The organism is Kluyvera sp., assembly GCF_965301105.1.
In genome coordinates this window covers 115,343-171,687 of sequence record NZ_CBDKZX010000002.1, presented here as the reverse complement: position 1 = coordinate 171,687, position 56,345 = coordinate 115,343, and the positions used below count along the sequence as shown (strand labels likewise).

Annotated in this window: 55 protein-coding genes (2 of these 55 running past the window's edge); 30 read left to right on the top strand and 25 right to left on the bottom strand. The window is 56.8% G+C overall.

Annotated elements, in window-relative coordinates:
* Positions 1-138: the 5' end (the start) of a cell division protein ZipA gene (gene zipA / locus ACW14G_RS01760; RefSeq protein ID WP_249022929.1), read on the bottom strand. Its footprint begins 885 nt before the window's first position; only the first 138 of its 1,023 coding nucleotides appear in the window; the start codon lies at positions 136-138; its stop codon lies beyond the left edge, outside the window.
* Between the two features lie 229 nt (positions 139-367).
* On the opposite strand from zipA, the gene cysZ reads away from it, so the two are divergent.
* On the top strand, positions 368-1,129 hold the full coding sequence (cysZ, locus tag ACW14G_RS01755) for a sulfate transporter CysZ (RefSeq protein ID WP_065355855.1): 762 nt from the start codon (positions 368-370) through the stop codon (positions 1,127-1,129).
* Here the strand turns inward: cysZ and ACW14G_RS01750 are convergent.
* Entirely contained in the window at positions 1,065-1,922 is an 858-nt protein-coding gene (locus tag ACW14G_RS01750; RefSeq protein ID WP_074416779.1) for a helix-turn-helix domain-containing protein, read from the bottom strand. The genes cysZ and ACW14G_RS01750 overlap by 65 nt on opposite strands.
* Positions 1,923-2,206: 284 nt before the next feature.
* On the opposite strand from ACW14G_RS01750, the gene ACW14G_RS01745 reads away from it, so the two are divergent.
* The 5 genes from ACW14G_RS01745 to crr all read left to right on the top strand — a co-directional run bounded on the left by ACW14G_RS01745 (position 2,207) and on the right by crr (position 7,567).
* Complete coding sequence (locus ACW14G_RS01745; RefSeq protein ID WP_163446108.1) at positions 2,207-3,460, top strand: oligosaccharide MFS transporter; 1,254 nt, start codon at positions 2,207-2,209, stop codon at positions 3,458-3,460.
* A 169-nt stretch (positions 3,461-3,629) separates the two neighbouring features.
* Complete coding sequence (cysK, locus tag ACW14G_RS01740) at positions 3,630-4,601, top strand: cysteine synthase A (protein WP_163446109.1); 972 nt, start codon at positions 3,630-3,632, stop codon at positions 4,599-4,601.
* Between the two features lie 385 nt (positions 4,602-4,986).
* Positions 4,987-5,244, top strand: a complete 258-nt coding sequence (ptsH, locus tag ACW14G_RS01735; protein ID WP_002913505.1) for a phosphocarrier protein Hpr — start codon at positions 4,987-4,989, stop codon at positions 5,242-5,244.
* 45 nt (positions 5,245-5,289) lie between these two features.
* Entirely contained in the window at positions 5,290-7,017 is a 1,728-nt protein-coding gene (ptsI, locus tag ACW14G_RS01730) for a phosphoenolpyruvate-protein phosphotransferase PtsI (protein WP_455648426.1), read from the top strand.
* 40 nt (positions 7,018-7,057) lie between these two features.
* Positions 7,058-7,567: a PTS glucose transporter subunit IIA gene (gene crr, locus ACW14G_RS01725; protein WP_065355860.1), complete on the top strand. Its 510-nt coding sequence runs from the start codon at positions 7,058-7,060 to the stop codon at positions 7,565-7,567.
* A gap of 135 nt (positions 7,568-7,702) precedes the next feature.
* On the opposite strand, the gene ACW14G_RS01720 is transcribed toward crr, so the two are convergent.
* Together ACW14G_RS01720 and pdxK are read right to left on the bottom strand one after the other, a co-directional pair.
* Positions 7,703-7,942 (bottom strand): cytoplasmic protein, encoded by a 240-nt coding sequence (locus ACW14G_RS01720; protein ID WP_167575280.1) that lies wholly within the window; start codon positions 7,940-7,942, stop codon positions 7,703-7,705.
* On the bottom strand, positions 7,939-8,805 hold the full coding sequence (gene pdxK, locus ACW14G_RS01715; RefSeq protein ID WP_167575279.1) for a pyridoxine/pyridoxal/pyridoxamine kinase: 867 nt from the start codon (positions 8,803-8,805) through the stop codon (positions 7,939-7,941). The genes ACW14G_RS01720 and pdxK overlap by 4 nt, the downstream gene beginning before the upstream one ends.
* Before the next feature lie 85 nt (positions 8,806-8,890).
* Here pdxK and ptsJ point away from each other — a divergent pair, with 85 nt between their 5' ends.
* Genes ptsJ through ACW14G_RS01700 form a run of 3 tightly spaced genes read left to right on the top strand, consistent with a single transcriptional unit; the run spans position 8,891 to position 11,366 of the window.
* The gene (ptsJ, locus tag ACW14G_RS01710; protein ID WP_249022927.1) at positions 8,891-10,186 is read left to right on the top strand and encodes a MocR-like B6 salvage transcription factor PtsJ; all 1,296 of its coding nucleotides are present in this window, start codon (positions 8,891-8,893) and stop codon (positions 10,184-10,186) included.
* 13 nt (positions 10,187-10,199) lie between these two features.
* Positions 10,200-10,955 (top strand): type 1 glutamine amidotransferase, encoded by a 756-nt coding sequence (locus ACW14G_RS01705; protein ID WP_249022926.1) that lies wholly within the window; start codon positions 10,200-10,202, stop codon positions 10,953-10,955.
* A 9-nt stretch (positions 10,956-10,964) separates the two neighbouring features.
* Positions 10,965-11,366, top strand: a complete 402-nt coding sequence (locus ACW14G_RS01700; RefSeq protein ID WP_163446115.1) for a YybH family protein — start codon at positions 10,965-10,967, stop codon at positions 11,364-11,366.
* On the opposite strand, the gene cysM is transcribed toward ACW14G_RS01700, so the two are convergent.
* From cysM to ACW14G_RS01675, 5 genes are all read right to left on the bottom strand, one after another.
* Positions 11,363-12,274, bottom strand: a complete 912-nt coding sequence (gene cysM, locus ACW14G_RS01695; protein ID WP_163446116.1) for a cysteine synthase CysM — start codon at positions 12,272-12,274, stop codon at positions 11,363-11,365. The genes ACW14G_RS01700 and cysM overlap by 4 nt on opposite strands.
* A gap of 98 nt (positions 12,275-12,372) precedes the next feature.
* Positions 12,373-13,467 (bottom strand): sulfate/thiosulfate ABC transporter ATP-binding protein CysA, encoded by a 1,095-nt coding sequence (cysA, locus tag ACW14G_RS01690; RefSeq protein ID WP_163446117.1) that lies wholly within the window; start codon positions 13,465-13,467, stop codon positions 12,373-12,375.
* On the bottom strand, positions 13,457-14,332 hold the full coding sequence (gene cysW / locus ACW14G_RS01685) for a sulfate/thiosulfate ABC transporter permease CysW (protein WP_163446118.1): 876 nt from the start codon (positions 14,330-14,332) through the stop codon (positions 13,457-13,459). Before cysW ends, cysA begins: the two co-directional genes overlap by 11 nt.
* A complete protein-coding gene (gene cysT / locus ACW14G_RS01680; protein WP_065355867.1) occupies positions 14,332-15,165 on the bottom strand; it encodes a sulfate/thiosulfate ABC transporter permease CysT in 834 nt (277 codons plus the stop codon). Before cysT ends, cysW begins: the two co-directional genes overlap by 1 nt.
* The gene (locus tag ACW14G_RS01675; protein WP_223803094.1) at positions 15,165-16,181 is read right to left on the bottom strand and encodes a sulfate ABC transporter substrate-binding protein; all 1,017 of its coding nucleotides are present in this window, start codon (positions 16,179-16,181) and stop codon (positions 15,165-15,167) included. Before ACW14G_RS01675 ends, cysT begins: the two co-directional genes overlap by 1 nt.
* A 197-nt stretch (positions 16,182-16,378) precedes the next feature.
* Between ACW14G_RS01675 and ACW14G_RS01670 the strand changes: the two genes are divergently transcribed.
* Positions 16,379-16,741 (top strand): endonuclease domain-containing protein, encoded by a 363-nt coding sequence (locus ACW14G_RS01670; protein WP_163446133.1) that lies wholly within the window; start codon positions 16,379-16,381, stop codon positions 16,739-16,741.
* Positions 16,742-16,851: 110 nt separating this feature from the next.
* On the opposite strand, the gene ACW14G_RS01665 is transcribed toward ACW14G_RS01670, so the two are convergent.
* From ACW14G_RS01665 to ACW14G_RS01650, 4 genes are all read right to left on the bottom strand, one after another.
* On the bottom strand, positions 16,852-17,751 hold the full coding sequence (locus ACW14G_RS01665) for a Dyp-type peroxidase (RefSeq protein WP_163446120.1): 900 nt from the start codon (positions 17,749-17,751) through the stop codon (positions 16,852-16,854).
* A 98-nt stretch (positions 17,752-17,849) separates the two neighbouring features.
* Positions 17,850-18,425, bottom strand: a complete 576-nt coding sequence (locus ACW14G_RS01660; RefSeq protein ID WP_064543660.1) for an RpoE-regulated lipoprotein — start codon at positions 18,423-18,425, stop codon at positions 17,850-17,852.
* A gap of 61 nt (positions 18,426-18,486) precedes the next feature.
* Positions 18,487-18,936 (bottom strand): DUF2919 domain-containing protein, encoded by a 450-nt coding sequence (locus ACW14G_RS01655; RefSeq protein ID WP_167575276.1) that lies wholly within the window; start codon positions 18,934-18,936, stop codon positions 18,487-18,489.
* Positions 18,923-19,348 carry a GNAT family acetyltransferase gene (locus ACW14G_RS01650; RefSeq protein ID WP_035891508.1) on the bottom strand — a complete coding sequence of 142 codons (426 nt, stop codon included), beginning with the start codon at positions 19,346-19,348 and terminating at the stop codon, positions 18,923-18,925. The genes ACW14G_RS01655 and ACW14G_RS01650 overlap by 14 nt, the downstream gene beginning before the upstream one ends.
* Positions 19,349-19,561: 213 nt before the next feature.
* Between ACW14G_RS01650 and amiA the strand changes: the two genes are divergently transcribed.
* On the top strand, positions 19,562-20,431 hold the full coding sequence (gene amiA / locus ACW14G_RS01645) for an N-acetylmuramoyl-L-alanine amidase AmiA (protein ID WP_064543656.1): 870 nt from the start codon (positions 19,562-19,564) through the stop codon (positions 20,429-20,431).
* Complete coding sequence (hemF, locus tag ACW14G_RS01640) at positions 20,431-21,339, top strand: oxygen-dependent coproporphyrinogen oxidase (RefSeq protein WP_249022925.1); 909 nt, start codon at positions 20,431-20,433, stop codon at positions 21,337-21,339. Before amiA ends, hemF begins: the two co-directional genes overlap by 1 nt.
* A 56-nt stretch (positions 21,340-21,395) precedes the next feature.
* On the opposite strand, the gene maeB is transcribed toward hemF, so the two are convergent.
* From maeB to aegA, 4 genes are all read right to left on the bottom strand, one after another.
* Positions 21,396-23,675 carry an NADP-dependent oxaloacetate-decarboxylating malate dehydrogenase gene (gene maeB, locus ACW14G_RS01635; protein WP_163446123.1) on the bottom strand — a complete coding sequence of 760 codons (2,280 nt, stop codon included), beginning with the start codon at positions 23,673-23,675 and terminating at the stop codon, positions 21,396-21,398.
* Between the two features lie 408 nt (positions 23,676-24,083).
* On the bottom strand, positions 24,084-25,133 hold the full coding sequence (locus ACW14G_RS01630) for a DUF1176 domain-containing protein (protein WP_249023297.1): 1,050 nt from the start codon (positions 25,131-25,133) through the stop codon (positions 24,084-24,086).
* Between the two features lie 105 nt (positions 25,134-25,238).
* Entirely contained in the window at positions 25,239-25,814 is a 576-nt protein-coding gene (gene nudK / locus ACW14G_RS01625) for a GDP-mannose pyrophosphatase NudK (protein ID WP_249022924.1), read from the bottom strand.
* Between the two features lie 58 nt (positions 25,815-25,872).
* The gene (gene aegA / locus ACW14G_RS01620; RefSeq protein WP_419058338.1) at positions 25,873-27,855 is read right to left on the bottom strand and encodes a formate-dependent uric acid utilization protein AegA; all 1,983 of its coding nucleotides are present in this window, start codon (positions 27,853-27,855) and stop codon (positions 25,873-25,875) included.
* A 328-nt stretch (positions 27,856-28,183) separates the two neighbouring features.
* Between aegA and acrD the strand changes: the two genes are divergently transcribed.
* A complete protein-coding gene (acrD, locus tag ACW14G_RS01615; RefSeq protein WP_163446126.1) occupies positions 28,184-31,297 on the top strand; it encodes a multidrug efflux RND transporter permease AcrD in 3,114 nt (1,037 codons plus the stop codon).
* Between the two features lie 125 nt (positions 31,298-31,422).
* Here acrD and ypfM read toward each other — a convergent pair whose 3' ends face one another.
* The gene (gene ypfM / locus ACW14G_RS01610; protein ID WP_001386977.1) at positions 31,423-31,482 is read right to left on the bottom strand and encodes a protein YpfM; all 60 of its coding nucleotides are present in this window, start codon (positions 31,480-31,482) and stop codon (positions 31,423-31,425) included.
* A 358-nt stretch (positions 31,483-31,840) separates the two neighbouring features.
* Between ypfM and ACW14G_RS01605 the strand changes: the two genes are divergently transcribed.
* From ACW14G_RS01605 to ACW14G_RS01595, 3 genes are read left to right on the top strand one after another with little or no spacing between them, the layout of a single operon-like run.
* Entirely contained in the window at positions 31,841-32,200 is a 360-nt protein-coding gene (locus ACW14G_RS01605) for an ArsC family reductase (RefSeq protein ID WP_249022922.1), read from the top strand.
* A 57-nt stretch (positions 32,201-32,257) separates the two neighbouring features.
* Complete coding sequence (gene dapE, locus ACW14G_RS01600; protein WP_064543643.1) at positions 32,258-33,385, top strand: succinyl-diaminopimelate desuccinylase; 1,128 nt, start codon at positions 32,258-32,260, stop codon at positions 33,383-33,385.
* A gap of 25 nt (positions 33,386-33,410) precedes the next feature.
* Positions 33,411-33,611 carry a YpfN family protein gene (locus ACW14G_RS01595; RefSeq protein WP_163446594.1) on the top strand — a complete coding sequence of 67 codons (201 nt, stop codon included), beginning with the start codon at positions 33,411-33,413 and terminating at the stop codon, positions 33,609-33,611.
* Between the two features lie 61 nt (positions 33,612-33,672).
* On the opposite strand, the gene ypfH is transcribed toward ACW14G_RS01595, so the two are convergent.
* The 6 genes from ypfH to dapA form a co-directional block, all read right to left on the bottom strand.
* On the bottom strand, positions 33,673-34,371 hold the full coding sequence (gene ypfH / locus ACW14G_RS01590) for an esterase (protein WP_223803099.1): 699 nt from the start codon (positions 34,369-34,371) through the stop codon (positions 33,673-33,675).
* 76 nt (positions 34,372-34,447) lie between these two features.
* A complete protein-coding gene (locus ACW14G_RS01585; RefSeq protein ID WP_283164040.1) occupies positions 34,448-36,448 on the bottom strand; it encodes a tRNA(Met) cytidine acetyltransferase TmcA in 2,001 nt (666 codons plus the stop codon).
* Between the two features lie 16 nt (positions 36,449-36,464).
* The gene (gene ypfJ, locus ACW14G_RS01580) at positions 36,465-37,340 is read right to left on the bottom strand and encodes a KPN_02809 family neutral zinc metallopeptidase (RefSeq protein WP_064543639.1); all 876 of its coding nucleotides are present in this window, start codon (positions 37,338-37,340) and stop codon (positions 36,465-36,467) included.
* Between the two features lie 195 nt (positions 37,341-37,535).
* Positions 37,536-38,249 carry a phosphoribosylaminoimidazolesuccinocarboxamide synthase gene (purC, locus tag ACW14G_RS01575; protein WP_455648424.1) on the bottom strand — a complete coding sequence of 238 codons (714 nt, stop codon included), beginning with the start codon at positions 38,247-38,249 and terminating at the stop codon, positions 37,536-37,538.
* 109 nt (positions 38,250-38,358) lie between these two features.
* Entirely contained in the window at positions 38,359-39,390 is a 1,032-nt protein-coding gene (bamC, locus tag ACW14G_RS01570) for an outer membrane protein assembly factor BamC (RefSeq protein WP_064543637.1), read from the bottom strand.
* A gap of 16 nt (positions 39,391-39,406) precedes the next feature.
* Complete coding sequence (gene dapA / locus ACW14G_RS01565; RefSeq protein ID WP_163446591.1) at positions 39,407-40,285, bottom strand: 4-hydroxy-tetrahydrodipicolinate synthase; 879 nt, start codon at positions 40,283-40,285, stop codon at positions 39,407-39,409.
* A 154-nt stretch (positions 40,286-40,439) separates the two neighbouring features.
* Between dapA and ACW14G_RS01560 the strand changes: the two genes are divergently transcribed.
* The 14 genes from ACW14G_RS01560 (at position 40,440) to ACW14G_RS01495 (ending at position 55,411) form a co-directional block, all read left to right on the top strand.
* Positions 40,440-41,012: a glycine cleavage system transcriptional repressor gene (locus ACW14G_RS01560; protein WP_065355889.1), complete on the top strand. Its 573-nt coding sequence runs from the start codon at positions 40,440-40,442 to the stop codon at positions 41,010-41,012.
* Positions 41,012-41,482, top strand: a complete 471-nt coding sequence (gene bcp / locus ACW14G_RS01555) for a thioredoxin-dependent thiol peroxidase (RefSeq protein WP_064543632.1) — start codon at positions 41,012-41,014, stop codon at positions 41,480-41,482. The genes ACW14G_RS01560 and bcp overlap by 1 nt, the downstream gene beginning before the upstream one ends.
* Before the next feature lie 239 nt (positions 41,483-41,721).
* Positions 41,722-42,324 (top strand): 4Fe-4S dicluster domain-containing protein, encoded by a 603-nt coding sequence (locus ACW14G_RS01550; RefSeq protein WP_249022920.1) that lies wholly within the window; start codon positions 41,722-41,724, stop codon positions 42,322-42,324.
* Positions 42,324-44,345: a hydrogenase 4 subunit B gene (gene hyfB / locus ACW14G_RS01545; RefSeq protein ID WP_249022919.1), complete on the top strand. Its 2,022-nt coding sequence runs from the start codon at positions 42,324-42,326 to the stop codon at positions 44,343-44,345. Before ACW14G_RS01550 ends, hyfB begins: the two co-directional genes overlap by 1 nt.
* 10 nt (positions 44,346-44,355) lie before the next feature.
* A complete protein-coding gene (locus ACW14G_RS01540; protein WP_249022918.1) occupies positions 44,356-45,303 on the top strand; it encodes a respiratory chain complex I subunit 1 family protein in 948 nt (315 codons plus the stop codon).
* A gap of 16 nt (positions 45,304-45,319) precedes the next feature.
* On the top strand, positions 45,320-46,759 hold the full coding sequence (locus ACW14G_RS01535; RefSeq protein WP_249022917.1) for a hydrogenase 4 subunit D: 1,440 nt from the start codon (positions 45,320-45,322) through the stop codon (positions 46,757-46,759).
* 11 nt (positions 46,760-46,770) lie between these two features.
* Positions 46,771-47,421: a hydrogenase 4 membrane subunit gene (gene hyfE, locus ACW14G_RS01530; protein WP_249022916.1), complete on the top strand. Its 651-nt coding sequence runs from the start codon at positions 46,771-46,773 to the stop codon at positions 47,419-47,421.
* 3 nt (positions 47,422-47,424) lie between these two features.
* Positions 47,425-49,017 (top strand): hydrogenase 4 subunit F, encoded by a 1,593-nt coding sequence (locus tag ACW14G_RS01525; RefSeq protein ID WP_432760022.1) that lies wholly within the window; start codon positions 47,425-47,427, stop codon positions 49,015-49,017.
* Complete coding sequence (locus ACW14G_RS01520) at positions 49,004-50,722, top strand: hydrogenase large subunit (protein ID WP_249023294.1); 1,719 nt, start codon at positions 49,004-49,006, stop codon at positions 50,720-50,722. Before ACW14G_RS01525 ends, ACW14G_RS01520 begins: the two co-directional genes overlap by 14 nt.
* A gap of 11 nt (positions 50,723-50,733) precedes the next feature.
* Positions 50,734-51,282, top strand: coding sequence for a hydrogenase 4 subunit H (gene hyfH / locus ACW14G_RS01515; protein ID WP_163446583.1), 549 nt, complete (start codon positions 50,734-50,736; stop codon positions 51,280-51,282).
* The gene (locus tag ACW14G_RS01510; RefSeq protein WP_249022915.1) at positions 51,279-52,043 is read left to right on the top strand and encodes an NADH-quinone oxidoreductase subunit B family protein; all 765 of its coding nucleotides are present in this window, start codon (positions 51,279-51,281) and stop codon (positions 52,041-52,043) included. The genes hyfH and ACW14G_RS01510 overlap by 4 nt, the downstream gene beginning before the upstream one ends.
* Positions 52,036-52,449 (top strand): formate hydrogenlyase maturation HycH family protein, encoded by a 414-nt coding sequence (locus ACW14G_RS01505; RefSeq protein WP_249022914.1) that lies wholly within the window; start codon positions 52,036-52,038, stop codon positions 52,447-52,449. Before ACW14G_RS01510 ends, ACW14G_RS01505 begins: the two co-directional genes overlap by 8 nt.
* A 115-nt stretch (positions 52,450-52,564) precedes the next feature.
* Positions 52,565-54,577, top strand: coding sequence for a sigma-54-dependent Fis family transcriptional regulator (locus ACW14G_RS01500; RefSeq protein WP_249022913.1), 2,013 nt, complete (start codon positions 52,565-52,567; stop codon positions 54,575-54,577).
* Between the two features lie 18 nt (positions 54,578-54,595).
* Positions 54,596-55,411, top strand: coding sequence for a formate/nitrite transporter family protein (locus ACW14G_RS01495; RefSeq protein ID WP_249022912.1), 816 nt, complete (start codon positions 54,596-54,598; stop codon positions 55,409-55,411).
* A 5-nt stretch (positions 55,412-55,416) separates the two neighbouring features.
* Here the strand turns inward: ACW14G_RS01495 and ACW14G_RS01490 are convergent, their stop codons facing one another.
* Positions 55,417-56,345: the 3' portion of an AI-2E family transporter gene (locus ACW14G_RS01490; RefSeq protein ID WP_163446578.1), read on the bottom strand. The gene runs 175 nt beyond the window's last position; only the last 929 of its 1,104 coding nucleotides appear in the window; its start codon lies beyond the right edge, outside the window — the gene reads right to left on this strand; the stop codon is at positions 55,417-55,419.

The window sequence follows — 56,345 nt, the reverse complement described above, 5'->3', positions numbered from 1 at the left end:
AGACTTCATACGCTTGATTGGGCGATCGCGGAACATCGAGGAACGTTCTTTACGGCTCGTCCAGAAACCATGAACCAGTAAAGCGAGTATGGCGATCGCGCCAACAATGATTAATATCAGACGCAAATCCTGCATCATTATATTCTCTGTTGTTCTAACACCTTGCCACCACGGCAAACATTTACTCACTAAGAGTATTTGCCCATCACGTCAAGTGCAAGTGTACACATGACATTCACCGCATAAAGATGAATTAAATCGTACTTTTTGCTTGTTTTTCGAACATTTCTTAACTGGTCATTGTCCAACAACTCGCTAATATAGTGTCGTCTTTTAATGTAGTCAGACAAAGGAGCTTCATCTGACCATGGTTTCATCGTCCACCCCTGCCGCACGTAGCGGCGTTTACTATTTCTCTCAGGGCTGGAAACTGATCGGCTTGCCGGGCATTCGCCGATTCGTCATCTTACCGCTGTTGGTCAATATTGTGCTGATGGGCGGCGCCTTCTGGTGGCTGTTCAGCAAGCTGGAGAGCTGGATCCCCTCGCTGATGGGGCGTATTCCCGACTGGCTGCAGTGGCTGAGCTATCTGCTTTGGCCGGTTATCGTGATTTCGATTTTGCTGGTCTTCGGCTACTTCTTTTCTACTATCGCCAACTGGATAGCCGCACCGTTTAATGGCCTGCTGGCCGAGCAGTTGGAAGCGCGCTTAACCGGCGCAACTCCGCCGGATACCGGTATTGTCGGTATTATGAAAGACCTGCCGCGCATCATGAAACGTGAATGGCAGAAGCTGGCGTGGTATCTGCCGCGCGCCGTTGTGCTGCTATTGCTCTATTTCATTCCGGGCATTGGTCAGACGGTCGCACCGGTGCTGTGGTTCCTGTTCAGCGCGTGGATGCTGGCGATTCAGTACTGTGACTACCCGTTCGATAACCATAAGGTGCCGTTTAAAACCATGCGTGAAGCGCTGCGCACGCGTAAGGTCACCAACATGCAGTTTGGCGCGCTGACCAGCCTGTTCACCTTAATTCCGGTGCTTAACCTGGTGATCATCCCGGTAGCTATCTGCGGCGCGACGGCAATGTGGGTCGACTGCTATCGCGATAAACACGCGATGTGGAAGTAAGCGCCTGCTGTTTCAGGCAGTTGCTCAGGTGACTGGCATCGTAGAAGTGACAGTATTCGGCAATATCCCGCAGCGAGAGAACGTCTTGCTGCATTAAAAATCGGGCGTGACGCAGCCGTAGGGCGATTAAATACTGCTGCGGCGTCATCCCGGTTCGCTGTTTAAAACGGCGCTGAAAGGTGCGTAACGTCAGTGAATAACGTTCCGCCAGCGTCGCCCACTCTACTCTGGACTGCCAGTGACACTCTATCCATGAAAGCGCAAGGCATAACCGTTCCTCCACGCTGAGTTTCGCATTCGTTTTCTGGCGATAACCCGGCAACTGGCTCAGCAGCCGCAGCAGGAAAGTTTCCTGCTGCGCGCTACGCAGCATCTCACTCTCGTTGCACTCCCCCATCTCAGTGCAGGCAAATGCGTTAATCTCCCCCACGACCTTCAGCCACTCGGGGACCGCCATATACCATAACTGTGGCTCTGGTTCCTCAAACAGCAGCGCAGTACGACTTTTAAACCAGTTCAACTCTCCCAGCGGAACATGCAACAGGTTAATAGCGCAGGTTTCCCGCATTTCAGTAAAAGCGTGACGATCGTCAGCACGCAGCGCCATAAAAGAGCCCGCGCGCATAAACCAGGGGTAGCCGTTGACGATATGGGTCATCGTCCCGGAGAGCAAAAAGAGTATTTCGTGATAATCGTGATCGTGCTCGGGGTAAGCGATGCCTGGCAACCAATATTGCACGCAAACACGATCGCCGGGGCGATTGAATACGCGGGATTGATGCAAAGTTTGCATGGCCATTTCCTGAGCTATCGTCAGAGTAGCGAAATTAAACTGCCGGCGATTAGCTTGTCAAACACCTTATTTTTAAAGGGAAATAATTTAAAAATCACGGCTGAAAATTGAGTTTTATTGTCCTCAGGCAGCGATTGAAAAAGCGTCATTTTCATTCTGTGAGGGCCAACACAGCTTCTGAGGATAAAAACGACAGGCTGGCCGAAGGGTGGCAATCAGATAAAAGTCAGCGACGTTTATTCGGGCTAACGTAGCGCCATCATTTCGCGATGGAGTGGAATTATATGGTCAGCACGATAAATAAGCAGGCTTATATCAGAATAAGCCTCTGTCTGTTTGTTTTCTATTTTGCATGGTCCACCAGTTGGTCCTTTCTGGCAATCTGGCTGGCCGATAACGTCGGCCTGAACAGTGAAAAGATTGGCTTTGTCCTGTCAATCAACGCCCTGTTTGCGCTGGCGATGAAGCCCGTTTGCGGCTATATCATGGATAAGCTCGGCCTCGGCAAACACCTGCTGGTCATCGTGACCCTCGCTTCGGTGCTGGCGGCTCCCTTTTTCATCTGGGTCTATCAACCGCTGCTCGGTTTTAATCTGATTGCCGGTATGCTGGTTGGCGCGCTGTATCTTTCCTTCGCGTATCTGGCGGGGGTGCTGGTGTTTGAATCCTACGCCGACCGCTACAGCCGCGCCTGGTCTTTTGAGTTTGGCCGCGTGCGGATGTGGGGTTCGATGGGCTGGGCAGTGGCGTCGCTGTTTGCCGGGCAGCTGTTCAACCTGTCGCCGAGCTACAACTTCTGCGTCACATCGCTGGCCTGCGTGGTGCTGCTTATGCTGCTCGGCATGCTAAAAACGCAGGGCGAAGGTATCGACTGGCAGGCGGTGAACGCCGGGCAAAAAGCGCCGGTCAATAAAACTGACGTTAAAATGCTCTTTACCCAAAGCGGATTCTGGATCCTGATGCTCTTTTACGGCGGAATTATCTGGATGATGCAGAGCGCCGAACAGCAGTTCCCGCGTTATTTTGTCAGCTTCTTTGCCGACCATAAACTGGGTAACGCGATGCTCGGTTATATGGGTTCAGTTCAATCCGCCGTCGAATTCATTCTTATGTTTTCTATTCCCTGGCTGATTAATAAAGTCGGCGCGCGCAACGGTCTCTTGTTAGCGGGTTTTGTGATTGGACTGCGGCTGATTGTTTCCGCACTGGCGACCCACGCGTGGATGATTGCCATTATTAAACCCTTCTACGGTCTGGAAATGGCGCTGCTGCTGGTATCCATCTTTAAATATCTCTCCCTCTACTTCGATAAGCGCTTAACCGGTACCGTTTATATGGTGCTCGGCTGCTTTAACTACTTAGGTATTGCGCTCATCAACCCCATTGCCGGAATGCTCTACGATCGCTACGGCTTCGCCAAAACCTACCTGGTGATGGGCGTCATTGCCTGGGTGATTACGCTTATCGGCATTCAGGTGCTCGGTAAAGGACGCTATGGCCGCACCTCGCCAGCGCCGATCTCCGCGACTCAGGGCTAACGCATATCATGCCTCATCCACATGGATGGGGCTTATACCTTGTCTTATTCCATCCCGCTTGCCATTATTTCCCTTCAGTATATAGATATGCGAAATCCTTACTTCCGCAGAATCTTTAAGCAGGTATGCTGGTCCAGTACCCCAAATTTCATACAGTTAAGGACAGGCCATGAGTAAGATTTTTGAAGATAACTCCCTGACTATCGGTCATACGCCGCTGGTACGACTGAACCGCATCGGTAACGGGCGCATCCTGGCGAAGGTTGAATCACGTAACCCGAGCTTCAGCGTCAAATGCCGTATCGGTGCCAATATGATTTGGGATGCCGAAAAACGCGGTGTACTGAAACCGGGTATCGAGCTGGTTGAACCGACCAGCGGTAACACCGGTATCGCTCTGGCCTATGTCGCTGCCGCTCGCGGTTACAAACTGACGCTGACCATGCCGGAAACCATGAGTATCGAACGCCGTAAGCTGCTGAAAGCGCTGGGCGCGAACCTGGTGCTGACTGAAGGCGCGAAAGGGATGAAAGGCGCGATTCAGAAAGCGGAAGAAATCGTCGCCAGTAACCCGGAAAAATATCTGCTGCTGCAACAGTTCAGCAACCCGGCTAACCCGGAAATTCACGAAAAAACCACCGGCCCGGAAATCTGGGAAGATACCGACGGACAGGTTGACGTTTTCATTGCAGGCGTGGGCACCGGCGGTACGCTGACCGGCGTGTCTCGCTATATTAAAGGCACAAAAGGCAAAACGGATCTGATTTCCGTCGCCGTTGAACCTACCGACTCCCCGGTTATCGCTCAGGCGCTGGCCGGTGAAGAGCTGAAGCCAGGCCCGCATAAGATCCAGGGGATCGGCGCTGGTTTCATCCCGGGCAACCTCGATCTGAAGCTGATCGATAAAGTCGTCGCGATTACGAATGAAGAAGCCATCTCCACCGCGCGTCGCCTGATGGAAGAAGAAGGTATTCTGGCCGGGATCTCTTCCGGTGCAGCGGTTGCCGCAGCGCTGAAACTCCAGGAAGATGAAACCTTTACCAATAAGAATATTGTGGTTATCCTACCGTCTTCGGGTGAACGCTATTTGAGCACGGCGTTGTTCGCAGATCTCTTCACTGAGAAAGAACTGCAACAGTAATGCCAGCGCGTTAAAATTGTGTAAAAAAGCACCCTTTTGGGTGCTTTTTTGTGGTGCACGTCAAACTTTTACCCCCCCTGGCATTGCTTCACCTCCGTAGGTCTGGTATTTAACCATCATATTTATTTTGAGCCGCGAAATTATTCATTACAGCTTTTCCTGTGCTGAATCGATTTTATGATTTGGTTCAAATCCTGCTTTCGCGGCATAATGTTTAATGATAAGCGAAACGTCAAAGGCCAGAAGCGTCTGCGTCGGAAGGTTTGTCGCCGATGGTAGTGCTGATTTTGTGGACGTCGCTTGAATTGAGTAATACAGGCTAAAGTGTAGCCACCAGGCTAGACTTTAGTTCCACAACACTAAACCTATAAGTTGGGGAAATATAATGTTCCAGCAAGAAGTTACCATTACCGCTCCGAACGGTCTGCATACCCGCCCTGCTGCTCAGTTTGTTAAAGAAGCGAAAGGCTTCACTTCTGAGATCACTGTGACTTCCAACGGCAAAAGCGCTAGCGCGAAAAGCCTGTTCAAACTGCAAACTCTGGGCCTGACTCAGGGTACTGTTGTCACCCTGTCCGCAGAAGGTGAAGACGAGCAGAAAGCAGTTGAGCATCTGGTTAAACTGATGGCTGAACTCGAGTAAGTTCAACGAGTTCTTTTAAATATCAGTCACAAGTAAGGTAGGGTTATGATTTCAGGCATTTTAGCATCCCCGGGTATCGCTTTCGGTAAAGCATTGCTGCTGAAAGAAGATGAAATTGTCATCGACCGGAAGAAAATTTCTGCCGATAAGGTTGAGCAGGAAGTTGAGCGTTTTCTGAACGGTCGCGCTAAGGCGTCCGCGCAGCTCGAAGCTATCAAAACTAAAGCTGGCGAAACTTTCGGTGAAGAAAAAGAAGCCATCTTCGAAGGGCATATCATGCTGCTCGAAGATGAGGAGCTGGAGCAGGAAATCATAGCCCTGATTAAAGATAAGAACATGACGGCTGATGCAGCTGCGCATGAAGTTATCGAAGGTCAGGCGACTGCCCTGGAAGAACTGGATGATGAATACCTGAAAGAACGTGCGGCTGACGTACGTGACATCGGTAAGCGCCTGCTGCGCAACATCCTGGGTCTGGCGATTATTGACCTGAGCGCGATTCAGGACGAAGTTATCCTGGTTGCCGCTGACCTGACGCCGTCAGAAACCGCACAGCTGAACCTGAAAAAGGTGCTGGGTTTCATCACTGACGTCGGTGGCCGTACTTCCCACACTTCCATCATGGCGCGTTCCCTGGAACTGCCAGCGATCGTGGGTACCGGTAGCGTCACCACTCAGGTGAAAAATGGCGACTATCTGATTCTGGATGCCGTAAACAACGTGGTTTACGTCAACCCAACCAACGAAGAAATTGACAAGCTTCGTGCCGTTCAGGAGCAGGTTGCTTCTGAGAAAGCCGAACTGGCAAAACTGAAAGATCTGCCGGCAATCACCCTTGATGGCCACCAGGTTGAAGTTTGTGCCAACATCGGTACCGTGCGTGATATCGACGGTGCTGAGCGTAACGGCGCTGAAGGTGTTGGTCTGTACCGCACCGAATTCCTGTTCATGGACCGCGACGCGCTGCCAACTGAAGAAGAACAGTTTGCTGCGTACAAAGCCGTTGCTGAAGCCTGTGGCTCTCAGGCGGTGATTGTTCGTACCATGGATATCGGCGGCGATAAAGAGCTGCCGTACATGAACTTCCCGAAAGAAGAGAACCCGTTCCTGGGCTGGCGTGCCGTGCGTATCGCGATGGATCGTAAAGAGATCCTGCGTGACCAGGTACGCGCCATCCTGCGTGCTTCCGCTTTCGGTAAGCTGCGCATCATGTTCCCGATGATCATCTCCGTTGAAGAAGTGCGTGCACTGAAGAAAGAGATCGAGATCTACAAACAGGAACTGCGTGACGAAGGTAAAGCGTTTGACGAGTCAATCGAAATCGGCGTGATGGTGGAAACACCGGCGGCGGCGACAATTGCGCGTCATTTAGCCAAAGAAGTTGATTTCTTTAGTATCGGCACCAATGATTTAACGCAGTATACTCTGGCAGTTGACCGTGGTAATGATATGATTTCACATCTTTACCAGCCAATGTCGCCGTCTGTCCTCAACTTGATCAAGCAAGTTATTGATGCTTCTCATGCTGAAGGCAAATGGACTGGCATGTGTGGTGAGCTTGCAGGCGACGAACGTGCTACACTTCTGTTGCTGGGGATGGGTCTGGACGAATTCTCTATGAGCGCCATTTCCATCCCGCGCATTAAGAAGATTATCCGTAACACGAACTTCGAAGATGCGAAGGTGTTAGCAGAGCAGGCTCTTGCTCAACCGACAACGGACGAGTTAATGACGCTGGTTAACAAGTTCATTGAAGAAAAAACAATCTGCTAATCCACGAGATGCGGCCCAATTTACTGCTTAGGAGAAGATCATGGGTTTGTTCGATAAACTGAAATCTCTGGTTTCTGATGATAAAAAAGACACCGGAACCATTGAGATCATTGCACCGCTCTCTGGTGAAATCGTCAACATCGAAGACGTACCGGATGTAGTGTTTGCTGAGAAAATCGTTGGTGATGGCATTGCTATCAAACCGACCGGCAACAAAATGGTTGCGCCGGTTGACGGCACCATCGGTAAAATCTTTGAAACCAACCACGCTTTCTCTATCGAATCCGATAGCGGCATCGAGCTGTTCGTTCACTTCGGTATCGACACCGTTGAACTGAAAGGCGAAGGTTTCAAACGTATCGCGGAAGAAGGCCAGCGCGTGAAAGTTGGCGACACCGTTATCGAGTTCGATCTGCCGCTGCTGGAAGAGAAAGCCAAGTCTACCCTGACCCCGGTTGTAATCTCCAACATGGACGAGATCAAAGAGCTGACCAAGCTTTCCGGTAGCGTTACCGTGGGTGAAACTCCGGTGATTCGCATTAAGAAGTAATTCTTAACCGCATATAAAAATGGCGCCGATTGGCGCCATTTTTTTGCCTGTAGGCCTGATAAGCGCAGCGCCATCAGGCAATATGCCATACGATTGCCGGATGGCGGCGCAAGCGCCTTATCCGGCCTACCAATTTTACAGCTGCGAGGTCACCGGGCGAAAGCACGGCTCGCGCATCAGGATTTTCATCCCCTCCGGGCCACTTTCCAGTATCCGACGTTCGGAATCGGACACCTGCAGCTCACATTGATAACCACCGGTGACGCCGAACATCGCACGCGCGACGCAGGCATCCTCCAGCGCATTTTGCCCACTGGTATCAAAATGGCCCACCAGACGCCCGTTATGGCGAATAACCAGACGGTAGCTCTTCATCGCACCTCCTCTGCCGGCGGCAGAATTAATTCATCGCAGCCGCATTTCTGCGTCCAGCTCATCACCTCAAGCACCCGCTGTGCCGCATCATGGGCGGCATCGGACAGCGTTTTTTTCTGCACAATGCCGCTAATCAGCTCGGCGCAGAACAGATCGCCAGTGCCTTTTAAGTCCGTTTCCAGACGTGGATGGTCAATGATGGCCGTAGATTCCGCGGTCACTACCGCCACCGTAATATTTTCTGTCGTCTGGCCCGGCGCGCTGGTGATCACCACCCATTTTAGCGTCTCAGATAACAGTGATTGCGCTGCCGCAATCGCCTCATTCAACGTGCCACAGGGCTTACCGCTGAGCATTTCCAGCTCGAATACGTTCGGCGTTAGCCCCTGCGCCAGCGGCAACAGGTGCGTACGATAGGCCTCTGGAATTTCTGCCTTCACATACATCCCGCTGTCGACATCGCCAATTACCGGGTCGACCAGAATGCAGATATCCGGATGCGTGATCTTCACCATTTTCAGCCACTGCGCCAGCAGCGCAATTTGCTCAGCGCTGCCCATATAGCCGGTGGTCACGGCCTTCAGCTCGCGCAACGCGTCACGTTCATTCAGTGCGGTGAGATAACCGCCAAACCATTCGCCGGGAATAATTCCACCGTAGAACGTCTCGTAATGCGGCGTGTTGCTGAACAGCACCGTTGGCACCGCGGTGACCCGTAGGCCATGCGCTTTTATGGCCGGAACGGCAATGCTGTTGCCGACGCTGCCGTAAACCACCAGAGACTGCACCGCAACGATATCCGTTTGCAGCGCGCGGTGCGTATCGTTGAAGAGCACCGACTGTATTTCACTATCCTGCCCCATCTCCTTCTCCTCATGACTCTGGACAGCGGGCGAGCGCCTCACTATTATCGTCATATGCTAAAATTCATTTTGTCATAGGTCAATAATGATCGACGGAAAAAGCGCCAACGAAATCTTTGACAGTATTCGTCAGCATATCACCAGCGGCCAACTGGCGAAGGGTGAAACGCTGCCGCCGGTCAGGGAACTGGCTGCAAGACTGGGGGTAAACCGTAATACGGTGGCGTCTGCCTACAAACGGCTGGTGACCTCAGGGCTGGCGCTAAGCCTGGGACGCAACGGCACCGTTGTGAAAGAGACACCTGCGCCAACGGCACTGGAAGGTGGGAATCCGCATACGCCGCTCACCGATCTTTCCAGCGGCAATCCGGCGACGACCAGATTACCTGACCTGGCGCGTTATCTTTCGCACATCAGCCGCACGCCACGCCTTTACGGTGATGCACCGGTGTCTCCAGCGCTGTATGACTGGGCGCTGGAATGGATGCAGGATGCCATGCCCGCCGCCGGCGATATCGACCTGACCAACGGCGCGGTGGATGCCATTGAGCGCCTGCTCTGCGCGCACTTGCTCCCCGGCGACAGCGTGGTTGTGGAAGACCCCTGCTTTCTCAGCAGCATTAGCATGCTGCGCTACAGCGGTTTTAATGCCAGCCCGGTAGAGATTGATGGCGAAGGACTGGTGGCAGAAAAGCTTGAACTGGCACTCGCCAAAGGCGCGCGCGCGGTGATTTTAACGCCACGCGCCCACAACCCCACAGGCTACAGCCTGAGCGCCGCTCGCGCCGCCGCTATCCAGCAGGTGCTGAGTCGCTACCCGCAGGTACTGGTTATTGTCGATGACCACTTTGCGCTGCTGTCGTCCGCGGCCTGGCATCCGGTACTGACGCCGCAAACCCAGCATTGGGCCGTGGTTCGCTCAATGTCTAAAACGTTAGGCCCGGACCTGCGGCTGGCTTTTGTCGCCAGCGACCCGGCCACGTCAGCCAGGCTAAGACTACGGCTTAACGCCGGTAGCCAATGGGTCAGCCATCTGTTACAGGATCTGGTTTACGCTTGCCTGACGGACGAAGCCTACCAACGTACTCTCACCGAATCCCGCCTGTTTTATGCTGGCCAACAGCAGAAACTGGCTGAGGCACTGGGCCGCCACGGTGTAGACGGCGTGCTTCAGGGGGACGGCCTGAACCTATGGCTACCGCTTGCAACCCCCAGTCAGCGTACAGCGTTTGCGCTGGCAAAAGCTGGCTGGCTGGTCCGCGAAGGTGAAGCGTTTGGCGTCAACGCGCCCGCGCACGGCCTGCGTATCACCCTTTCAACCCTTAACGACAACGACATCAATCGTCTGGCGTCCGATATTTATCATGCGCTTATCCTCTGACAGGAGAACATCCATGCGCGTCCATTTTGTGCTTCACGAATCGTTTGAATCCGCAGGCGCTTACCTCCCCTGGGCCGAGTCTCGCGGCCACGACGTTAGCTGGACTCACGTCTATCGGTATGAAAGCGTCCCCGACAACGCTGACGGCTTTGATATGCTGGTGGTGTTCGGCGGACCTCAGTCGCCACGTACTACACTTGCCGAGTGCCTCTACTTTGATTCACAAGCCGAGCAGCGGTTGATTCGTCAGGCGATAGACGCCGGGCGCACCGTCGTCGGCATCTGCCTGGGTTCGCAGCTGATTGGTGAAGCGCTCGGCGCAGCCGTTTGTCAGAGCCCGGAAAAAGAGATTGGTCACTACCCGATTATCCTCACCGCAGCAGGCCAACAGCACCCGCTGTTCAGCCACTTTGGCTCACCGCTCACCGTCGGCCACTGGCACAACGACATGCCGGGCTTAGCCGCCGGAACGGTCATTCTGGCCGAAAGTGATGGCTGTCCACGTCAGATCGTACAATATGGCGATAAGGTGTACGGCTTCCAGTGCCATATGGAATTTACCGCCGAGGCGGTTGAAGGGCTGATTCAACACTCTGAACAGGAGTTGGCTGAGGCCAAAGGCAAGCCATTCATTCGCTCAGTAGATGAGATGCGTACCCATGATTATCGTGAAATGAACCAAAAACTGTGGGAATTTCTTGATAAGCTGACCCAATCGCCCTCCAGTTCGTCTACGGCGCAGCGCCCCCGGGATCGCACACGGTTATAAGGAGAATACATGCCAGCATCATCGCTAAGAGCCGTTATCGAAGCCTGCGACCGCGCCATCTCGCAGGAAGACTACGCCACGTTGATGGAATACTATGCCGACGACGCCACCCTGGTCGTCAAGCCGGGGATGGTAGTCAGTGGCAAGGAAAACATCCGCAAAGCGTTTATCGCCATCGCTGATTACTTTCAGCATCGACTGGTGGTAACGCAGGGTCGTATGGAGATTATTGAAGGGGGCGATAACGCGCTGGTGATTATGGAAACGCGGTTAGATATCCCGCTCGCCGAAGGGGGCACGACACAGGTCACGCGCCGTGCGACCTACGTGTTTCGCCAGCAGGAAGGGCGTTGGCTGTGCACGGTAGACAACTCCTACGGCACCGACCTGCTGGATAGTCCTGCGGTTTAGATCCCCGCCCCCTGGCTGAAGTGCTCTTCGCCAAACACGCCGGTAGACAGGTAGCGATCGCCGCGATCGCAGATGATCGCTACCACCACAGCTCCCGGATTCTGTTCCGCTACGCGAATCGCGCCGGCAACCGCGCCACCGGAACTGACGCCGCAGAACACCCCTTCTTTTACCGCCAGCGCGCGCATGGTATTTTCCGCGTCGTTCTGGTGAATATCCAGCACCTGGTCCACCAGGCTGGCGTTGAAAATCCCTGGCATATACTCGGCAGGCCAGCGGCGAATGCCCGGAATGCTGCTGCCCTCTTCCGGCTGTAGGCCAACGATGGTGACTGCTTTCTCCTGTTCGCGCAGAAAACGCGACACGCCGGTAATGGTGCCGGTGGTGCCCATGCTGGAAACAAAATGGGTGATACGCCCTTCTGTTTGCTGCCAGATTTCCGGGCCGGTGGTGGTGTAGTGTGCGTACGGGTTGTCCGGATTGTTGAACTGATCCAACAGCTTGCCTTCACCGCGTTGGGCCATCTCCAGCGCTAAATCGCGGGCGCCTTCCATCCCCTGTTCTTTGGTCACCAGAATCAATTCGGCGCCGTAGGCACGCATCGCCGCACGGCGTTCCTGGCTCATGTTATCCGGCATCAGCAGCTTCATGCGGTAGCCTTTCAGCGCGGCAATCATCGCCAGTGCAATACCGGTATTTCCGCTGGTGGCTTCAATCAGTACGTCGCCCGGTTTAATTTCACCACGCTTTTCCGCCTCGACGATCATCGACAGCGCCGCGCGGTCTTTTACCGACCCTGCCGGGTTGTTACCTTCCAGTTTGATCCAGATTTCGCTGCCGTTTTCCGGCCCCAGACGCTGCAATTTGACCAGCGGCGTGTTGCCGATCGTTTGTTCTAATGTATTCACTTCTGCTGTCCAATAAAAAACCCGGCAGCGTTTTGCGTACCGGGCCGTCGGCCGGGCAAGCGTAGCGCCCCCCGGCAAAACCACGTGCGATTAAGCTATCAGGCCGTTTCGGCCAGAGCAAGCGTCTCATGGGATTCGATCCGCTCGTCACCATGATACAAACGCGCGTTCTGTAAGCCGACAAACAGACGCTCGCCGCGCAGCGGCGCGTCGTCACCGCGCATCACCACGGTTAGCGGATCGTGATACCACCCCAGCGGCTGCACGACTAATTGGGTGTAGTGCCCTTTCGGGCTAGCTTCCAGCACCTGCACTGGCAGCGGCGAATCGAGGCTGGTGCGACGGCTGACATCCACTTCCCACGGACGCAGGAACAAATCCACGGGCCCCTGATAAGATGGCGTGTAGCCTAGCGGCCAGCGGTGCGCGCCGACGTGGAACTGCCCGCCGCGCACGATACCCTGCAGACGGTTCACTTCGCCCATAAACTCCAGCACGAAGCGCGTAGCTGGCTCGCGCCATACCTGATCCGGCTCGTCGGCTTGTTCAATATTGCCCTGGCTCATCACCACCACGCGGTTAGCAACTTCCATCGCCTCCTCCTGGTCGTGGGTGACGAACACGCTGGTGAATTTCAGCTCTTCATGCAGCTGGCGCAGCCAGCGACGCAGCTCTTTACGCACCTGCGCATCCAGCGCGCCGAACGGTTCATCGAGCAGTAAAATTTGTGGCTCCACCGCCAACGCGCGGGCCAGCGCCACACGCTGCTTTTGCCCGCCGGAAAGCTGCGCCGGATAGCGATCGGCAAGGTGCGCCAGTTGCACCATCTCCAGCAGTTTGGTCACTTTCGCTTTAATGGTGGCGGCATTGGGTCGTTCACGACGCGGCAGCACCGTCAAACCGAAAGCAATGTTGTCAAACACCGTCATATGGCGGAACAGCGCGTAGTGCTGGAACACGAAACCCACCTTACGATCGCGCGCATGCAAGCGACTGACGTCAGTGCCGTGGAAACGGATGTGCCCACTGGTCTGGTGCTCCAGCCCGGCGATAATACGCAGCAGCGTGGTTTTCCCGGAGCCAGAGGGCCCCAACAGCGCGACCATCTGGCCGGAAGGGATATCCAGAGAGATATCATTCAGCACCTGGGTGCGACCAAAAGATTTCTTAATATTGGCAATCTCAATGCTCATGATTTCCCTCCTGTTGCGCGCGTTTTTCTTGATTATGCAAACGCCACTGCAACGCACTCTTTAAAAACAACGTCAGAATCGCCATCAGGGTCAGCAGCGCCGCTGCGGTAAAGGAACCGACGGCGTTGTAATCCTGTTCAAGCAGTTCAATCTGTAACGGTAAGGACAGGGTCTCGCCGCGAATTGAGCCGGAAACCACCGATACCGCGCCGAACTCGCCGATAGCGCGAGCGTTGGTCAACACCACGCCGTACAGCAGCGCCCAGCGAATATTCGGTAACGTTACGCGTCTGAACATTTGCCAGCCGGACGCACCAAGCAGAATCGCCGCTTCATCTTCCTGACTACCCTGGCTGAGCATCACCGGGACCAGCTCGCGAACCACAAACGGACAGGTGACGAAGATGGTCACCAGCACCATGCCCGGCCAGGCAAACATAATTTGCAGGTTGTGTGCTTCCAGCCAGCCGCCGAGCGGACCGTTGGAGCCGTAAAACAGCAGATACACCAGACCCGCCACGACCGGCGAGACCGCAAACGGGATGTCCAGCAGCGTCAGCAGCAACTGACGGCCCGGGAAGTCAAAACGCGTCACCAGCCAGGCGAGCAGCACGCCGAATACCAGGTTTACCGGCACGGTAATCAGCGCAATCATCACCGTCAGCCAGATGGCGTGCAGCATGTCCGGGTCGGCCAGGTTTTGTAATACCGGCATTAATCCTTTGCTGAACGCCTGGATGAAGATATAAATCATCGGCACCAGCAGGATAAGGGCCGAAACCAGTACCCCGGTACCTATCAGAAACCATTTGCCCCAGTTAAAGCGGGGCGCGTCATAACGCTTCAATTGAGTCACTTCCGCCATTAATGACCTACCACACGCCGACCAAAGCGACTTTGCAAAGTATTGATGGTGAACAACAGCAGCAGAGAGGCTGCAAGGATCACCGAAGCAATCGCACTCGCCGCCGGATAATCAAACTCCTGCAGGCGAATAAAGATCATCAGCGAGGTCACTTCCGTCTTCCATGCGATGTTGCCAGCGATAAATATCACCGCGCCAAACTCGCCGAGGCTACGCGTAAAGGACAGCGCCACGCCCGCCAACAGCGCCGGAGACAGCTCCGGCAGCACCACTTTACGGAAGCTCTGCCAACGCGTTGCGCCCAGGGTTTCTGCCGCTTCTTCATACTCCGGGCCTAATTCCTCCAGCACGGGCTGCACGGTACGCACCACGAACGGGATACTGGTAAACGCCATTGCCACCGCGATGCCGATCCAGGTATAGGTCACCTTGATATCAAACTTCGCCAGCCATTCGCCGTACAAACCGTTCACCGAGAACAGCGATGCTAACGTCAGGCCAGCCACTGCCGTCGGCAGCGCGAAGGGCAGGTCCATCAAGGCATCCAGCAACGTGCGGCCAGGAAAACGGTAGCGCGTTAAAATCCACGCCATCAGCAAACCAAATACGCCGTTAAAGATAGAGGCGACAAATGCCGACAACAGCGTCACCTTATAGGCGGCGACCACCTGCGGGTTGCTGATCACCTCCCAATACTGCGACCAGCTCATCTCAGCGAGCTGCATCACCAGCGCGCTGAGCGGCAGTAACAGAATCAAACAGACAAACAGCAGACTGGTGCCGAGGCTTAAGGTAAAGCCCGGCAGCACACGCCTGGAGGAAACAGCAAACATTACTTACGCCCCGCCGCTAACAGCTTGTCTAACTCGCCACCGCTGGCGAAGTGCGTCTTCATCACTTCCGGCCAGGCACCAAACTTGTCCTCCACGCGGAACAGATCGGTCTGCGGGAATTTATCTTTCAGCTTGTCCATCACCTGCGGGTTATTCACGCGGTAGTAGTAATCGGTGATGATGGTCTGCGCCTGCGGGCTGTACAGATAGTTCAGGTAAGCCTTCGCCGCCTTCTCGGTACCGTTGGCCTTCACGTTTTTATCCACCCATGCCACCGGGAACTCCGCAAGAATATTGACCTTTGGCACCACCACTTCAAAGCCCTGTGCTTCATACTGTTTGCGGATGTTGTTCACTTCGGATTCGAAAGTGATCAGCACATCGCCCAGACCACGCTCCACGAAAGTGGTGGTTGCGCCACGGCCGCCGGTATCAAACACTTCGACGTTTTTCAGGAACTGGGTCATAAACTGCTCGGTTTTCGCTTTATCGCCACCGTCAGCTTGATCCGCCGCGCCCCACGCCGCCAGGTAGGTATAGCGCGCGTTACCGGAGGTTTTCGGGTTCGGGAAAATCAGCTTCACGTCCGGGCGCACCAGATCATTCCAGCTGTGGATATTCTTCGGGTTGCCCTTACGTACCAGGAACGCCATGGTCGAATAGAACGGCGAGCTGTTATTCGGCAAACGCGCCTGCCAGTCCGCCGGAATCAGGTTGCCCTTGTCATGCAGAATCTGCACGTCGGTTACCTGGTTATAAGTTACAACGTCTGCTTTTAAGCCCTGCAGAATTGCCAGCGCCTGTTTGGAAGAACCGGCATGGGACTGCTTGATTGTCAGTTTGTCCCCCCCATTCTCCTGCGCCCACTGCTGCTCAAACGGCGTATTCAGGGCGGCAAACAGCTCGCGGGAAACGTCATAGGAGCTGTTCAACAGTTCCGTCGCCTGCGCCTGAGCCATCAGCAGCACAGATGCCGCCAGTGTCAGGTATCCTTTTTTCAGTAACTTAATCGCCATTGCGCACCCTATAGTGTGAGGACTTTCTGAGCATCAGTGTATTTATAACGGGTACTAAAGGAGTAACGGTTTTATATACCGTTTAGTGATTTGGAAGTTGAAAAGGGAATAAGCGGCGAATGCGACTTTCTGGAGCACAATTCCAGAATCGTAACTGCATTCTGACAAAGCGCAAACATGCGGGCAAAGTGCCAGATATGGAGAATACGTTTGGTTTTGCTCGTCAGCTCAGACAAAGGCTGACACCAGAGGAACGCCGGTTATGGTATCAATTGCGGGATCGCCGATTTGCGCGGTTTAAGTTTCGCCGCCAGCATCCGGTTGGGCCGTTTATTCTTGATTTTGCCTGCTGTGCGGCACATCTTGCCGTCGAGTTGGATGGGGGGCAGCATGATGAAAGAAGCGGGTACGATGCGCGGAGAACAGCGTGGCTTGAGCGACAAGGATGGAGAGTGCTGAGATTCTGGAATAACGAATTGATAGACAATGAAGAGGCTGTGTTGGCGCAGATTCTGGAGGCTCTGGTGTCGCAATTACCCTCACCCCGGCCCTCTCCCTGAGAGGGAGAGGGTGAAAAACGAGCCTGACCATCAGTTTCGTTACATCAAACCGCATCAAACGGTCCCCTCTCCCCCATGGGGAGAGGGTTAGGGTGAGGGGCGGCTCTGAATTACAACGCCACCAGCTTATCCAGCGAAGGCGCAAAGTAATACCCACCGGTCACCGGCTTAGTAAAGCGCAGCATTGCGTCACGCTTACCGTCGGTATCGCCAAACATGCTCAGCAACTGCTGTTCAATATTGTGCAAACGCGCGCAGTAAGCGCAGAAGTACAGGCCGTGCGTACCGCTGGCCGTGCCGTACGGCAGGCTCTGACGCACAATCTTCAGTCCTTTACCATCTTCTTTCAGGTCTACGCGAGTCAGGTGCGAGGTTTCCGGACGATCGTCGCCGTCGATCTCTTCGTTGGCTTCTTTGGTACGGCCAATCATCATTTCCTGATCCGGCACGCTCATGCGGTTAAGCTGCTTGAGGTTGTGCTCCCAGCGCTGCACGAAAACATAGCTGCCGCCCGCGTCGACGCCGTCTTTGATCACCGCCACTTCACGACGGGTTTCTTCACCGGCCGGGTTTTCAGTGCCGTCAACAAAGCCGCTCAGGTCGCGTTCTTCAACCCAACGGAAGCCGTGTACTTCTTCCTGCACGTCCAGCGAGTCGCCAAAAGCGGCCAGCGCGGCCTGGGCCACGGAGAAGTTCACGTCATGACGCAGAGAGAGGATGTGGATCAGTACGTCAAACTGCGTGGAAGGCGCCAGCCCCTTGCCATACTGAGGAAAATCTTTCAGTTCCTCAGCACCCACGCCGCCACTCAGCTCGCGCCATGTGTCGTGGCCAAACGCAACTACCGCGCCTAAATGCGCTTCCGGGAATTTATCCTGGAACGCCGCCAGCTTTTCGGCAAAAATTTTGCTGCCGGCACGCAGGGCGTTAACGTCCCCTTTCACATTGGCTTCAATCCAAATCGCCGCGCGGCAATGTTCCGGCAAAATGCCGCTCTGAACCTGAGACATCGCTCCTCCTGAAAATAAAATGCCACGACGTCGTGGCATAGAAAAACCTCACATATTGTACCCGCTTTTCACCGCAGCGGGTCAATTCAACATCAAATTTAGCGTCGCCAGATGATTTTCGATAGCGTCCAGTTTTTCAGCGCGTCGTCAGGTGGCATGAGGCCCTGCGGCCCCTGCCAGGTGCCGGAGAACTGATAGCTAATGTGCTGGCTGTCTTTCGCTTTACATTCCACGACGTTACTCTCGTCTCCGCTTGCGGCCTGGCAGTGACCATACGCTTTGTCGTAGAGCGTATTGAAGGCCGTGCCGACCTTCGCCCCGTCGGCGGCGACAATGCCGTCATCCAGCACATCAACACGACTGACGGTACCGCTGTCACCGTTGATGACCATTGCCACCTTGTCGCCACGCAGCGCTTCAAAATAGCGGACGATGTTGCCGTCATGCGCCTTCATGCCGCTACGCAGGCGGTAATCGCTGCCGAGTGCGTCGCTAATCGCCTGCTCGCTCAGCGCCGTGGTGCCGGTAATGCCGCCAACGCCCTGCTCAGTCACGCCTGCAGAAGATCCAAACCAGTTCCACGGATAGGCCGCCGACCAGTTAACCGAAGACAACGTTGAACAGCCGGTCAGCGCCAGCGGCAGTGCACACAAGAGTAAACGCAGCGATTTCATTCCTACTTCCTATAAATTCAAGTCAGGCCTATTGGAGTCCAGTAAACACAAAAAGTGCCGTTCAATCTGTGACATCACGAAAACAGGCGCGTAAACGTCGGTTGCTCAGCAGCCACCACAGAGCATAAATATCGAGAACCAGCAGGCTTACTCCAACGCCGGAGACGGCTTCGCCGCTGAGCCACAACCACGGCTGCCAAAACAGGAGAATCAACTGGGCCACAACTAACGCCGGATGAAGGAGACGCCATAAACGCGGGTAGACATGCCGCCGTCCGCTAAGCAAAAACGCCAGCACCGCCGGTACGCCGGGCAGCAGGCCAATCCAGAAGAGACTGTGGTCGGGGTAGAACAAATTCAGTAAGGCATCGCCCTGATCGCGGGAGGCGCCCGCCATCAGGAATAACACCCACGTCCGCGCTTGCAACAACAGCAGGCACCAGAACAGAAATGGCAAGCGCAGGCGACCCTGCGCATCGTAATCAGCGGGCGAGAAATCAGTACTCTTCATCTTCGATCAGGCGCTTTCCTAAGCTTTGGGCATCGGCGTGTTCATAGCCCAGGCGCTCGTACATGCCCAGCACCACATCGTTTTCTTCGCGCACCATAATCTGGATTTTCGGGCAGCCGCGAGCAATGAGTTTTTTCTCAAGACGGTTGAGCAACGCGTTGGCAATGCCGCGCCCGCGATACTCCGGGTGCACGCCGAGATAGTAGGCCGATCCGCGATGGCCGTCATAGCCGCCCATGATGGTGCCAACCACTTCGCCGTTCACTTCCGCCACCAGAAACAGGCTGACGTCATGATTCACCTTCCGTTCGATGTCCATCTCAGGATCGTTCCATGGTCTCAGCAGATCGCATCGCTCCCACAGGGTGATGACCTCTTCAAAGTCCGACTGGCGAAAAACGCGTATCTCCATGGTATTGCCCACCTTTTCAGGTTTAAAAACAGTGATTATGGCGTGAACGGCCAATTTAGCCAATATCTGACGCGGCACAGTGAAAAAAATGGCATAATAAGGTACAGACACGTATTGAAATGAAAAGTAAAACAATTCTCATCGCGAACAGTCGTAACCAAAATCGCGATACGATATAACATACAGATTCTTGTTTTTACAACTCAGGCCGGAATGAGCACGTTTAAACCTTTAAAAATACTGACTTCGCGCCGTCAGGTGCTAAAAGCCGGATTGGCTGCGCTCACGCTGTCGGGAATCGCGTCTCAGGCAGCCGCGAAAGACACAACATTAAAAACCAGCAATGGTCACAGCAAACCGGCGAAAAAGTCATCGAATCGCCGACTGGTCATGTTGGACCCAGGCCACGGCGGTATTGATACCGGCGCAATTGGCCACAACGGTTCCAAAGAAAAGCACGTCGTACTGGCGATTGCTAAAAACGTGCGCGCCATTTTGCAGAAAAACGGTATCGACGCCAAACTGACCCGTTCAGGCGACACCTTTATTCCGCTGTACGATCGGGTTGAGATTGCCCACAAGCACGGCGCGGACCTGTTTATGTCGATCCACGCCGATGGTTTTACCAATCCGTCCGCTGCGGGCGCGTCGGTGTTTGCCCTCTCCAACCGCGGGGCCAGTAGCGCCATGGCAAAATATCTGTCAGACCGTGAAAACGCCGCCGATGAACTGGCGGGTAAAAAGGCCAAGGATAAAGACCATCTGCTCCAGCAGGTGCTGTTCGATCTGGTGCAAACCGATACCATCAAAAACAGTCTCACGCTCGGCTCGCACGTGCTGAAGAAAATCAAGCCCGTGCATAAGCTGCACAGCCGCAGCACTGAACAAGCCGCGTTCGTGGTGCTGAAGTCGCCGTCGATCCCGTCGGTGCTGGTGGAAACCTCGTTTATCACCAACCCGGCGGAAGAAAAACTGCTGGGTACCGCCGCGTTTCGCCAGAAAATAGCCGATGCCATTGCTTCTGGCATCATCAGCTACTTCCACTGGTTCGATAACCAGAAAGCCCACGCGAAGCGCCGCTGATGAAGATTAACGTAGAGCAGGTCAAAGCCTTTCTGCTCGGGCTACAGGACGATATTTGTCGGCAGCTTGAGCAGCTCGATGGCAGCGCATTTATTGAAGATAGCTGGCAGCGTGAAGCCGGCGGCGGTGGCCGCAGCCGAGTGTTGCGCGACGGTGCACTGTTTGAGCAAGCGGGCGTGAATTTCTCCCACGTACACGGCGACGCCATGCCCGCTTCCGCCACGGCGCACCGTCCGGAGCTGACAGGACGTAGCTTCGAAGCGATGGGCGTCTCACTGGTTATCCATCCGCGCAATCCGTATGTACCCACCAGCCACGCCAATGTGCGCTTTTTTATTGCTGAAAAGCCCGGTGCAGAGCCGGTGTGGTGGTTCGGCGGCGGTTTCGATTTAACCCCCTACTACGGCTTTAACGAAGACGCTGTGCACTGGCACACCGTCGCACGCGACCTGTGTCAGCCGTTTGGCGACGACGTCTACCCGCGCTACAAAAAGTGGTGCGACGACTACTTCTATCTTAAGCACCGTAACGAGCAGCGCGGCATTGGCGGCCTGTTCTTTGACGACCTGAATACCCCAGACTTTGCGCACTGCTTTGGCTTTATGCAGGCGGTGGGGAAAGGTTTTACCGACGCCTATCTGCCGATCGTCAAACGTCGTAAAGATATCGCCTACGGCGAACGCGAGCGTGATTTCCAGCTCTACCGTCGCGGGCGCTACGTTGAATTTAATCTGGTGTGGGACAGAGGCACGCTGTTTGGCCTGCAAACCGGTGGGCGCACAGAGTCGATATTAATGTCGATGCCGCCGCTGGTGCGCTGGGAGTATAACTACCAGCCGGATGAAAACAGCCCGGAAGCGGCGCTGAGCGAATTTATCAAAGTGAAAGACTGGCTTTCGTCAGCCTGATAAACGAAGCGCTATCAGGCATCACGAAAAAGCCCCAAAATGGGGCTTTTTTTGTTTTACAGCGGTTGGGTCTGGGCTTCAACCACCGCTAGCGCCACCATGTTGACGATGCGGCGAACGGAGGCGATCGGCGTCAGGATATGTACCGGTTTCGATACCCCCATCAGCACCGGCCCAACGGTCACCCCTTCAGAACTGGAAACGCGCAGCAGGTTATAGCTGATACGCGCAGCTTCCATATTCGGCATCACCAGAATATTCGCCGAACCTTTCAGCGGGCTATCCGGCATGCGGTCGTTACGGATGCTTTCAACCAATGCGGCATCGCCGTGCATTTCGCCATCAATCATCAGCTCCGGCGCGCGCGCCTTCACCAGCTCCAGCGCATCGCGCATTTTGCTGGCCGACGGGCAGTCGGAAGAGCCAAAGTTAGAGTGCGACAGCAGCGCCACGCGCGGCTCGATGCCGAAACGACGCACGCTTTCCGCCGCCATCAGGGTGATTTCAGCAATCTGCTCCGGTGTCGGATCGTTGTTGACGTAGGTATCGGCAATAAAGGTGTTACCGCTCGGCAGCAGCAGCGCGTTCATCGCGCCCGCGGTATGCACGCCGTCACGGTAGCCGAATAACGGGTTGATCACGCTGAAATGCTCATGGTAATCACCGATTGTACCGCAAATCATGCCGTCCGCTTCGCCGCGCTGCACCATGATTGAACCAATCGCGGTGGTATTACTGCGCATCTCGCGCTGCGCCTGTTCCTGCGTGATACCGCGACGCTTCATCAGGCTGTAGTATTCCTGCCAGTACTCTTTAAAGCGCGGGTCTGATTCGTTATTGACGATTTCAAAGTCGACGCCCGGCTTAATCTGCAAGCCCAACTTCTGCAGGCGCATCTCGATAACGCTCGGACGGCCAATCAGAATCGGCTTCGCCAGCCCCAGCGTGATAAGCTCCTGGGTGGCGTGCAGCACGCGGTTGTCTTCCCCTTCCGCCAGCACGATGCGCTTCGGCTCTTTACGTGCCTGCGAGAAGATAGGTTTCATAAACAGGTTGGTCTTGTAGACAAACTCGCTCAGTTTCTCGATGTAGGCGTCAAAATCGGCAATCGGGCGTTTTGCGACGCCGGAGTCCATCGCCGCTTTCGCCACAGCCGGGGCGATCTTAACGATCAGGCGCGGATCGAACGGTTTTGGAATAATGTAGTCCGGGCCAAAGCTCAGATCCTGATCACCGTAAGCGGAAGCCACCACTTCACTCTGCTCGGCGTGGGCCAGTTCAGCGATCGCGTGGACTGCCGCCAGCTTCATCTCTTCGTTAATCGCCGTCGCGCCAACGTCCAGCGCGCCACGGAAGATGAACGGGAAGCACAGCACGTTGTTCACCTGGTTCGGGTAGTCGGAACGGCCGGTGCAGATAATCGCATCCGGGCGCACTTCTTTTGCCAGCGGCGGCAGAATTTCCGGCTCCGGGTTCGCCAGCGCGAGGATCATCGGCGCGCGAGCCATTTTCTTCACCATCTCCTGGGTCAGCACTTTCGGGCCGGAGCAGCCAAGGAAGATGTCGGCGTCGGCAATCACGTCGTCCAGCGTGCGTTTGCCGTCATCCTTCACCGCGTAGGCGGCTTTGGTTTCCGCCATATTCGGCTCGCGGCCTTCATAGATCACGCCCTTCGAGTCGCAGACCACAATATTGTGTTTCTGCATCCCCAGCGCCACCAGCAGGTTCATACAGGCAATCGCTGCCGCGCCCGCGCCGGAGACCACCATGCGAACGTCAGAGATATTTTTCTCCACCACGCGCAGGCCGTTGAGGATGGCCGCAGTACTGATAATCGCGGTGCCATGCTGATCGTCGTGGAACACAGGAATGTTCATGCGCTCGCGCAGCTGCTGTTCAATGTAGAAACATTCCGGCGCTTTGATGTCTTCGAGGTTGATGCCGCCAAAGGTCGGCTCCAGCGCCGCCACGACATCGATAAATTTGTCCGGGTTGGTTTCATCCACTTCGATATCGAAAACGTCGATACCGGCGAATTTCTTGAACAAAACGCCCTTACCTTCCATTACCGGTTTACCGGCCAATGCGCCGATATTGCCTAAACCCAGTACGGCGGTACCGTTGGACACCACCGCTACCAGGTTACCGCGCGCGGTATATTTGTAGGCCGCCAGCGGATCTTTTTCGATCTCCAGACACGGCGCGGCAACGCCCGGCGAGTAGGCCAGCGCGAGATCGCGTTGGGTGGCGAGCGGCTTGGTCGGCGCTACCTGAATTTTGCCTGGAACGGGGAATTCATGGAAATCGAGGGCACTTTGTCTTAATTGGTCGTCCATTTAGGGTTCCTTTCACGTATCAAACTAAAAGGGTGAAGCGCAATTACGTCCTGATGCACTCCCGAAGGAAGCGCCTAGTATCGCCTGTGACCGCCCGGTAAACTTTGAAGGCCGCCATACTCTTGCGAACACGCCTTGCTTTGTTATTTATTTATGTCACTTATGTTATCAACTATCGATAGTAAGATCATGATTTCCGGATATGCTTTTTTGTTATGCCAGCCATAACCAAACGGCTATCGCCTTCCTCCATCCGGACGATGCAGGGGCAAGTCTACCATCCTGGGGAAACCGCCCTCGTTAAGCCATCATCTAAAATCGTTATATTAATCATGTTGTTGATACATTTTTATCAACATTGAAAAGACGCGGAGGGGCGGCTGCCCCTGGAGTGGAATCGTGAAAACGTTAACCGGAAACCCACTGTGTAGCCCAGGCGTCCGCTCCCTGCCAGTTGTCACACTGCGGTTGAGTGGCGTAACGCGCCAGGCGAAAGCGTTGTCCATCGAAGCGCCAGCGCGTCTGTGTACCGCAGTCGCCGAGGGCGCGTCCCTTCTCAAGCGTGATCAGTTCACGTGTATGTTCGTTAAACGTCAAATTCACCAGTTCAATATCACGCCCTTCCTTACCGGAAGGCAGGAACGGCAAACGCAGGCGAATCGGCGTGGTGGCAAACGGCTTTTTGCGCGACGCCAGCCAGGCACGATAGATAGTGTTGTAGGCCCCGGATTCACAGCTGGTCATGATCAGCGCTTTATCGTCACTTAACGCGGTCACCCACACTTCACGCCGCAGCGGATCCAGCGAACACTGCACGTTGTTCATCCGCCAGGTGGCGAAATCGAGCAGGTCGTTGTATTCATCGCGACCGAGCGGCGTCGGCGCAGGGCTAACTTTTGCGACGGTCTTCAGCGGCGGAGCGGGCGGCACGCTCAGCGGCGGCTCGTCGCCTTTACGGATCCACGCGGTTTCATTACCCACGCGTTTCTGTTGGGCATCGATAAACAGCAACGCCGCCTTCAGCCCCTGTAACGACATCACCTGCACGCCCTTCGACAGCGTAATGGCCTGAGCATCCTGAATTTGTTGCAGGAAGGCGTCTATGGTGACGCTATCGCCGGTCGACAGCCATTTCGGCTGTATTTTCCAGTGCTCGCCGCTGAGCTTTAGCTGCTTCCCATCAAGCAGCAACCGAGGTTCGATCGCCGGGACCGCCGCCACCGGGTTAACCAGCCCGCCCAACTCAATACGCAGTTGGGCATCGGTGTGCGCCCCGGCGCTGCGGCTGAGGGTCATCACCAGACCATAGTGCAGGCCAACGTTACGGGTCACACAGAAATTCTGGTTATTACAGGTCACCAACCAGTCGGAAAAAAGCTGCTGCGTCGGCGCCGCCCACGTCAACGACGTCGGGAGCCACCCGATGCAGAAGAAAAAAAGGAGAATGCGGTAACGCATGGACGGTACAACCCCAGAAGAAAAAAGCATCAACTTACCGGGGCTATCCTGGAGGACGAAGCGGTAGCGCTCAATCGGATTTATCGGATTGAGCCGGCCACAAAATTACGCCATCAGGCCTGAACCTTGCAGATACTGGAGTAAAATCACCGTCTTACCATCGCAAATTTCACCAGTGCGAATCATCTCAATTGCACAGGTGAACGGCAGCTCCAGCACATCAATATCTTCATCATCCACGCCGCCGCCCGCGTTATCGCGCAGACGATCGTCGTATTCGGCAATAAAGAAGTGGACGATTTCGGTCACGCCGCCCGGCGACATATACAGCTGAAACACTTTACGCACGTTGTTGACCTGATAGCCGGTCTCTTCGATAGCCTCTTTGCGAATGCACGCTTCCGGCTCGTCGTCGTCGAGCAACCCGGCGCAGGTTTCAATCAGCATGCCGTTGGCATTACCGTTCACCCAGGTGGCGACACGGAACTGACGCACCAGCACCACGCTCTGCTTCTGGCGGTTGTAGAGCAGCACCGTCGCGCCGTTGCCACGGTCGTAAACTTCGCGTTTGTGTTGCACCACTTCGCCATTTTTTTGGGTCAAATCGTAGGTAATATTGCGCAGGACGAAGTAGTTTTCGGACAGGATTTTATCTTTAATAACGTTGATATTAAGGGACATACAGGCTCCACGGCGATAACGCTTTCGCGTCATATTACGCCGTGAAGCCCGGGTATCGTCAATGCGCGCGGGTGATTTTCACGCCTAACCAGTCGAGGATCCCCTGCGCCGCATGACGGCCTTCGGCCATTGCGGTCACCACCAGATCGGCGCCACGCACCGCATCGCCACCAGCGAAAATTTTGGGATTCGAGGTTTGATAACGGTAGCGCGAAAGCACATTGGCGCGAATGCGTCCCCAGTCGTCAACCTCCACGCCCTGCGCGTTCAGCCACGGCATTCCGTGCGGATGGAAACCAAAGGCCATGATGACCGCATCAGCAGGCATCACAAACTCGCTGCCGGGAATCGGCGTCGGACGGCGGCGACCCTGAGCATCCGGCTCACCAAGCTCGGTGCGCAGGAAACGGACGCCGCACACGCGGCCCTCAGCATCCAGCTCCAGTGTGACGGGCTGAACGTTGAACTCAAACTCCGCCCCCTCTTCCTTCGCGTTTTTGACCTCTTTTTTCGACCCAGGCATGTTGGCTTCATCGCGACGATAGGCACAGGTGACCTTTTCCGCACCGTGACGCAGTGCGGTACGCACGCAGTCCATCGCCGTATCGCCACCGCCAAGCACCACCACGTTAAGCCCTTTGGTATTGATATACGGCTCCTCAGGCAACGCCTCGAGTCCCATCACGTTTTTCGTGTTCGCGATCAGGAACGGCAGCGCGTCATACACCCCCGGCGCATCTTCATTCGGCAGGTTCGCCTTCATGGAACGATAGGTGCCCACCCCGACAAACACGGCGTCGTACTCTTCCAGCAACCTGTCCAGGGTGATGTCTTTGCCGATTTCACAGTTCAGCTCAAAGCGAATCCCCATGTCGCTAAAGATTTCACGGCGGCGGGCCATCAGCGATTTATCCAGCTTGAATGCCGGGATGCCGAACGTCAGCAGTCCGCCGATTTCCGGATGGCGGTCAAACACGACCGGCTCCACGCCCTGACGCACCAGAATGTCGGCGCATGCCAGCCCGGCAGGCCCGGCGCCGACAATCGCCACTCGCTTACCGCTGCTGGCGACATTGCCGATATCCGGACGCCAGCCTTTGGCTAGCGCACGGTCGGAGATATAGCGTTCAATATTGCCAATCGTGACCGCGCCGTGCTCATCGCGAATCGTACAGGCGCCTTCGCAAAGGCGATCCTGCGGGCAGACGCGTCCCGTGATTTCCGGCAGCGGGTTGGTCTGATGCGACAGCTCTACCGCCGCGTCAATATCCCCGGCGTTGACCCGTTCGATCCACTGCGGAATATGGTTGTGCAGCGGACAGGTCCATTCGCAAACGCTATGCTCGCCACAGCTCAGGCAGCGTGCGGAAGCCTGTTGCGCCTGTTCGTGACGTAGCGGCAGATAAATTTCGCCGAAGCCGGTTTTACGGGCGGCAAGATTGAGTTTATCCGCTTCACCGCGAGCGGGTGTCTGCGCCATCTGCTGCACCTTGCTACGCTGAATCTTCGCAGCCGCCGCACGACTCTCGCTGTGCCACGGCTGCGCTTCGCGGCAGGCCGTTTGCAGGCGTCGGGTGCGCGCAATATCGCTCAGTTGCTGGCTGGTCATTAGCTGTAGGGCGTCCGCCGGGCAGTTTTCCACACAAGCCGGGCCTGCCGGGCGCTCGTGACAGAGATCGCATTTGTGGGCCGTGGCTTTTACACGCCCATCCTGAGTCGGCGCGAGAACAATTTGCATGGTGCCAAACGGACAGGCAACCGCACAGGATTTACAGCCGATGCACTTCGCCTGGTCGACCTGGATGGCGTCATCGACCTGGCGAATCGCGCCGTTCGGGCAGCTGCGTGCACAGGGGGCATCTTCACAATGATGGCAGGTAGCGGCCCCACGTTGATGGTTCATTTTGACGACCGTGATGCGCGGCATAAACTGCGACGCGTCGAGCACATGTTGCTCTCCGTTATGCGACATCACACAGGCAACTTCACACGCCCTGCATCCAATGCATTGTTGGCTATCTACCCTAATAAAACGGTTCATACTCGCTCAGCCTATGGTTAAAAAACCTTATATTTATAAGTCCTATTTATTAGCCGAGGAATCCCCGTACAGGCAATGTCCATTTGCCCAGAATCGGCGACTATTTGTCAGTAAGCTGTGGCAGATCAAAAAATTTCAGCTTAAATGAAATTACGTTTCAGGGGGCAGAAATCGGCTTGCGTAAGGATATGCAAACCGTTTCGCCAAAGCGGTATGATTATTTACATTATCTTCTTATTTTCTCCACGATTGCCGGGAGCCTTACGGCTACAGTGTTTGACGCAATTCAGTACGTAAAAAAAATGACCAACACGAGGTTCGGATCCTGATGGCGAATTTCTTCATCGATCGCCCCATTTTTGCCTGGGTGCTAGCAATCCTTTTGTGCCTTACCGGGACCCTGGCGATATTTTCATTACCGGTAGAGCAGTACCCAGACCTCGCGCCGCCGAACGTCCGCGTGACCGCCAACTATCCGGGTGCGTCCGCGCAAACGCTGGAAAACACCGTCACCCAGGTTATCGAACAGAACATGACCGGCATCGATAACCTGATGTATATGTCCTCTCAAAGCAGCGCCACCGGCCAGGCGTCAATCACGCTGAGCTTCGTCGCCGGCACCGACCCGGACGAAGCGGTACAGCAGGTACAAAACCAGCTGCAAACGGCAATGAACAAGCTGCCACAGGCGGTGCAGACGCAAGGCGTCACGGTACGTAAAACAGGCGATACCAACATTCTGACCATCGCCTTCGTCTCCACCGACGGCAGCATGGATAAGCAAGATATTTCCGACTATGTCGCCAGTAACATTCAGGACCCGCTCAGTCGCGTTGACGGCGTCGGCGACATTGACGCCTACGGTTCGCAATATTCCATGCGCATCTGGCTGGATCCGGCCAAGCTCAACAGCTATCAGTTAACCGCTTCCGACGTCACCAGCGCCATTAAATCGCAGAACGCGCAGATTGCCGTTGGGCAGCTTGGCGGAACGCCGTCGGTTGATAAGCAGGCGCTGAACGCCACCATTAATGCGCAATCGCTGCTGCAAACGCCACAGCAGTTCCGCGACATCACCCTGCGCGTTAACCAGGACGGCTCAGAAGTGACGCTCGGCGACGTTGCCACCGTTGAAATGGGCGCGGAAAAATATGACTATCTCAGCCGGTATAATCGCAACCCGGCGTCTGGCCTTGGCATCAAACTCGCCTCAGGGGCCAACGAAATGGCGACCGCCGAGCGCGTTATTCAGCGCCTGGACGAGCTAAAAGCCTATTTCCCGCATGGCCTGGAGTATAAAGTCGCCTACGAAACCACTTCCTTCGTCAAAGCATCGATCAAAGACGTGGTGAAAACGCTGCTGGAAGCCATCCTGCTGGTGTTCCTGGTGATGTACCTGTTCCTGCAAAACTTCCGCGCCACGCTGATTCCCACCATCGCCGTACCGGTGGTGCTGATGGGCACCTTCGCCATTCTCTACGCCTGCGGATACAGTATTAACACCCTGACGATGTTCGCCATGGTGCTCGCCATCGGGCTTCTGGTGGATGACGCCATCGTGGTTGTCGAGAACGTCGAGCGTATTATGAGTACCGAGGGGCTGACGCCAAGGCAGGCAACGCGTAAATCGATGGGCCAGATTCAGGGCGCGCTGGTGGGTATCGCGATGGTGCTGTCGGCGGTATTTATCCCGATGGCCTTCTTTGGCGGCACCACCGGGGCTATCTATCGTCAGTTCTCGATTACCATTGTTTCGGCGATGGTGCTGTCGGTACTGGTGGCGATGATTCTGACGCCCGCGCTGTGCGCCACCATTCTCAAACCCATTCATAAAGGCGAAGTGCACGGCACCAAAGGCTTCTTTGGCTGGTTCAACCGTAACTTCGATGCCAGCGCTCGCCGCTATGAGTCCGGCGTGGCGAAAATCCTCCACCGCAGCGTACGCTGGATGCTGATTTATGTGGTGCTGCTGGGCGGCATGGTGTTCCTGTTCCTGCGCCTGCCCTCCTCGTTCCTGCCGCTGGAAGACCGCGGTATGTTTACCACCTCGGTCCAGCTTCCGAGCGGCTCCACTCAGCAGCAAACGCTGAAAGTGGTGGAACAGGTTGAAGACTATTTCTTCAAAAACGAGAAGGACAATATCACCTCCATTTTTGCCACCATCGGTTCCGGCCCGGGTGGTAATGGGCAAAACGTTGCGCGCATGTTTGTACGCCTGAAAGACTGGGACGAGCGTGATAGCACCACTGGCACCTCGTTTGCCATTATCGAGCGCGCAACCAAAGCGCTGAACAAGATTAAAGAGGCGCGCGTCTACGCCAGCAGCCCGCCAGCCATCAGCGGCCTGGGCAGCTCTGCCGGTTTTGATATGGAACTGCAGGATCACGGCGGCGCCGGGCACGATGCGCTGATGGCCGCACGCGATAAGCTGCTGGAGTTGGCAGGACAGAGTCCGCAGCTCACCCGCGTGCGCCACAACGGCCTTGATGACAGCCCGCAGCTGCAGATCGATATCGATCAGCGTAAAGCGCAGGCGCTGGGCGTCTCTATCGACGATATCAACGACACGCTGCAAACCGCGTGGGGTTCGAGCTATGTGAACGACTTTATGGACCGTGGCCGCGTGAAGAAAGTGTACGTGCAGGCCGCCGCGAAGTACCGCATGCTGCCGGATGACATTAATCAGTGGTATGTGCGTAACAACGCGGGTCAGATGGTGCCGTTCTCGGCCTTCGCCACCTCACGCTGGGAAACCGGCTCGCCGCGCCTGGAGCGCTATAACGGTTATTCAGCCGTCGAAATTATCGGTGAAGCCGCGCCGGGCGTCAGTACCGGTACCGCAATGGACGTGATGCAGAATCTGGTCAAACAGCTGCCGACCGGTTTTGGTCTGGAGTGGACAGCAATGTCCTACCAGGAACGGCTCTCCGGCGCGCAGGCTCCTGCGCTATACGCCATTTCACTGCTGGTGGTGTTCCTGTGCCTGGCGGCGCTGTATGAAAGCTGGTCGGTGCCGTTCTCGGTGATGCTGGTGGTACCGCTGGGGGTGATTGGCGCGCTGCTGGCCACCTGGATGCGCGGGCTGGAAAACGACGTTTACTTCCAGGTGGGGCTGCTGACGGTTATCGGGCTCTCGGCGAAGAACGCCATTCTGATTGTTGAATTTGCCAATGAAATGAATGAGAAAGGCGAAGACCTGATGTCGGCGACTCTCGAAGCCTGCCGTCAGCGCCTGCGTCCCATCCTGATGACCTCGCTGGCGTTTATCTTCGGGGTTCTGCCCATGGCATTAACCACCGGCGCGGGTTCCGGCGGCCAGCATGCGGTGGGTACCGGCGTGGTTGGCGGGATGATCTCGGCAACGGTGCTGGCTATCTTCTTCGTACCGCTATTCTTTGTGCTGGTACGTCGTCGATTCCCGCTAAAAGAAAAGCCTGAATAAAAACAGAAAAGGCGACAGTCACTGTCGCCTTTTTATCTTTATGTTGAGCATTGACTCTGTACTGCAAACAACACCATCATGGTAATTGAAAGAACACAGCGCTTAATCACTCACCTGTCTGAAAATTATTTACGAAGCATCACTTCGATAAAATCTTTCCAGTTCCCCAGTTCACGTTCGATCATAACTACCTCTCTTATTATTATGCGTATATTACGTACAAATGTATGACCTGTGAATACGGTTAATCCGATTACTTTGATTGCCGCTGCCAACGATTGTTTACTGCTTAAGGCCACTATGGGCTGGAATGTTGACATTTAATGTGACGAACAGCAACATTCTGAAATAGTTATCAGAATGTGAATCATATGATAAGAATTTACCCTACAACAAAGTGAACAAACTGCGACTTTCGTCGTAGACAGCATGATAAACTGTACGAATTTCAGCCTGTTTATCAGGATAAAATTAAAACAGGCAGCCACGGGAATTCCGTGTATATTCGAGACCCTAAAAAACCTGCTGATATAAAGGTGGAACATGACCATCCTCTATGGAATAAAAAATTGCGACACAATTAAAAAAGCCCGTCGCTGGCTGGACGACCATCAGGTTGAATATCGCTTTCATGATTATCGCGTTGACGGCCTGCCCCCCGAGTTACTGGCATCCTTTATTGCCGAGCTGGGTTGGGAAGCCTTATTGAATACCCGCGGTACCACCTGGCGTAAGCTGGACGAAAGCGTGCGGATGAGCATCAACAATGCCGACGCCGCCGCTGCGCTGATGTTGGAAATGCCGGCGATCATTAAACGCCCATTGCTCTGCGCGCCTGCACAGCCTATGCTGCTGGGTTTTAGTGATGCCAGTTACGGTCAGTGGCTCGCCCAGATGCGCTAATGCCGCCGCCCCGTTTTTGACTTTTTGCAGATAACGAAAAATAACGAGGTTTAGTTTATGTCTTGCCCAGTCATTGAGCTGGCTCAGCAGCTTATTCGCCGCCCGTCTCTCAGCCCCGATGACGCGGGCTGTCAGGCATTAATGATTGAACGCCTGCGCGCTATCGGTTTTACCGTTGAGCCCATGGATTTTGGTGATACCCAGAATTTCTGGGCCTGGCGTGGTAAAGGGGAAACCCTGGCATTTGCAGGCCACACCGATGTGGTGCCGGCTGGTGATGCCGATCGCTGGATTAACCCGCCATTTGAACCAACCATTCGTGATGGCATGCTGTTTGGCCGCGGCGCGGCGGACATGAAAGGCTCGCTGGCTGCGATGGTTGTTGCTGCAGAACGTTTTGTCGCCCAGCACCCGAACCATAAAGGCCGCCTGGCGTTCCTGATCACCTCCGATGAAGAGGCCAGCGCCACCCACGGTACCGTGAAGGTGGTGGAAGCGCTGATGGCGCGCAACGAACGCCTGGATTACTGCCTGGTGGGCGAACCGTCGAGCACCGAAGTGGTGGGTGACGTGGTGAAAAATGGCCGTCGTGGGTCCATGACCTGTAACCTGACCATTCACGGCGTGCAGGGCCACGTGGCCTACCCGCACCTTGCCGATAATCCGGTTCACCGCGCCGCGCCGTGGATGAACGAACTGGTATCTATCGAGTGGGACCAGGGCAACGAATTCTTCCCGCCAACCAGCATGCAAATTGCCAACATCCAGGCGGGTACCGGCAGCAACAACGTCATCCCTGGCGATCTGTTCGTGCAGTTCAACTTCCGCTTCAGCACCGAGCTGACCGACGCGATGATCAAAGAACGTGTGATCGCCCTGCTGGAAAAATACCAACTGCGCTACTCGGTAGACTGGTGGATCTCCGGGCAGCCGTTCCTGACCGCACGCGGCAAGCTGGTCGACGCGGTGGTTAACGCGATTGCGCACTATAATGAAATAGAACCGCAGTTACTGACCACCGGCGGGACGTCAGATGGTCGCTTTATCGCCCAGATGGGCGCGCAGGTTGTTGAGCTGGGTCCGGTGAACGCGACCATTCACAAGATAAACGAATGCGTAAATGCCGCAGACCTGCAGATGCTGGCGCGGATGTATCAGCGTATCATGGAACAACTTGTCGCCTGACGGCACAACAAAAGAGGTAATGCGCATGGATTGGCTGACAAAATACTGGTGGATTCTGGTGCTGGTTTTCCTGGTGGGGGTGATTATCAACGTGATTAAGGATCTTAGTCGCGTCGATCATAAAAAATTCCTTGCCGATAAACCTGAGCTTCCGCCGCATCGTGACTGCAATGATAAGTGGGACGATGACGACGACTGGCCGAAGAAGAACCCGCCGAAGCAATAAATCGCCACATCAGGCTGCCTGATGGCTTACACGTTCCCGGGTAACCGGGAACGCGCGAGACTTACAGCATTTCAATAATATCGTCATCTTTCGGCGTTCCGCCGCTCAATGCCTCATCGAAATAGTGCTTCGGCACGGTATAACGAAGGTGATCGAGTGCGAACTGCATGCTGCGATCGTCAATCGCGTGCCCCAGATCGTCGACAATATCCAGCGTCACATCGCCGCCCGCGGCCAGGAGCGCTTCCTGACCTTTCACCGCCCAGGCTAAATCGATCACCCGGTCTTCTCCACCGTGGATCAGATGGATCGTGGTGCTGGTGGTCGCCTGCTGCGGCAGCGTAGCGTAACGACCATTAAAAGCGATCACGCGTGAAGCCAGACCTGGCTCGGCTTTGATGCTTTCCAGCGACATAATCGCCCCTTGTGAAAAGCCGATCAGCGCGGTGGCCTGCGGGCCTACGCCGCTCTGTTTTTGCCAGTAGCGTACCGTTTCAATAAAGGTCGGCATAATGGCATCAACACGCGCCTGGCGGTTCTCTTCGGTCACGCTTTGCACTGAGAACCACTGACGACCCGGCGCCGGGCCGCACGGCTCTGCGCCGCCAATGCTGACAATCAAGGCATCCGGAAACAGTGGCGCAAACCAGCTGCCGATCTGCCCCATTGAGACCGGATTATCGCCCACGCCATGAAACAACAGCAGCAGCTGTTGAGCGGGCTTCGCGGGGCTTTGAACAACAAAATGATCGTGCGTCATGGCTGTCTCCTTGGTTTTGACGGTCAGTTTACGCCGCACCAGAATAATGACCATGCCATTTAACTGAATGAGTCAGTTAAAAAAATTGCAGTTGTGGGATCTGTTCCGCCAGCCGGTTTGTGCGTTCAGCGTCAACGTTGCGCATCGCCTGCGCCGCTTCTGCACGAAGCCGGGACAGCAGCGCTTTACGCCCCTGCACGCCCAGACGAGCACACAGTTCAGACTCAGCCTCGCCGCACAAACGCCCGCGCAGCGCGGGTATCGCCAGTTCAGTCAACTCGCTCAGCCGGTGCAGGTTCGCCAGCACCGCCAGCATCGGGCGATGGGCAAAGGCAAAACCGGCCAAATCCCACCAGTCATCCTCAGTAAGGATAGTCTCTGTCACTTCCGCCAGAGGCACTTTTTCATCTACCCACCGGCGTAGCCAGCGCCATTCGCGGCACAATCGCTGGTGCTCATGTAACATCAACGCTTCCCCTGCCGCCGTCAGCGGACGAATAGCCATCGCCGCGTAGCAGCCGCTGCTGGCCTCCCGCTGGGTGCCAATACGCACCAGCGTAAAGCCACAGCGCTGCCAGAAGCGCCATAGCGCATCGGTATAACCAAAGCTCACTGAGAGATAATCCCCCCCCTCAGCGTCCTGCCACGCCCGTTCGAGCAGCCGTTGGCCGAGACCTTCGCGCTGGCGTAGCGGATGTATCGCAATGCGGCTGATGCGTCGTCCGATAAGCGTCGCCGCCAGCGGGCTGCCGCCGTGAGCCGCCAGCGATTGCGCCACCAGGTTGCCGCGCGGGCGGCGAAAACCGGCCCACACTGCCCGGCTCAGTTCCGCCGAAAGCCCGCCTTCGTCGACCAGCCACAACGCGCCTGCCGGACCGTCACTGCTTTGAGCGCTCAGAAAATGCTGGCCCGGCGCGTCCATCATACGCCGCAGATCCAGCGGCGAGGTGCGATAATGCGCGCCGGAAAGCAGTTGATAGAGCGCGCGAGGCAGCGCTGGAGACGTTTGCCAGGCTGACTGCGCCACGGGCATCAACGTAACCGCGCCCTGCGGCGTAGTGGTAAAGGCATCATCATCAAAAATCAGCGCCTCGTTCACCACGGCTTCCAGCGGGCATCCGGCCGCCCAGCGAATGGGCTGGCTCAGGGTAAACGCCTGCCGCTGCGGGAACGCGGCGCAAAATTTCAGCAGGAAGCCACGTCCGGTGCCTTCATACCCCTGCACGGTGGTGGTCAACAGCACCCGCGAAAAACGGGTCATCAGCTTTTGCAGCAGCGGGGCCGGAATGGCTGCGGCCTCATCAACCACCAGCCAATCGGCGGTTTCATCAGAGGCCAGCAGCGCATCCGGCGCGATAAAACGAAAGCGCTCGCCGGCAAAGGCAGCAATTACCTCCGCCGAAGCACGGGACGGTGCCGTGACCAGCGCCGTGCCGGAAAGCTGTCGAATGTGCATTCCGGCCAGCGCCGACTTACCACGCCCGCGTTCCGCCGTCACCACACAAACTTGCGCGGTGGCGTTGGCCAGCGCTGACAGAATCGATTGCTGTTCAATGTCGGGCTGGCCGTTAGCCTGCTGCCATGGTGGTCGCGGAGGGTCATTGAGCGGCGTCAGTGGCTCACCTTGATGCCAGATTCTCGCCTGCGGGTTGGCGGCCAGAGTACGGCAAAAATGTTGAACAAAATGGGGGGTGGCGATGGGCTCCGGCGTATCGCTCCAGCGCAGCGAGTCCGCATCGGGTTGCTGAGGCCAGCGTGAGAAGTCCGGCACCAGCAGCACCAGCCAGCTACCGGCACGCAAGGTCCCCGCCAGCGCGGCAAACGCCGACACGTCAAAACCGGCGCGAGCGTCAAAGATGGCGTGCTGGAACTCGCGCCCGAGCAGCGTGACAAGTTTGCCAGGCTGGCAAAAAGGAGGGGCGACGGTCTGCGGGCCCACCCACAGCACGTCGTGTTCGATAGCGTTGCGAAACGCTACTGCCTGCTCTGCGCACCAGTCAGGGTCGCCGCTAACCACCAGCAGACGGCGAATCCCCTCCAGCGCCATTCGCGCGGCCTGCGCGAGCAGCTCATCCATGACCTTCGACATCCCGTTAAAGCGATTTACTGAAGGTATTGCACTGGGACGGGTCGCCGCTATCGAAGCCGCGTTTCAGCCAGGTGTAGCGCTGCTGTGATGTGCCGTGAGTAAAGCTATCGGGTACCACGCGGCCCTGGCTCTGCTGCTGTAAGCGGTCATCGCCAATCGCTTCGGCAGCGTTCAGCGCTTCTTCAAGATCGCCAGCCTCCAGAATCCCCTGTTTTTGCATGTTATGACCCCAGACACCTGCAAAACAGTCGGCCTGAAGCTCCATGCGGACCGACAGGCGGTTCACTTCAGCCTGCGATGCGCCCTGCTGCATCTGACGGACTTTCGGCTCGATGCCGAGCAGTTTCTGGATGTGGTGCCCCACTTCATGCGCAATCACGTAGCCCTGCGCGAAATCGCCGCCTGCGCCGAGTTTGCTTTTCATATCGTCATAGAAAGAGAGGTCGATATAAACCGTGCTATCTGCCGGGCAGTAGAATGGCCCCATTACCGACTGGCCGGTACCGCACCCGGTGCGGGTCGCGCCACGGTACATCACCAGACGCGGCGGCTGATAGGTTTTCCCCATTTCTTTAAACTGCTGCGCCCAGGTGTCTTCAGTGGTGGCAAGGATAACCGAGGTAAACTTTGCCGCTTCATCATCGTTCGGGTTACTGACGCGCTGCGAGCTTTGTTGCTGGCTCTGACCAATGGGCTCGCCGGTCATCAGGCCGGTTAAGTCGACGCCGTAATAGCCCGCAACCAGCACGACAATCAGCAGAATGATACCGCCCTTACCGCTGGGAATACGGAAACCAGGGCCGCGCCCGGAGAGTGGGGATTCAGAACTGTTCCGCCGGTCTTCTACATTGTCGCTTTCACGACGGCCTTGCCAACGCATAACTACCTCGATCTTCTTTTATTGTTACTGATACGATCGTAGGCGGTTACGGGCAGGATTACCACTGGAAATACATCAGGAAGGGAGATGAGCGGGTCAACGCAGCGCCATCGGGCAAGCGACGAACACATTGCCGGATGGCGGCGTCAACGCCTTATCCGGCCTACGCGCAGGCGAGGCCGGGGACGTCGTAACTTAGTCCAGCTTCACGCCTAAACGATGCGCCACTTCTTCGTAGGCTTCGATCAGGCCGCCAAGGCTCTGGCGGAAACGGTCTTTGTCCATTTTATCCATGGTCTTTTTGTCCCACAGACGGCTGCCGTCCGGCGAGAACTCATCGCCCAGCACCACTTCGCCTTTGAACAGACCGAACTCCAGCTTGAAGTCCACGAGAATCAGGCCCGCGTCGTCGAACAGCTTTTTCAGCACGTCGTTCGCTTTGAAGGTCAGTTCCTGCATGCGCGCCAGGTTCTCTTTGCTCACCCAGCCGAAGGTTTCGCAGTAGGATTCGTTAACCATCGGGTCATGCATGGCATCGTTTTTCAGGAACAGGTCGAACAGCGGCGGGTTCAGCTCAATACCTTCTTCGATCCCTAAACGTTTCACCAGCGAACCGGCGGCGCGGTTACGGACAACGCACTCCACCGGCACCATATCCAGCTTTTTCACCAGACATTCGGTATCGGACAACAGCGCTTCCATTTGGGTCGGGATACCCACTTCCGCCAGTTTGCTCATAATGAAATGGTTGAATTTGTTATTCACCATACCTTTACGATCGAACTGCTCAATGCGAGCGCCATCCCCTGCTGACGTATCGTTACGGAATTCGAGTACCAACAGATCCGGATTTTCGGTGCTGTATACGGTTTTCGCTTTACCACGATACAACTCAGCTAGCTTTTGCATCTTTGTCACTCCAGTGATGATTAACCATAAAAATTTGTGCTTTTCTGCTGACGCACACGTTTGCGTCACTATACAGAAAAAAGGGCCGGATTGCTCCAGCCCTGATAAATTACTTACTCAATGCCGCCTGGAATACTGCTACCAGGGCGTCATTTTGCGACTGCGTCAACGTATGACCTTTCGGATCGATGAACTGCAGGCTACTACGGTTATCCAGGTCACCGACCTGAAGCTTGTAGTCACCGGAGACCAGACCCGGATCGCTCGCGCCCAACGCCTGCCAGCTGCTGTCAGACAGCGGCTTATAGGTCACGGCGATGCTGCCCTGAGAACGGGTGCTGTCGGTCACTTTCATGCCCGCTTTTTCCAGCGCGCCCGGCAGACGCTGCCAGACCTGGTTGAACGGTGCGCGCACCACCAGCATTGGCAGACCGGTATCATCAGAAGCGCTCTGTACATCAAAGGTCGCGCCCGCGGAACCGCGAGAAGCCTGTGCGTCGCTGGCGTTCTTATCCAGACCAGCGGAAATCACGTTCAACATTTCAGCGCTATAGCGCTGTAAAGAAGCGCGATCGGCCACCGGTTTGCCCGCCTGTTCCAGGTTAACCAGCTTCACCATCACCGCCTGCTGGTAGCCCTGAGGCTGCACGGAGATTTGATAGCGACCACGATACTGCTGGTCTTCATCAAGGCGATTCCACTCGACCCAGTCCGTCGTCAGCGTTTGGCTAGCATCATCACGTTTGGTGATGGTGTAGTTTTTCCCCTGAATTATGCTGACCACCTGCGGCCACAGAGAGCCGCTACGGCTATTTTCCACCAGCAGCGTGGCGGTGTCGCCCGTAAACTGGGTACGCGCACCAGCGACCAGCGCCAACGGCTGAGCCGGCGGACGGATATCCAGCGCTTTACCGACGGCACCGCTGCCATTGGCGACAGGAATGTTGTAGTCGCCATTTTCGATCGGCAGGATCATGCCCGCAGGGGCGTGAAGTTCACTTAACGGCGTAGCGTCCAGATAGGACTCATCGCCGCTCACCTGGCGCTTATAACGCGAGTCGGAACTACAGGCCGCAAGCAGTAAAACCAGCGATACACCCGCAACCTTGGCCAGGCGCGACTTCTGTACTGAGTAAGCCATCAAATCTCCCTAAACTTTACAGCAAACCGGCATGCTTCAGTGCGGATGCCACCACGTCACGACCGTGGTCGGTAATCGGTGTCATCGGCAAGCGCATGGTGTCGGTCGCCACAAGCCCCAATTCCTTACATGCCCATTTCACCGGGATAGGATTGGGTTCGACAAATAATTTATTGTGCAGCGGCATCAAACGCTGGTTGATGATGCGCGCCTGCGCGAACTCTCCAGCTGCGGACAGTCTGCACATTTCCGCCATATCACGCGCCGCGACGTTCGCCGTTACCGAAATAACGCCTTGACCGCCGAGCTGCATGAAGTCCAGACCGGTTGCATCATCACCGCTGAGCAGGATGAAATCGTCTGAAACCAGCTCTTTGATCTGATGAACACGGCTTAAGTTCCCCGTGGCTTCCTTAATCGCGATAATATTTTTAATTTTCGCCAGGCGACCTACGGTTTCCGGCAGCATATCGCAGCCGGTACGGGACGGCACATTATACAGGATTTGCGGCAGGTCAGTATGCTCGGCAATCGCTTTAAAGTGCTGGAACAGACCTTCCTGGGTAGGACGGTTGTAGTATGGGGTAACGGTCAGGCAGCCAACGACGCCGCTGTCGTTGAAACGCTGGGTCAGGCTAATCGCCTCTGCGGTTGCATTTGCCCCCGTTCCTGCGATAACCGGAATACGGCCATCGGCCAGTTCCAGGGTGGTTAAGACCACATCGCCATGCTCTTCGTGGCTAAGCGTTGCTGACTCGCCGGTAGTCCCTACCGACACAATCGCCGAGGTTCCGTTGGCGACATGGTAATCAATCAGTTTTTTCAGGCTTGAACGGTCGACATTACCTTTTTCATCCATCGGCGTGACAAGCGCTACAATACTTCCCGTGAACATGGGCCATCCTCTGTGCTGACGTGCGGACATGAAACTCAATGGTACGTTTGGTACTGTAATAAAAGCAAGAGACTGAGGCCCTTCAGAATGTTGTATGCCGGTTTTTTTTATGCTTTCCTAGGGTATACCGCACCTTTTTAAAGGAAGAACAGGTTTGACAGCCTCATTACAACACTATCTGGTCATAACAGCCCTGGGCGCGGATCGCCCTGGCATTGTCAATACGATCACTCGTCACGTGAGCAGCTGCGGCTGTAATATCGAAGACAGTCGGTTGGCGATGCTGGGAGATGAATTCACTTTTATTATGCTGCTGTCCGGAACATGGAATGCGATTACGCTGATTGAGTCCACCTTACCGCTGAAAGGTGCGGAGCTGGACCTGCTGATCGTCATGAAACGTACCACCGCCAGCCCGCGTCCGGCAATGCCGGCTACCGTGTGGGTACAGGTGGAAGTTCCTGATTCACCGCATATTATCGAGCGTTTTACTGCCCTGTTCGACAGCTGGGAGATGAACATTGCCGAGCTGGTGTCGCGTACCCAACCGGGCTCCGATGAAGGGGCGGCGCAGTTGTTTATTCAAATTACCGCCCACAGCCCGGCTACGCAAAATGCATCAAATATTGAGCAAGCGTTCAAAGCCCTATGTACAGAATTGAAAGCGCAAGGCAGTATAAACGTGATTAATTATTCACAGCATGATGAACAGGATGGAGCTGAGTAATGAACCCACTGAAAGCCGGTGATATCGCACCGAAATTTAGTTTGCCCGATCAAGACGGCGAGCAAGTAAATTTGACCGACTTCCAGGGACAACGTGTTCTGGTCTATTTTTACCCGAAAGCGATGACCCCTGGCTGCACCGTGCAGGCATGCGGCCTTCGCGATAATATGGACGAGCTGAAAAAAGCTGGCGTTGAGGTTCTGGGTATCAGCACCGATAAACCGGAAAAACTCTCCCGCTTCTCTGAAAAAGAGCTGCTGAACTTCACCCTGCTTTCCGATGAAGATCACCAGGTCTGTGAACAATTTGGCATCTGGGGTGAGAAAACCTTCATGGGGAAAACCTATGACGGCATTCACCGCATCAGTTTCCTGATTGACGCCGACGGTAAAATTGAACACGTCTTCGATGATTTCAAGACCAGCAACCACCATGACGTGGTACTGGGCTGGCTACAGGCTAACGCCTGATCGCCACCGCCTCACGGCGCCGGTTCTCCGGCGCCTTCTTTTTGTGAGCAAGCTCACATCGCATTTTCCCTTCCGACACTAGTGCCGAATCTTCGCCGCCCTCTTTCTCCCGACATCATCACTTTTGTTCGGATTCAGGCGAGAAAAACACATATATCATTGATTTAAAACAACTTTAAAGATTGGCATTACTTATGCATTAGGCGATGCAGATTCCGCTTTTGTCTCAAGGAAATGTCATGAATCGCTTTGTGATTGCCGACCCGCAATGGTGCATCGGGTGCAATACCTGTCTTGCCGCCTGCGCAGACGCGCATAAAACGCAGGGGCTACAACAGCATCCGCGGCTTGCCCTGGCGCGTACCGCCACGCAGACCGCGCCCATTCTCTGTCGCCACTGCGAAGACGCGCCCTGCCAGCATGTCTGCCCGGTGAGCGCTATCAGCGTCGTTGATAGCGCCGTGCAGCTCAACGAGAGCCTGTGCATCGGCTGCAAACTTTGCGCGCTGGTCTGCCCGTTTGGCGCGATTACGCCCTCCGGCAGCCAGCCGGTAAGTACCCCAGCCCACTTCCAGCATCAGCCTGCTACGCCGCTGCACAATACGGTAGAAAGCGCGCCCGAGCTTCATCCTCTGCTGCGCTGGGATGTCGGTATCAAAGCCGTCGCCGTGAAGTGCGATCTTTGCTATTTCCTGCCCGCCGGTCCGGCCTGCGTACAGGCCTGCGCCACTCAGGCGCTGCACCTTGTCACCGAAGCGTCGTTACAGCAGCGGGCGAAACAACAGCAGCGGCTCGCGGCAGAGTCGCTCCCCTCCCTTTCCCCTCTCCAGGATCAACGTTAATGGATGCCCTACAACTCCTGTTATGTTCCCTGACGCTGTACGTGGCAGGCGGCCTGGCCTCATTGCTGCTTTCCAGCCGAGAAGCGCTGGCCATCAAGGCCGCGGGCATCGCGGCCCTGTTGGGCGGCCTGGCGGGCAGCGCCAGCGCCGTTAGCCAGCTCAATGACGGCGCCACCCTTTTCTGGCGCGTATCAACCCCGTTTGCATTCGCCGACCTGAGCGTGCGGATGGACAGCCTCAGCGCGTTTATGGTGCTGGTTATCTCGCTGCTGGTCAGCGTCTGCGCACTCTATTCGCTGGCCTATATGCGTGAATACCTCGGAAAGGGGGCGGCGGCGATGGGGTTCTTTATGAACCTGTTTATCGCTTCAATGGTCGGCCTGCTGGTCATGGACAATGCGTTCTGGTTTATCGTGCTGTTCGAAATGATGTCCCTGGCCTCATGGTTTTTAGTCATCGCCGAGCAAAACGACGAGTCGCTGCACGCCGGGATGCTCTACTTTTTTATCGCCCACGCCGGTTCCGTCCTGATCATGATCGCCTTTTTCCTGCTCTGGCGAGAAAGCGGCAGTCTCAATTTCAGTAGCTTCCGCCCGCTGACGCTCTCCCCGGCGCTCTCTTCCGCGGTGTTCTTGCTGGCCTTTCTCGGTTTTGGCGCCAAGGCGGGAATGCTGCCGCTGCACAGCTGGCTGCCGCGCGCACACCCGGCAGCGCCCTCGCACGCATCGGCATTGATGTCCGGCGTGATGGTGAAAATCGGTATTTTCGGCATGCTGAAAGTGGCGATCGACCTGCTGTCCCATAGCGGTATTTTGCTGTGGTGGGGGGTACTGGTGCTGGCTGTCGGCGCCATATCGGCGGTTATTGGCGTACTGTACGCGCTGGCCGAGCGCGACATAAAACGCCTGCTGGCGTGGAGTACGGTGGAAAATGTCGGCATTATCCTGCTCGGCGTCGGCGTCGGCCTGATCGGCCTGGCGCTGCATCAGCCGGTACTTGCCGCCGTTGGCCTGCTGAGCGCGCTCTTTCATGTGCTCAACCACGCGCTGTTTAAAGGACTGCTGTTCCTCGGCGCCGGGGCGATTATCTGGCGGATGCACACTCGCGATATGGACCAGATGGGCGCACTGGCGAAGCGAATGCCGTGGACCGCGGGAGCATTCGCCATCGGCTGCCTGGCGGTCTCCGCGATGCCGCCGCTGAACGGTTTTGTCAGCGAGTGGTATATCTATCAATCGCTGTTCGCCATGACCCATTTCAGCGATGTGGCGCTGCGCCTTGCCGGACCTGTCGCTATCGTCACGCTGGCGCTGGCCGGCGCGCTGGCGGCCATGTGCTTCGTCAACGTCTATGGCATCAGCTTCTGCGGCGCAGCGCGTAGCGAAGCGGCGGAACGGGCGCGCGAAGTTCCGTGGCCGATGGTCGCCGCCATGTTGATATTGGCCGCGCTTTGCGTCCTCAGCGGCGTCGGCGCGGTCTGGATTGCCCCCCAGATAATGCAGATTGTCGCCTCGCTTATTGCGACAGCCACGCCGCCCGCCGCGCAGGGCGCCGCGCTGATACCCGGCGGCTTGCACGATACCCTGCTGACGCCTTCGCTCATTCTTCTGCTACTTATCGCACTGCCCCTCATTCCCGGCGTGTTCTGGCTGATAAACCGCCCGAGCCGGGGCACGTTTCGTCGCGGCGGCGATGCGTGGGCCTGCGGCTACGGCTGGGAGAGCGCGATGGCGCCCTCAGCCAGCAGCGTTACCCAGCCGTTGCGGGTGATGTTCTCCACGCTTTATCAACTGCGTCAACGCTGCGATCCGGCCCCGACGATGTCTCGCGGACTGGCGCACGCAACGTCAGCGGCACGGCGCGCCGAGCCGTTCTGGGACGAGCGCATTATTCGCCCGACCGTTGGTCTGACGCAGCGGCTGGCGCTGATCGTTCAGCATCTTCAAAGCGGCGATTTCCGACTCTATTGCCTGTATGTGATCGCCGCGCTGCTGATCCTGCTACTGACCATTGGCGTCTGAGGATATGACGATGACCCACACTCTTTCCACCGGATGCCTGCTGCTTATGGCGCTGATTCAGGCGGTGATACTGTTGGCGCTCACGCCTTTTTTCACCGGCGTCTCGCGCCAGATTCGCGCCCGAATGCACTCCCGTCAGGGGCCCGGCATCTGGCAGGACTACCGGGATATCAGCAAGCTGCTGAAACGTCAGGAGGTTGCCCCCGCCTCTTCCGGGCTGATGTTCCGCCTGATGCCCTGGGTGCTGCTCAGCAGCATGCTGGTAGTGGCGACGACGTTGCCGCTTTTTGTCCGCGCCTCGCTGTTCACCGGCGGCGGCGACCTGATCACCCTGATTTACCTGCTGGCGCTATTTCGCTTTTTCTTCGCCCTCTCAGGGCTGGACACCGGCAGCCCGTTTGCCGGACTCGGCGCCAGCCGCGAGTTAACGCTGGGCGTGCTGGTCGAACCGGTGCTCATCCTTGCCCTTCTGGTGCTGGCGCTGATCGCGGGCTCAACCCATATCGCCATCATCAGCAACGCGCTGGCAAACGGCTGGGTTTCGCCTGTCGCAACGCTGCTGGCGCTACTGGCCTGTGGGTTCGCCTGCTTTATCGAAATGGGCAAAATCCCCTTTGACGTCGCGGAAGCGGAGCAGGAGCTACAGGAAGGGCCGCTGACAGAATACTCCGGCGCCGGGCTGGCGCTGGTGAAGTGGGGGCTGGGGCTCAAACAGGTGGTGATGGCCTCGTTATTTATCGCCCTCTTTTTCCCCTTCGGCAGCGCCGTCACGCTCAGCGTCGGCAGCCTGTTGCTGTCGCTGGTCGTGACGCTGCTGAAGGTGCTGGTGCTGTTTGCGCTGGCCTCGGTGGTGGAAAACGCCCTTGCCCGCGGCCGCTTTTTGCTGACCCACCATCTGACCTGGCTCGGTTTTAGCCTGGCCGCCCTGTCGTATGTTTTCTGGCTAACCGGTCTGTAAGGAGCACCGTTACACTATGGAAAATCTTGCTTTAACGACGCTGCTACTGCCGTTTATCGGCGCGCTGGTCGTGTCGTTGGCCCCGCAGAAGCAGGCAGCCAGGCTGGGCACGCTGTTTGCCGGGTTAGCGACCCTCGCGATGCTGGCGCTCAACGCCGCGTTTTATTGCAGCGGCAAAACGGCCACGCTAATTCCCCTCGCCAGCATTGGCGATACCGCGCTGTTCGGTTTCGTTATCGATCGCGTCAGCACGCTGATTCTGTTCGTCGTCGTGTTCCTCGGTCTGCTGGTCGCGCTGTACTCCACCGGCTACCTCACCGCGCAAAACCGCGAGCATCCGCACGATGGCGGCAATCGCTATTACGCCTTTCTGCTGATCTTTATCGGCGCGATGTCCGGGCTGGTGCTCTCGGCCACAATCCTCGGCCAGCTGCTGTTTTTTGAAATCACCGGCGGCTGTTCATGGGCGTTGATTAGCTACTACCAAAGCGAGAAGGCGCAGCGTTCGGCGCTAAAGGCGCTGCTGATTACCCATCTTGCTTCTCTGGGGCTGTACCTTGCCGCCGCCACGCTGTTTTTACAAACCGGCACCTTTGCGCTCAGCGCCATGAGCCAGCTACAGGGCGACGCCCGCTATCTGGTCTATGGCGGTATTCTGTTCGCCGCGTGGGGAAAATCAGCCCAACTGCCGCTCCAGGCGTGGCTGCCGGATGCAATGGAAGCGCCGACGCCGGTCAGCGCCTATCTGCATGCCGCGTCGATGGTTAAAGTGGGCGTCTACATTTTCGCCCGCGCCATTCTCGACGGCGGTAACGTGCCGACGGCGATCGGCTGGGTTGGCGTCATTATGGCGCTGGTCACGATGATTTACGGCTTCCTGATGTATCTACCACAGCAGGATATGAAGCGGCTGCTGGCCTGGTCAACAATCACCCAGCTGGCCTACATTTTTCTGGCGCTATCGCTCTCCGTTTTCGGCTCCCCCCTCGCGTTCAGCGGCGGCATCGCCTACATCGTCAACCACGCCTTCGCCAAAAGTCTGTTTTTCCTCGTCGCAGGCGCGCTGAGCTACAGCTGCGGCACACGGCTGCTGCCTCGGCTGCGCGGGGTGCTCACCACTCTGCCGTTGGTTGGCGTCGGCTTCTGCGTGGCGGCGCTGGCGATAAGCGGCGTGCCGCCATTCAACGGTTTCTTTAGCAAATACCCGCTCTTCGCCGCCGGTTTTGCCCTCTCCAGCCAGCACTGGCTGCTGCTGCCCATCATGGTGCTGGCGCTGATCGAATCCGTGGCCAGCTTCGGCTGGCTGATCTACTGGTTTGGTCGGGTGGTGCCGGGCAAAGCGAGCGAAGAGGTCGTTCACGCCGCGCCCCTGCCGCTGTCGATGCGCCTGGTGCTGCTTGTCTTAATCGTGATGTCGCTGGTTTCCAGCGTCATCGCCGCCAGCTGGCTTCAATAAGGAGGTGAAAAATGACCGGAATATGGCTAACCAACAATCTGGCCGGGCTAATGATGTTGACCTCGCTGCTGGTGATCTGCGCGAAACCCTATCACCTCTCCTGCGCGCTATACGCCGTGCAATCGCTGGTGCTGGTAACCCTCTTTTTCACCCTGTCGCAGGTCTTCGCCGCCGAGCAGTTGATGATGTGGGCCTTCAGCGCCCTGCTTACCAAGGTGGTGCTGGTGCCGCTGATTATGGGCTATGCATTGCGAAAAATGGCGCCCGTACGCGCTGAACAGACGCTTTTCAGCCCGGTGACGATGGCGCTGCTGGCAGCGCTGATCGTTTTACTGTGCGCTTTTGTCGTGCAGCCTGTTCGCCTGCCAATGGCCGCCGCGCTAAAACCGGCGCTGGCGGTGGCGCTGGGGCATTTTCTGCTGGGGCTGCTGTGCATCATCAGCCAGCGCAACATCCTGCGGCAGATTTTTGGCTACTGCCTGATGGAAAACGGCTCGCATCTGGTGCTGGCGCTGCTCGCCTGGCGCGCACCTGAGCTGGTGGAAATCGGTATTGCGACCGATGCCATTTTCGCCGTCGTGGTGATGGTGGTGCTGGCAAGAAAAATAGGGCGCACTCACGGCACGCTGGACGCCAACGACCTGACTGCGCTGAAGGGATAACAAATGAGTCACTCTGTCATGCTCACCTCGCTGCTGTTGACGCCGCTGGTTATTTCACTGCTCTGCTTCGCCTGCCGCTGGCTCGGCGACGGGCAACATCGGGCCGTCACCCTGCTGCATACCTCAGGCATCACGCTGCTGCTGGCGGTGTCGCTGCTAACGGTCGCCACCGCGCTCGACGAAGGAGAGATATTCTCCCCTTTGCGCTGGCTGCATATTGATAGTCTGAGCGGCCTGTTTCTCGCCATCCTCGGCATTATCGGCTTTCTGACCGGCCTGTACTCCATCGGCTATATGCGTCATGAAGTGGAACACGGCGAGATTTCGCCAGCCACTCTCTGCCACTACTACGGCTTTTTTCACCTGTTCCTGTTTACCATGCTGCTGGTCGTCACCAGCAATAACCTGATCGTGATGTGGGCGGCCATTGAGGCGACCACCCTGAGTTCAGCGTTTCTGGTGGGCATTTACGGCCAGCGTTCATCGCTGGAGGCGGCGTGGAAATACATCATTATTTGTACCGTCGGCGTCGCCTTTGGCCTGTTCGGTACCGTGCTGGTATATGCCAACGCCGTCAGCATCATGCCGGCCCCGGAACAGTCGATTCTGTGGACGGAAGTGCTGAAACATGCCGCCAGCCTCGACCCCACGCTGATGCTGCTGGCCTTTGTCTTTATCCTGATCGGTTTTGGCACCAAAACCGGCCTCTTCCCGATGCACGCCTGGCTGCCGGATGCCCACAGCGAGGCGCCAAGCCCGGTCAGCGCCCTACTGTCGGCGGTGCTGCTGAACTGCGCGCTGCTGGTGCTGATTCGCTACTACATCCTGATTAGCCACGCGGTCGACAGCGGCCTTCCCGCCAGGCTGCTGCTGATCTTCGGCCTGCTGTCGGTGGCGGTTGCCGCGCTGTTTATCCTCGTCCAGCAGGATATGAAGCGACTGCTGGCCTATTCCAGCGTGGAAAACATGGGGCTTATCGTGGTGGCGCTGGGGATCGGCGGGCCGCTCGGCGTGCTGGCGGCACTGCTGCACACCCTCAACCACAGCCTGGCGAAAACGCTGCTGTTCTGCGGCTCGGGTAACGTGCTGCTGAAGTATGGCACCCGCAACCTCGACGTGGTGTGCGGGATGCTGAGAATTATGCCGCTCAGCGCCGTCTTGCTGGCCGGCGGCGCGCTCGGGCTGGGCGGGATGCCGCCGTTCAACATTTTCCTCAGCGAATTTATGACCGTTACCGCCGGGCTGGCTCGCGGCCACGTGGCACTGACCATTGTGCTGCTCCTGTTGCTGACGCTGGTGCTGGCCGGGCTGATTCGCATGATCGCCCGCCTGCTGTTTGCTCGCCCGCCCGAGGCGGTGAGCCGGGGCGAATTAGGCTGGCAGACCACCGCACCAATGGTGCTGCTGCTTTTCATGATGCTGCTCATGGGCACCTGCATCCCACAGCCGGTTGCTCGCATGCTGGAGAACGCCTCGGCCATCGTCCTGTCGGGGTCGGCAGACAAACCCATTTCTTTTAGCCACTGGCAATCCCTTTTTCCCGCAACTACCGCATCTGCATCGGAGAGTAAAAGTGAACTATCTGGACAGCGTTAATGACTCGGCGCCGCGAGGCGAGGCTTACCTTGCGGCGGTCAAGCAGCAGTTTCCCGGCGCGGTGCTGGAGGCGGCGCGGCAGACCCACAACCAGCTGACCATCATGGTAAAAACCCACCTGCTGCCAGAGGTCGTCCACTTTCTCTACTATCAGCACGACGGCTGGCTGCCGGTGCTGTTCGGCAACGATGAGCGTGAGCTGAACGGTCACTATGCGGTTTATTACGCCCTGTCGATGGAGGGGGAAGAGAAGTGCTGGGTGGTGGTGAAAGCGCTGGTGGACGCGACCAGCCGCGAATTTCCCTCGGTCACGCCGCGCGTTCCCGCCGCCGTCTGGGGCGAGCGCGAGATCCGCGATATGTACGGGCTGATCCCGGTCGGTCTGCCGGACCAACGCCGCCTGGTGCTGCCGGACGACTGGCCGGAAGATATGCATCCACTGCGGAAAGACGCCATGGACTACCGTCTGCGCCCGCAGACCACTGACGATGCGGAAAGCTATCCCTTTGTGAACGATGGCGACCGCGACGCGCGTATTATTCCCATTGGCCCGCTGCACATAACCTCCGATGAACCAGGACACTTCCGTCTGTTCGTCGACGGCGAGCGGATTGTCGATGCCGACTATCGCCTGTTCTACGTCCATCGCGGCATGGAGAAGCTGGCGGAAACGCGCATGGGCTACAACGAAGTGACGTTTTTATCCGATCGCGTCTGCGGCATCTGCGGTTTCGCCCACAGCGTCGCTTACGCCAGTTCGGTGGAAAACGCGCTGGGGATTATCGTGCCGCCTCGGGCGCACGCTATCCGCTCAGTGCTGCTGGAGGTTGAACGCCTGCACAGCCATCTATTGAATCTTGGCCTCTCCTGCCACTTTGTCGGCTTTGATACCGGCTTTATGCAGTTTTTCCGCGTACGAGAAAAGTCGATGACCATGGCCGAACTGCTCACCGGCTCGCGTAAAACCTACGGTCTGAACCTGATTGGCGGCGTACGCCGGGATATTCTCAAAGAGCAGCGTCTGCAAACGCTGAAACTGGTGCGGGAAATGCGCGCTGAAGTGTCCGATCTGGTCGAGATCCTGCTGGCGACGCCCAATATGGCGCAGCGTACCCAGGGCGTCGGTATCCTCGACCGCCAGATAGCGCGCGACTACAGCCCGGTCGGGCCGCTGATCCGCGGCAGTGGCTTCGCGCGGGATTTGCGCTTCGATCACCCTTACGCCAACTACGGCAACCTGCCGAAAACCCTGTTCAGCATGGACAGCGGCGACGTTTTTGCCCGCGTCATGGTCAGGGTAAAAGAAACCTTCGATTCGCTGATGATGCTGGAGTTTGCCCTCGACAACCTGCCCAATACGCCGCTATTAACCGAAGGATTCAGCTATCGACCGCACGCCTTTGCCCTTGGCTACGTTGAGGCGCCGCGCGGCGAAGACGTGCACTGGAGCATGCTTGGCGATAACCAGAAGCTCTTCCGCTGGCGCTGCCGTGCCGCTACCTACGCCAACTGGCCGGTACTGCGTTACATGCTGCGCGGCAACACGGTCTCCGACGCACCGCTGATTATCGGCAGCCTCGACCCCTGCTACTCCTGCACCGATCGCGTCACGCTGGTCGATGTGCACAAGCGCAGGCAGACAACCGTGCCGTACAAAGATCTTGAGCGCTACGGGCGGGAACGTCGCCACTCACCGCTGAAGTAAGGACCGAATAGATGCTGAAATTACTCAAAACCATCGTAGGCGCCGGCGAAGCAACGGTGAAATATCCCTTTGCCCCGCTGGAGGTGTGCCCCGGCTTTCGCGGGAAACCAGAGCTGAATGCGCAGCAGTGTATCGCCTGCGCCGCCTGCGTCACCGCCTGCCCGGCCAATGCCCTGACGATGGAAACCGACACCCAAAGCGATACCCGCACCTGGCAGCTGTATCTGGGACGCTGCATTTACTGCGGACGCTGCGAGGAAGTCTGCCCGACGCACGCCATCCGACTGTCGGAAAACTTCGAACTCACGGTGCTGCGTAAAGACGATCTCTACACCCGCGCACGCTTTACGCTACAGCGCTGTCGCGTATGCCAACGGCCTTTCACGGTGGAAAAATCCATCGCGCTGGCGGTTGCGCTGCTGGTACAGCAGCAAAAAGATGCCGCCAACCTGTCGCTGCTGCGTCAGCAGGCGGCGGTTTGCCCCCAGTGCAAGCAACGTGCGGCCCTCGCCGGCTGCGATGGGCTCACACTCTCCTTTTCGAATAAGGAGCAACGATGAATACGCCACAGGTTGTACACCCGCATCATACCAGCCTGCCCCTGATTATTGACGAGCAGACGCAGGCGATGAAGCGCCTGCTGCTCAAGGATATCCGTCGCTCCGCCTACGTTTACCGGGTGGACTGCGGCGGCTGCAACGGCTGCGAGATTGAGATTTTTTCCGCCATTACGCCGCTGTTCGACGCCGAACGCTTCGGGATTAAGGTCGTCGCCTCTCCGCGTCATGCGGATATCCTGCTGTTCACCGGCGCCGTGACCAGTGCGATGCGGATGCCGGCATTACGCGCCTATCATGCTGCGCCCGATCGCAAAATCTGTATTTCCTACGGCGCGTGCGGGATCAGCGGCGGTATCTTTCACGATCTCTACTGCGTGTGGGGCGGCAGCGACACCATCGTACCCATAGATGTCTGGATCCCCGGCTGCCCGCCAACGCCTGCGGCCACTATCCACGGTTTCGCCGTCGCGCTGGGGCTGTTGCAGCAGAAGATCCACGCCGAGGAGTGCGTTAACGCGGCTGAACCGGCGCAGCTGCGCCAGCCGTCGATCGCCAGCGCCCTGCGCATTGCCATCGAACGTGAAGCCCGGCGGCTGGCGGGCTATCGTCAAGGAACGGAAATCTGCAACGGACTGTTTAATACGCTACGCGAAGATCCCTCCGGCAAGCTGGTCGACAACTGGCTGCAGCAGGCTGACGATCCGCGCTTAAATGATATCGTCCATCAGCTTTTGCGCATTCTGGAGGCACAGCGTGGTTGAAGAAAAAGGCGAAATCGTCTTCTGGACGCTACGGCAAAAGTTTATCGACAGCAGCACCACGCTACCGGAGCAGCATCGTCAGGTGATGTACTACTCGCTGGCGATCGGCCATCACGTCGGCATCATTGACTGCCTGCGGGTGGCGCTACGCTGCCCGCTGGTCGAATACCGCAAATGGGCGCAGCAGCTGGCAGACGAACAGGCACAGCGCAAAATGCTGGGCGTATTGACGTTCGGTGAAATCATTATCGACGCCAGCCACCTCTCGCTGCTGCGGCACGCGCTGGCCCCGCTGGCTGACGATACCTCTTCCGCGCAGCAGGCATTCAGCAAAGACATGCTTTCACTGCTCGACGACATTGCCTATGAGCCCGCTATTTATCTGCTGGCCAGACATATTGCCTGACACGAGGCCATAGACGTGAAACAGATAACAATATAGTTAGCATGGTTATTATAAGCTCATTTTTTAGCCGCGACGCGCCCCTTGCGCCACACGCTACCAGTAAAAAGGATTGCGGATGACTCAGTTCGACGAGGCTAATATCGCCCCGCTTCCGGGTATGTCATTAAAAGAATCAGTGAATACGGTACTACAACATCTCCGCCAGCAGAGCGACAAAGCCTCGCTGCTGCGGGCGTTTATTCCTTTGCCCCCGCCGTTCAATCGGGTTCAGCTTATCGAGCTGCATTTTATTGATAGCGGCTTTTATTACCGCTGCTTTGATGATGGCAGCGTGGCCTGCAGCAGCCGCGGCTGGCAGGGAGAGTGTAGCGACAGCTCGATTCATATGATTTTACTCAGCAACGCGCTGATGGCGGAGCTGCGCTTTATTCGCAGCGACGGCGGCCGGTATACGCCGCAGGATACACAACTCTTTTCATGGCTGGCGCGGCTGGCAAGGCCGGTGCTGGAAAATTTTCTGCAGCAGGAGATACTGCGCGCCAGCCTGCAAACGCTGGCTCAGGAGCGCGACCACCACCAGATTCTGGTCGATATCACCAACTCGGTGCTCTCGCATCTGGAGATGGAGGAGCTGGTGAGCGATGTGGCGCGAGAGATTCACCACTATTTTGGCATCAGCGCCATCGGGATCATTCTGCGTGACAACGGCAGGCCCGGAAAGCACAGCGTTCACTATACCGAGTTCTGCGAAGAGGGGCCGAGAAGCCAGCACTATATTTTGCAGGAGATGAGCCCGGTCCTCACTCAGGCAATGACGCAGAACCAACCGCAGCTGTATCAGCAGGATGACAGCAAGTGCTGGCAAAACGATCCGTTACTTTACGAAGCGGCTCACCGCGGCCTGAGCAACATTCTGGTGCTGCCACTCACCTTCGGCAACCACACGCCGGGCGTGCTGCTGCTCGCCCATGCCTCGACGACGCCGTTTGAACGCGAAAATGGCGCGTTGCTACAGCAGATTGCCGATCGCATCGCTATCGCAGTCGATAACGCCGATGCCTGGAGCAGCATGACCGCGCTGAAAGAGAGCCTCAAGCAAGAGAACAGCCAGCTGAGCGCGCAGCTGCTGTCGAGCATGGGCGTAGGCGATATTATTTACCAGAGCCAGGCGATGCACGACCTGTTGCAGCAGGTCGATATCGTCGCGCAAAGCGACAGTACGGTGCTGATTTGCGGCGAAACCGGGACGGGAAAAGAGATTATCGCCAGAGCGGTACATCAGCTCAGCAACCGTCACGATAAACCGCTGATCAAAATTAACTGCGCGGCAATTCCCGCCAGCCTGCTGGAGAGCGAGCTTTTCGGCTACGATAAAGGGGCGTTTACCGGCGCCATCAACACCCACAAGGGGCGGTTTGAAATCGCCGACGGCGGGACGCTGTTTCTGGATGAAATCGGCGATTTGCCGCTGGAGCTACAGCCTAAGCTGCTGCGGGTGCTGCAGGAACGAGAGATTGAGCGGTTGGGCGGCAGCCGCACCATCAACGTTAATGTCAGAGTGATTGCCGCCACCAACCGCGACCTCCGCCAGATGGTCGATAACCGCGAGTTCCGCGACGACCTCTTCTATCGTCTGAACGTCTTTCCTCTTGAGCTTCCGCCGCTGCGCGAGCGCCCGGAAGATATTCCGCTGCTGGCAAAATATTTTACCCGCAAGCTCGCCCTGCGCATGAACCGCACCATCGACAATATTTCGCCACAGACGCTCGAACAGCTGGTCTCCTATGACTGGCCCGGCAACGTGCGGGAGCTGGAGAACGTGATTGAGCGCGCCGTCTTACTGACGCGCGACACCACCCTGAACCTGCACCTGACTCAGCAATCAACGCGTCTGTTGCCAACGTTTAAGAACGTCGAACCGCCCGCGGTCAACCCGGTACAGCAAATGCTGCATCCCGGGCCGCCGGAAAACGACGACGAAGAGCGACGCGTTATTGTGCAGGCGCTACGGGAAAGCAACGGCATTGTCGCCGGGCCGCGAGGAGCGGCGAACAGGCTGGGGATGAAGCGCACCACGCTGCTCTCGCGCATGCAGCGTTTAGGTATCTCACCACGCGATGTCTTATAGACAGGCAGGAAGCCCACCATGAAAAGTCGCCGTCATGACCTCCCGCATTCGCTACTGGCCGTCGCCAGCCGCGCCGGAATGGCACGGGTGGAACAGAGCCCGGCGCAGCGCTTTGTGCTGGCCGCCAGCGCCGGTATTTTTATCGCCATCGCCGCCGCGTTCTACGTTTCCCTCAGCCAGCAGCCCAACACGCTGGTCAGCGTACTGGCCAGCGGCCTGTGCTTCACGCTGAGTTTGATTCCGGTCGTACTGGGCGGCGCTGAACTGTTTCCATCCATGCTCGCCACGACCGCCGCAGCCGCGGGTGGCTATATTAGCCCACGCGAAGCGCTCTGCAGCGGCCTGATTGTCTGCGCCGGAAATACGGGAGGCGTACTCTTTTTGGCCGCGCTCATGTGGTTTTCCGGTCTATGCACGGGCGGCGACGGCCGCTGGGGGTTGCGGGTACTGCAAATATCGGCGCATCATCCGGGCGACACGTTTATCACCAACCTTGGGCTCGGGATGGTCGGCAATTTACTCTTATGCTTTGCCGTGACAATCAGCCACGCTTTCCATTCGTTGACGGATAAAATTCTCGCGATGCTGCTGCCGATGAGCCTGTTTTCCGCCAGCGGCGCGGCACACGGTATGGTTAGCCTGTTTCTGCTACCGCTGGCCATCGCCGTTCAGTCTTCTGCTCCCGCCCGTTTCGGGTTGCTGAGCGGCAGCGATAACGCGCTCAGCGTTGGCTATTTACTGGCCGGGAATCTCCTCCCGCTGGTGTTGGGTAATCTGATCGGCGGCGGGTTGCTGCTGCTGGCGCTGGTTCGCCTGCAGCGACATCATGCGTAACCGTATCAGCGCTGCTCGTCGGCTTTGTTGGTACTCAGACCGTCGGCGTCGTCATCCGCCACCAGCCCATCCGGCCAGGCGTGCACGACCGCTTTAATCAACGTGGCCAGCGGAATGGCGAAGAACACGCCCCAGAATCCCCACAGGCCGCCAAAAATCACCACCGAGAGAATGATCACCAGCGGATGCAGGTTCACCGCCTCAGAGAACAGCACCGGCACCAGCAGGTTGCCGTCCAGCCCCTGAATAATCAGGTAGACCGCAAACAGGCTCCAGAACTCGGTGCCGAGGCCAAACTGGAACAGCGCCACGCAGACGACCGGAATGGTCACCACAAATGCGCCGATATACGGAATCAGTACCGACACGCCCACCAGCACCGCCAGCAGCAGCGAGTAATTAAGGCCAAACATCAGGAACCCGAGCCACGTGGCGACGCCGACGACGATCATCTCCAGCACCTTGCCGCGAATGTAGTTGGTGATCTGCTGGTTCATCTCTTTCCACACCTGCCCCGCCAGCCCGCGGTTGCGCGGCAGCACGCGACGCACGGCGTTGAGCATCTGCTCCTTGTCTTTGACCAGGAAGAAGACCATCAGCGGCACCAGCACCAGATAGACCGCCAGCGTCAGCAGCCCCACCAGTGAGGCAACCGAGTATTTCACCACCGAGTCGCCCATGGTCAGCATGCGGGTGCGCATGTTTTCGGCCATGGCGTCGATAATCCCGGCATCCATCAATGCCGGATAGCGACGCGGCAGGGTGGCGGCAAAATCAGAGAGTTTGTTGAGCATGCCTGGCATATCGCGAATGAGGTAAATCCCCTGCTGCCAGGCAATCGGCATCACCACGAAGGACATCAGCAGCAGGATGCCGACAAACAGCACCAGCACCACGCTGGTCGCCCAGGTGCGCGACCAGCCCAGGCGCTCCA

What these genes read in the sequence shown, in the direction of transcription:
- cysZ (WP_065355855.1), top strand. Translation starts at nt 368, where the DNA reads ATGGTTTCATCGTCCACCCCTGCCGCACGTAGCGGCGTTTACTATTTC.
- ACW14G_RS01750 (WP_074416779.1), bottom strand. Translation starts at nt 1,922, where the DNA reads ATGCAAACTTTGCATCAATCCCGCGTATTCAATCGCCCCGGCGATCGT.
- ACW14G_RS01745 (WP_163446108.1), top strand. Translation starts at nt 2,207, where the DNA reads ATGGTCAGCACGATAAATAAGCAGGCTTATATCAGAATAAGCCTCTGT.
- cysK (WP_163446109.1), top strand. Translation starts at nt 3,630, where the DNA reads ATGAGTAAGATTTTTGAAGATAACTCCCTGACTATCGGTCATACGCCG.
- ptsH (WP_002913505.1), top strand. Translation starts at nt 4,987, where the DNA reads ATGTTCCAGCAAGAAGTTACCATTACCGCTCCGAACGGTCTGCATACC.
- ptsI (WP_455648426.1), top strand. Translation starts at nt 5,290, where the DNA reads ATGATTTCAGGCATTTTAGCATCCCCGGGTATCGCTTTCGGTAAAGCA.
- crr (WP_065355860.1), top strand. Translation starts at nt 7,058, where the DNA reads ATGGGTTTGTTCGATAAACTGAAATCTCTGGTTTCTGATGATAAAAAA.
- ACW14G_RS01720 (WP_167575280.1), bottom strand. Translation starts at nt 7,942, where the DNA reads ATGAAGAGCTACCGTCTGGTTATTCGCCATAACGGGCGTCTGGTGGGC.
- pdxK (WP_167575279.1), bottom strand. Translation starts at nt 8,805, where the DNA reads ATGGGGCAGGATAGTGAAATACAGTCGGTGCTCTTCAACGATACGCAC.
- ptsJ (WP_249022927.1), top strand. Translation starts at nt 8,891, where the DNA reads ATGATCGACGGAAAAAGCGCCAACGAAATCTTTGACAGTATTCGTCAG.
- ACW14G_RS01705 (WP_249022926.1), top strand. Translation starts at nt 10,200, where the DNA reads ATGCGCGTCCATTTTGTGCTTCACGAATCGTTTGAATCCGCAGGCGCT.
- ACW14G_RS01700 (WP_163446115.1), top strand. Translation starts at nt 10,965, where the DNA reads ATGCCAGCATCATCGCTAAGAGCCGTTATCGAAGCCTGCGACCGCGCC.
- cysA (WP_163446117.1), bottom strand. Translation starts at nt 13,467, where the DNA reads ATGAGCATTGAGATTGCCAATATTAAGAAATCTTTTGGTCGCACCCAG.
- cysW (WP_163446118.1), bottom strand. Translation starts at nt 14,332, where the DNA reads ATGGCGGAAGTGACTCAATTGAAGCGTTATGACGCGCCCCGCTTTAAC.
- cysT (WP_065355867.1), bottom strand. Translation starts at nt 15,165, where the DNA reads ATGTTTGCTGTTTCCTCCAGGCGTGTGCTGCCGGGCTTTACCTTAAGC.
- ACW14G_RS01675 (WP_223803094.1), bottom strand. Translation starts at nt 16,181, where the DNA reads ATGGCGATTAAGTTACTGAAAAAAGGATACCTGACACTGGCGGCATCT.
- ACW14G_RS01670 (WP_163446133.1), top strand. Translation starts at nt 16,379, where the DNA reads ATGGAGAATACGTTTGGTTTTGCTCGTCAGCTCAGACAAAGGCTGACA.
- ACW14G_RS01665 (WP_163446120.1), bottom strand. Translation starts at nt 17,751, where the DNA reads ATGTCTCAGGTTCAGAGCGGCATTTTGCCGGAACATTGCCGCGCGGCG.
- ACW14G_RS01660 (WP_064543660.1), bottom strand. Translation starts at nt 18,425, where the DNA reads ATGAAATCGCTGCGTTTACTCTTGTGTGCACTGCCGCTGGCGCTGACC.
- ACW14G_RS01655 (WP_167575276.1), bottom strand. Translation starts at nt 18,936, where the DNA reads ATGAAGAGTACTGATTTCTCGCCCGCTGATTACGATGCGCAGGGTCGC.
- ACW14G_RS01650 (WP_035891508.1), bottom strand. Translation starts at nt 19,348, where the DNA reads ATGGAGATACGCGTTTTTCGCCAGTCGGACTTTGAAGAGGTCATCACC.
- amiA (WP_064543656.1), top strand. Translation starts at nt 19,562, where the DNA reads ATGAGCACGTTTAAACCTTTAAAAATACTGACTTCGCGCCGTCAGGTG.
- hemF (WP_249022925.1), top strand. Translation starts at nt 20,431, where the DNA reads ATGAAGATTAACGTAGAGCAGGTCAAAGCCTTTCTGCTCGGGCTACAG.
- maeB (WP_163446123.1), bottom strand. Translation starts at nt 23,675, where the DNA reads ATGGACGACCAATTAAGACAAAGTGCCCTCGATTTCCATGAATTCCCC.
- ACW14G_RS01630 (WP_249023297.1), bottom strand. Translation starts at nt 25,133, where the DNA reads ATGCGTTACCGCATTCTCCTTTTTTTCTTCTGCATCGGGTGGCTCCCG.
- nudK (WP_249022924.1), bottom strand. Translation starts at nt 25,814, where the DNA reads ATGTCCCTTAATATCAACGTTATTAAAGATAAAATCCTGTCCGAAAAC.
- aegA (WP_419058338.1), bottom strand. Translation starts at nt 27,855, where the DNA reads ATGAACCGTTTTATTAGGGTAGATAGCCAACAATGCATTGGATGCAGG.
- acrD (WP_163446126.1), top strand. Translation starts at nt 28,184, where the DNA reads ATGGCGAATTTCTTCATCGATCGCCCCATTTTTGCCTGGGTGCTAGCA.
- ACW14G_RS01605 (WP_249022922.1), top strand. Translation starts at nt 31,841, where the DNA reads ATGACCATCCTCTATGGAATAAAAAATTGCGACACAATTAAAAAAGCC.
- dapE (WP_064543643.1), top strand. Translation starts at nt 32,258, where the DNA reads ATGTCTTGCCCAGTCATTGAGCTGGCTCAGCAGCTTATTCGCCGCCCG.
- ACW14G_RS01595 (WP_163446594.1), top strand. Translation starts at nt 33,411, where the DNA reads ATGGATTGGCTGACAAAATACTGGTGGATTCTGGTGCTGGTTTTCCTG.
- ypfH (WP_223803099.1), bottom strand. Translation starts at nt 34,371, where the DNA reads ATGACGCACGATCATTTTGTTGTTCAAAGCCCCGCGAAGCCCGCTCAA.
- ACW14G_RS01585 (WP_283164040.1), bottom strand. Translation starts at nt 36,448, where the DNA reads ATGGATGAGCTGCTCGCGCAGGCCGCGCGAATGGCGCTGGAGGGGATT.
- ypfJ (WP_064543639.1), bottom strand. Translation starts at nt 37,340, where the DNA reads ATGCGTTGGCAAGGCCGTCGTGAAAGCGACAATGTAGAAGACCGGCGG.
- purC (WP_455648424.1), bottom strand. Translation starts at nt 38,249, where the DNA reads ATGCAAAAGCTAGCTGAGTTGTATCGTGGTAAAGCGAAAACCGTATAC.
- bamC (WP_064543637.1), bottom strand. Translation starts at nt 39,390, where the DNA reads ATGGCTTACTCAGTACAGAAGTCGCGCCTGGCCAAGGTTGCGGGTGTA.
- dapA (WP_163446591.1), bottom strand. Translation starts at nt 40,285, where the DNA reads ATGTTCACGGGAAGTATTGTAGCGCTTGTCACGCCGATGGATGAAAAA.
- bcp (WP_064543632.1), top strand. Translation starts at nt 41,012, where the DNA reads ATGAACCCACTGAAAGCCGGTGATATCGCACCGAAATTTAGTTTGCCC.
- ACW14G_RS01550 (WP_249022920.1), top strand. Translation starts at nt 41,722, where the DNA reads ATGAATCGCTTTGTGATTGCCGACCCGCAATGGTGCATCGGGTGCAAT.
- hyfB (WP_249022919.1), top strand. Translation starts at nt 42,324, where the DNA reads ATGGATGCCCTACAACTCCTGTTATGTTCCCTGACGCTGTACGTGGCA.
- ACW14G_RS01540 (WP_249022918.1), top strand. Translation starts at nt 44,356, where the DNA reads ATGACCCACACTCTTTCCACCGGATGCCTGCTGCTTATGGCGCTGATT.
- ACW14G_RS01535 (WP_249022917.1), top strand. Translation starts at nt 45,320, where the DNA reads ATGGAAAATCTTGCTTTAACGACGCTGCTACTGCCGTTTATCGGCGCG.
- hyfE (WP_249022916.1), top strand. Translation starts at nt 46,771, where the DNA reads ATGACCGGAATATGGCTAACCAACAATCTGGCCGGGCTAATGATGTTG.
- ACW14G_RS01525 (WP_432760022.1), top strand. Translation starts at nt 47,425, where the DNA reads ATGAGTCACTCTGTCATGCTCACCTCGCTGCTGTTGACGCCGCTGGTT.
- hyfH (WP_163446583.1), top strand. Translation starts at nt 50,734, where the DNA reads ATGCTGAAATTACTCAAAACCATCGTAGGCGCCGGCGAAGCAACGGTG.
- ACW14G_RS01510 (WP_249022915.1), top strand. Translation starts at nt 51,279, where the DNA reads ATGAATACGCCACAGGTTGTACACCCGCATCATACCAGCCTGCCCCTG.
- ACW14G_RS01500 (WP_249022913.1), top strand. Translation starts at nt 52,565, where the DNA reads ATGACTCAGTTCGACGAGGCTAATATCGCCCCGCTTCCGGGTATGTCA.
- ACW14G_RS01495 (WP_249022912.1), top strand. Translation starts at nt 54,596, where the DNA reads ATGAAAAGTCGCCGTCATGACCTCCCGCATTCGCTACTGGCCGTCGCC.